The sequence below is a fragment of the Dactylosporangium sp. NPDC051087 genome (assembly GCF_055586325.1).
Genome location: NZ_JBVJIJ010000002.1, coordinates 596,817 through 650,101, shown reverse-complemented (window position 1 = coordinate 650,101; position 53,285 = coordinate 596,817). Strand labels below are relative to the sequence as shown.

Annotated in this window: 54 protein-coding genes and 1 pseudogene (1 of these 55 only partly in view); 25 read left to right on the top strand and 30 right to left on the bottom strand. The window is 72.8% G+C overall.

Translation table 11 applies throughout. From position 1 onward, the window contains the following. The 6 genes and pseudogenes from ACZ6TV_RS06630 to ACZ6TV_RS06605 all read left to right on the top strand — a co-directional run. Nucleotides 1-674 (top strand): annotated as a pseudogene (locus tag ACZ6TV_RS06630) (IS701 family transposase); the annotation flags it as partial. Nucleotides 675-781: 107 nt separating this feature from the next. Then, complete coding sequence (locus ACZ6TV_RS06625) at nt 782-1,225, top strand: carboxymuconolactone decarboxylase family protein (protein ID WP_465296085.1); 444 nt, start codon at nt 782-784, stop codon at nt 1,223-1,225. Beyond that, nucleotides 1,222-2,076 carry an RNA polymerase sigma factor SigJ gene (gene sigJ, locus ACZ6TV_RS06620; RefSeq protein WP_465296084.1) on the top strand — a complete coding sequence of 285 codons (855 nt, stop codon included), beginning with the start codon at nt 1,222-1,224 and terminating at the stop codon, nt 2,074-2,076. Before ACZ6TV_RS06625 ends, sigJ begins: the two co-directional genes overlap by 4 nt. Nucleotides 2,077-2,083: 7 nt before the next feature. Further along, nucleotides 2,084-2,620 carry a SigE family RNA polymerase sigma factor gene (locus tag ACZ6TV_RS06615; RefSeq protein WP_465296082.1) on the top strand — a complete coding sequence of 179 codons (537 nt, stop codon included), beginning with the start codon at nt 2,084-2,086 and terminating at the stop codon, nt 2,618-2,620. Next, entirely contained in the window at nt 2,617-3,402 is a 786-nt protein-coding gene (locus ACZ6TV_RS06610) for a hypothetical protein (protein ID WP_465296080.1), read from the top strand. Before ACZ6TV_RS06615 ends, ACZ6TV_RS06610 begins: the two co-directional genes overlap by 4 nt. Before the next feature lie 58 nt (nt 3,403-3,460). Continuing rightward, nucleotides 3,461-5,053, top strand: coding sequence for a GMC family oxidoreductase (locus tag ACZ6TV_RS06605; RefSeq protein WP_465296078.1), 1,593 nt, complete (start codon nt 3,461-3,463; stop codon nt 5,051-5,053). Here ACZ6TV_RS06605 and ACZ6TV_RS06600 read toward each other — a convergent pair. Together ACZ6TV_RS06600 and ACZ6TV_RS06595 are read right to left on the bottom strand one after the other, a co-directional pair. Beyond that, entirely contained in the window at nt 5,037-5,642 is a 606-nt protein-coding gene (locus tag ACZ6TV_RS06600; protein WP_465296076.1) for a DUF998 domain-containing protein, read from the bottom strand. The two genes, ACZ6TV_RS06605 and ACZ6TV_RS06600, sit on opposite strands and share 17 nt — an antisense overlap. Before the next feature lie 15 nt (nt 5,643-5,657). Then, nucleotides 5,658-7,769: a ThuA domain-containing protein gene (locus ACZ6TV_RS06595; RefSeq protein WP_465296074.1), complete on the bottom strand. Its 2,112-nt coding sequence runs from the start codon at nt 7,767-7,769 to the stop codon at nt 5,658-5,660. A 179-nt stretch (nt 7,770-7,948) separates the two neighbouring features. Here ACZ6TV_RS06595 and ACZ6TV_RS06590 point away from each other — a divergent pair, with 179 nt between their 5' ends. Genes ACZ6TV_RS06590 through ACZ6TV_RS06570 form a run of 5 tightly spaced genes read left to right on the top strand, consistent with a single transcriptional unit; the run spans nt 7,949 to nt 10,747 of the window. Then, nucleotides 7,949-8,425: a MarR family winged helix-turn-helix transcriptional regulator gene (locus ACZ6TV_RS06590; protein ID WP_465296072.1), complete on the top strand. Its 477-nt coding sequence runs from the start codon at nt 7,949-7,951 to the stop codon at nt 8,423-8,425. Further along, on the top strand, nt 8,403-8,819 hold the full coding sequence (locus ACZ6TV_RS06585; RefSeq protein ID WP_465296070.1) for an organic hydroperoxide resistance protein: 417 nt from the start codon (nt 8,403-8,405) through the stop codon (nt 8,817-8,819). The genes ACZ6TV_RS06590 and ACZ6TV_RS06585 overlap by 23 nt, the downstream gene beginning before the upstream one ends. Continuing rightward, entirely contained in the window at nt 8,816-9,826 is a 1,011-nt protein-coding gene (locus tag ACZ6TV_RS06580; RefSeq protein ID WP_465296068.1) for an NADP-dependent oxidoreductase, read from the top strand. The genes ACZ6TV_RS06585 and ACZ6TV_RS06580 overlap by 4 nt, the downstream gene beginning before the upstream one ends. Continuing rightward, nucleotides 9,823-10,191: a DoxX family protein gene (locus ACZ6TV_RS06575; RefSeq protein ID WP_465296066.1), complete on the top strand. Its 369-nt coding sequence runs from the start codon at nt 9,823-9,825 to the stop codon at nt 10,189-10,191. The genes ACZ6TV_RS06580 and ACZ6TV_RS06575 overlap by 4 nt, the downstream gene beginning before the upstream one ends. A gap of 4 nt (nt 10,192-10,195) precedes the next feature. Beyond that, nucleotides 10,196-10,747, top strand: a complete 552-nt coding sequence (locus ACZ6TV_RS06570) for a GNAT family N-acetyltransferase (protein ID WP_465296064.1) — start codon at nt 10,196-10,198, stop codon at nt 10,745-10,747. 23 nt (nt 10,748-10,770) lie between these two features. On the opposite strand, the gene ACZ6TV_RS06565 is transcribed toward ACZ6TV_RS06570, so the two are convergent. Then, nucleotides 10,771-12,237, bottom strand: a complete 1,467-nt coding sequence (locus tag ACZ6TV_RS06565; protein ID WP_465296062.1) for a hypothetical protein — start codon at nt 12,235-12,237, stop codon at nt 10,771-10,773. Between the two features lie 109 nt (nt 12,238-12,346). On the opposite strand from ACZ6TV_RS06565, the gene ACZ6TV_RS06560 reads away from it, so the two are divergent. The 3 genes from ACZ6TV_RS06560 (at nt 12,347) to ACZ6TV_RS06550 (ending at nt 15,402) form a co-directional block, all read left to right on the top strand. Further along, on the top strand, nt 12,347-12,889 hold the full coding sequence (locus ACZ6TV_RS06560; protein ID WP_465296060.1) for a hypothetical protein: 543 nt from the start codon (nt 12,347-12,349) through the stop codon (nt 12,887-12,889). Between the two features lie 189 nt (nt 12,890-13,078). Continuing rightward, nucleotides 13,079-14,161, top strand: coding sequence for a hypothetical protein (locus tag ACZ6TV_RS06555; protein ID WP_465296058.1), 1,083 nt, complete (start codon nt 13,079-13,081; stop codon nt 14,159-14,161). Nucleotides 14,162-14,211: 50 nt separating this feature from the next. Continuing rightward, nucleotides 14,212-15,402 (top strand): MFS transporter, encoded by a 1,191-nt coding sequence (locus ACZ6TV_RS06550; RefSeq protein ID WP_465296056.1) that lies wholly within the window; start codon nt 14,212-14,214, stop codon nt 15,400-15,402. Here the strand turns inward: ACZ6TV_RS06550 and hrpA are convergent. Continuing rightward, nucleotides 15,372-19,223 carry an ATP-dependent RNA helicase HrpA gene (hrpA, locus tag ACZ6TV_RS06545; RefSeq protein ID WP_465296136.1) on the bottom strand — a complete coding sequence of 1,284 codons (3,852 nt, stop codon included), beginning with the start codon at nt 19,221-19,223 and terminating at the stop codon, nt 15,372-15,374. The genes ACZ6TV_RS06550 and hrpA overlap by 31 nt on opposite strands. A gap of 412 nt (nt 19,224-19,635) precedes the next feature. Here hrpA and ACZ6TV_RS06540 point away from each other — a divergent pair, with 412 nt between their 5' ends. Continuing rightward, the gene (locus tag ACZ6TV_RS06540; protein ID WP_465296055.1) at nt 19,636-20,307 is read left to right on the top strand and encodes a pentapeptide repeat-containing protein; all 672 of its coding nucleotides are present in this window, start codon (nt 19,636-19,638) and stop codon (nt 20,305-20,307) included. Between the two features lie 53 nt (nt 20,308-20,360). On the opposite strand, the gene ACZ6TV_RS06535 is transcribed toward ACZ6TV_RS06540, so the two are convergent. Then, entirely contained in the window at nt 20,361-20,780 is a 420-nt protein-coding gene (locus tag ACZ6TV_RS06535) for a RidA family protein (RefSeq protein WP_465296053.1), read from the bottom strand. A gap of 163 nt (nt 20,781-20,943) precedes the next feature. Between ACZ6TV_RS06535 and mug the strand changes: the two genes are divergently transcribed. Then, nucleotides 20,944-21,513 carry a G/U mismatch-specific DNA glycosylase gene (gene mug / locus ACZ6TV_RS06530; protein WP_465296051.1) on the top strand — a complete coding sequence of 190 codons (570 nt, stop codon included), beginning with the start codon at nt 20,944-20,946 and terminating at the stop codon, nt 21,511-21,513. A 210-nt stretch (nt 21,514-21,723) separates the two neighbouring features. On the opposite strand, the gene ACZ6TV_RS06525 is transcribed toward mug, so the two are convergent. The 7 genes from ACZ6TV_RS06525 to ACZ6TV_RS06495 form a co-directional block, all read right to left on the bottom strand. After that, nucleotides 21,724-23,187 (bottom strand): carboxylesterase/lipase family protein, encoded by a 1,464-nt coding sequence (locus ACZ6TV_RS06525; protein ID WP_465296049.1) that lies wholly within the window; start codon nt 23,185-23,187, stop codon nt 21,724-21,726. Between the two features lie 58 nt (nt 23,188-23,245). Continuing rightward, the gene (locus ACZ6TV_RS06520) at nt 23,246-24,142 is read right to left on the bottom strand and encodes an MBL fold metallo-hydrolase (protein WP_465296047.1); all 897 of its coding nucleotides are present in this window, start codon (nt 24,140-24,142) and stop codon (nt 23,246-23,248) included. 242 nt (nt 24,143-24,384) lie between these two features. Continuing rightward, a complete protein-coding gene (locus tag ACZ6TV_RS06515; protein ID WP_465296045.1) occupies nt 24,385-25,281 on the bottom strand; it encodes a helix-turn-helix domain-containing protein in 897 nt (298 codons plus the stop codon). 86 nt (nt 25,282-25,367) lie between these two features. Further along, a complete protein-coding gene (locus tag ACZ6TV_RS06510) occupies nt 25,368-25,877 on the bottom strand; it encodes a nuclear transport factor 2 family protein (RefSeq protein WP_465296043.1) in 510 nt (169 codons plus the stop codon). 614 nt (nt 25,878-26,491) lie between these two features. Further along, nucleotides 26,492-26,848, bottom strand: coding sequence for a hypothetical protein (locus ACZ6TV_RS06505; RefSeq protein ID WP_465296041.1), 357 nt, complete (start codon nt 26,846-26,848; stop codon nt 26,492-26,494). A gap of 59 nt (nt 26,849-26,907) precedes the next feature. After that, nucleotides 26,908-27,921, bottom strand: a complete 1,014-nt coding sequence (locus ACZ6TV_RS06500; RefSeq protein ID WP_465296039.1) for an S-adenosylmethionine:tRNA ribosyltransferase-isomerase — start codon at nt 27,919-27,921, stop codon at nt 26,908-26,910. Beyond that, nucleotides 27,918-28,571, bottom strand: coding sequence for an SDR family oxidoreductase (locus ACZ6TV_RS06495; RefSeq protein ID WP_465296037.1), 654 nt, complete (start codon nt 28,569-28,571; stop codon nt 27,918-27,920). Before ACZ6TV_RS06495 ends, ACZ6TV_RS06500 begins: the two co-directional genes overlap by 4 nt. A 125-nt stretch (nt 28,572-28,696) precedes the next feature. Here ACZ6TV_RS06495 and ACZ6TV_RS06490 point away from each other — a divergent pair, with 125 nt between their 5' ends. Both ACZ6TV_RS06490 and ACZ6TV_RS06485 read left to right on the top strand, forming a co-directional pair. Further along, a complete protein-coding gene (locus ACZ6TV_RS06490) occupies nt 28,697-29,926 on the top strand; it encodes a GAF domain-containing sensor histidine kinase (RefSeq protein WP_465296035.1) in 1,230 nt (409 codons plus the stop codon). Continuing rightward, nucleotides 29,916-30,545 (top strand): response regulator, encoded by a 630-nt coding sequence (locus ACZ6TV_RS06485; RefSeq protein WP_465296033.1) that lies wholly within the window; start codon nt 29,916-29,918, stop codon nt 30,543-30,545. The genes ACZ6TV_RS06490 and ACZ6TV_RS06485 overlap by 11 nt, the downstream gene beginning before the upstream one ends. Here ACZ6TV_RS06485 and ACZ6TV_RS06480 read toward each other — a convergent pair. The 3 genes from ACZ6TV_RS06480 to ACZ6TV_RS06470 are packed head-to-tail and all read right to left on the bottom strand — an operon-like array spanning nt 30,531 to nt 32,753. Continuing rightward, nucleotides 30,531-31,361 (bottom strand): DUF1028 domain-containing protein, encoded by an 831-nt coding sequence (locus ACZ6TV_RS06480; RefSeq protein ID WP_465296031.1) that lies wholly within the window; start codon nt 31,359-31,361, stop codon nt 30,531-30,533. The genes ACZ6TV_RS06485 and ACZ6TV_RS06480 overlap by 15 nt on opposite strands. A gap of 19 nt (nt 31,362-31,380) precedes the next feature. Next, nucleotides 31,381-31,935, bottom strand: a complete 555-nt coding sequence (locus ACZ6TV_RS06475; RefSeq protein WP_465296029.1) for a hypothetical protein — start codon at nt 31,933-31,935, stop codon at nt 31,381-31,383. Then, a complete protein-coding gene (locus ACZ6TV_RS06470) occupies nt 31,932-32,753 on the bottom strand; it encodes a TetR/AcrR family transcriptional regulator (RefSeq protein ID WP_465296027.1) in 822 nt (273 codons plus the stop codon). The genes ACZ6TV_RS06475 and ACZ6TV_RS06470 overlap by 4 nt, the downstream gene beginning before the upstream one ends. Before the next feature lie 49 nt (nt 32,754-32,802). On the opposite strand from ACZ6TV_RS06470, the gene ACZ6TV_RS06465 reads away from it, so the two are divergent. From ACZ6TV_RS06465 to ACZ6TV_RS06450, 4 genes are all read left to right on the top strand, one after another. Next, nucleotides 32,803-34,266, top strand: coding sequence for an MFS transporter (locus tag ACZ6TV_RS06465; RefSeq protein WP_465296025.1), 1,464 nt, complete (start codon nt 32,803-32,805; stop codon nt 34,264-34,266). A gap of 70 nt (nt 34,267-34,336) precedes the next feature. Next, nucleotides 34,337-34,816 carry a phage holin family protein gene (locus ACZ6TV_RS06460; RefSeq protein ID WP_465296023.1) on the top strand — a complete coding sequence of 160 codons (480 nt, stop codon included), beginning with the start codon at nt 34,337-34,339 and terminating at the stop codon, nt 34,814-34,816. After that, nucleotides 34,813-35,193 (top strand): DUF3618 domain-containing protein, encoded by a 381-nt coding sequence (locus ACZ6TV_RS06455; RefSeq protein ID WP_465296021.1) that lies wholly within the window; start codon nt 34,813-34,815, stop codon nt 35,191-35,193. The genes ACZ6TV_RS06460 and ACZ6TV_RS06455 overlap by 4 nt, the downstream gene beginning before the upstream one ends. Beyond that, nucleotides 35,190-35,450 (top strand): DUF4235 domain-containing protein, encoded by a 261-nt coding sequence (locus tag ACZ6TV_RS06450; protein ID WP_344503084.1) that lies wholly within the window; start codon nt 35,190-35,192, stop codon nt 35,448-35,450. Before ACZ6TV_RS06455 ends, ACZ6TV_RS06450 begins: the two co-directional genes overlap by 4 nt. Before the next feature lie 457 nt (nt 35,451-35,907). Here the strand turns inward: ACZ6TV_RS06450 and xylB are convergent, their stop codons facing one another. The 3 genes from xylB to ACZ6TV_RS06435 form a co-directional block, all read right to left on the bottom strand. After that, the gene (gene xylB / locus ACZ6TV_RS06445; RefSeq protein WP_465296018.1) at nt 35,908-37,320 is read right to left on the bottom strand and encodes a xylulokinase; all 1,413 of its coding nucleotides are present in this window, start codon (nt 37,318-37,320) and stop codon (nt 35,908-35,910) included. Further along, on the bottom strand, nt 37,317-38,477 hold the full coding sequence (gene xylA / locus ACZ6TV_RS06440; RefSeq protein WP_465296016.1) for a xylose isomerase: 1,161 nt from the start codon (nt 38,475-38,477) through the stop codon (nt 37,317-37,319). The genes xylB and xylA overlap by 4 nt, the downstream gene beginning before the upstream one ends. A gap of 166 nt (nt 38,478-38,643) precedes the next feature. Further along, complete coding sequence (locus ACZ6TV_RS06435; RefSeq protein WP_465296014.1) at nt 38,644-39,867, bottom strand: ROK family protein; 1,224 nt, start codon at nt 39,865-39,867, stop codon at nt 38,644-38,646. 237 nt (nt 39,868-40,104) lie between these two features. Between ACZ6TV_RS06435 and ACZ6TV_RS06430 the strand changes: the two genes are divergently transcribed. Then, nucleotides 40,105-40,560 (top strand): RrF2 family transcriptional regulator, encoded by a 456-nt coding sequence (locus tag ACZ6TV_RS06430; RefSeq protein WP_033359691.1) that lies wholly within the window; start codon nt 40,105-40,107, stop codon nt 40,558-40,560. 99 nt (nt 40,561-40,659) lie between these two features. Next, a complete protein-coding gene (locus tag ACZ6TV_RS06425) occupies nt 40,660-40,884 on the top strand; it encodes a hypothetical protein (RefSeq protein WP_465296011.1) in 225 nt (74 codons plus the stop codon). Between the two features lie 458 nt (nt 40,885-41,342). Here the strand turns inward: ACZ6TV_RS06425 and ACZ6TV_RS06420 are convergent, their stop codons facing one another. The 4 genes from ACZ6TV_RS06420 to pyk form a co-directional block, all read right to left on the bottom strand. Then, nucleotides 41,343-41,843: an NADPH-dependent FMN reductase gene (locus ACZ6TV_RS06420; protein WP_465296009.1), complete on the bottom strand. Its 501-nt coding sequence runs from the start codon at nt 41,841-41,843 to the stop codon at nt 41,343-41,345. Between the two features lie 297 nt (nt 41,844-42,140). Next, nucleotides 42,141-42,596 (bottom strand): RrF2 family transcriptional regulator, encoded by a 456-nt coding sequence (locus tag ACZ6TV_RS06415; RefSeq protein WP_363523565.1) that lies wholly within the window; start codon nt 42,594-42,596, stop codon nt 42,141-42,143. Nucleotides 42,597-42,599: 3 nt separating this feature from the next. Next, nucleotides 42,600-43,478 (bottom strand): acyl-CoA thioesterase, encoded by an 879-nt coding sequence (locus ACZ6TV_RS06410; RefSeq protein WP_465296007.1) that lies wholly within the window; start codon nt 43,476-43,478, stop codon nt 42,600-42,602. Nucleotides 43,479-43,497: 19 nt separating this feature from the next. Beyond that, nucleotides 43,498-44,928: a pyruvate kinase gene (pyk, locus tag ACZ6TV_RS06405; RefSeq protein WP_465296005.1), complete on the bottom strand. Its 1,431-nt coding sequence runs from the start codon at nt 44,926-44,928 to the stop codon at nt 43,498-43,500. A gap of 101 nt (nt 44,929-45,029) precedes the next feature. On the opposite strand from pyk, the gene ACZ6TV_RS06400 reads away from it, so the two are divergent. Then, nucleotides 45,030-46,127, top strand: a complete 1,098-nt coding sequence (locus ACZ6TV_RS06400; RefSeq protein ID WP_465296003.1) for a low temperature requirement protein A — start codon at nt 45,030-45,032, stop codon at nt 46,125-46,127. Here ACZ6TV_RS06400 and ACZ6TV_RS06395 read toward each other — a convergent pair. From ACZ6TV_RS06395 to ACZ6TV_RS06360, 8 genes are all read right to left on the bottom strand, one after another. After that, on the bottom strand, nt 46,102-47,262 hold the full coding sequence (locus ACZ6TV_RS06395) for a mechanosensitive ion channel family protein (protein WP_465296001.1): 1,161 nt from the start codon (nt 47,260-47,262) through the stop codon (nt 46,102-46,104). The two genes, ACZ6TV_RS06400 and ACZ6TV_RS06395, sit on opposite strands and share 26 nt — an antisense overlap. A 30-nt stretch (nt 47,263-47,292) precedes the next feature. Continuing rightward, entirely contained in the window at nt 47,293-48,336 is a 1,044-nt protein-coding gene (locus ACZ6TV_RS06390; RefSeq protein WP_465295999.1) for a S8 family serine peptidase, read from the bottom strand. A gap of 29 nt (nt 48,337-48,365) precedes the next feature. Next, entirely contained in the window at nt 48,366-49,475 is a 1,110-nt protein-coding gene (locus ACZ6TV_RS06385; RefSeq protein WP_465295997.1) for a hypothetical protein, read from the bottom strand. Further along, nucleotides 49,475-49,879 carry a hypothetical protein gene (locus tag ACZ6TV_RS06380; RefSeq protein ID WP_465295995.1) on the bottom strand — a complete coding sequence of 135 codons (405 nt, stop codon included), beginning with the start codon at nt 49,877-49,879 and terminating at the stop codon, nt 49,475-49,477. Before ACZ6TV_RS06380 ends, ACZ6TV_RS06385 begins: the two co-directional genes overlap by 1 nt. 103 nt (nt 49,880-49,982) lie before the next feature. Next, nucleotides 49,983-51,149 carry a S8 family serine peptidase gene (locus tag ACZ6TV_RS06375; RefSeq protein WP_465295993.1) on the bottom strand — a complete coding sequence of 389 codons (1,167 nt, stop codon included), beginning with the start codon at nt 51,147-51,149 and terminating at the stop codon, nt 49,983-49,985. Next, complete coding sequence (locus tag ACZ6TV_RS06370; protein WP_465295991.1) at nt 51,056-52,129, bottom strand: hypothetical protein; 1,074 nt, start codon at nt 52,127-52,129, stop codon at nt 51,056-51,058. Before ACZ6TV_RS06370 ends, ACZ6TV_RS06375 begins: the two co-directional genes overlap by 94 nt. Before the next feature lie 81 nt (nt 52,130-52,210). Beyond that, nucleotides 52,211-52,981 (bottom strand): neutral zinc metallopeptidase, encoded by a 771-nt coding sequence (locus tag ACZ6TV_RS06365; RefSeq protein WP_465295989.1) that lies wholly within the window; start codon nt 52,979-52,981, stop codon nt 52,211-52,213. Nucleotides 52,982-53,052: 71 nt separating this feature from the next. Next, nucleotides 53,053-53,285: the 3' end of a glutamate synthase subunit beta gene (locus ACZ6TV_RS06360; RefSeq protein WP_465295987.1), read on the bottom strand. Its footprint extends 1,243 nt past the window's final position; only the last 233 of its 1,476 coding nucleotides appear in the window; the start codon falls outside the window, past its right edge; it ends in the stop codon at nt 53,053-53,055.

Here is a 53,285-nt window from a genome sequence, read left to right as displayed (position 1 = left end):
GTGACCTCGGTCTGGGCTACGTTCTGGCCGTCTCCTGCAACCACCTCGTCCCGGTCGACGGCGGCAAGGCTCGCCTGCGCGCTGACCGGATCGCAGCCGGGCTGCCGGCCTCGGCGTGGCACCGCCGGTCGGCCGGCGTGGGCTCGAAAGGGCCCCGCTACTACGACTGGGCCTGGCTCGGTGACGTCAACACCGACACCGACCCCGCCGACGGCGGGCAGCACAGCCTGCTGATCCGCCGCAACACCAGCACCGGCGAGCTGGCGTTCTACCGCTGCTGGACACCACAACCGGTCACCCTCGCCCGACTGGTCGCAGTGGCCGGGATCCGCTGGAGCGTCGAGGAATCGTTCCAGGCCGGCAAGAGCCAGGTCGGGTTGGACCAGCACCAGGTCCGTCGGTGGAACTCGTGGCACCGGTTCGCCACCCTGGCCATGGCAGCCCTCGCCGTGCTGACGATCTGCGCCGCCGACGCCGCCCGCACACCAACCGCCGCCACCGACCTGATCGACCTCACCGTCAACGAAATCCGCCGCCTCATGAACAGCCTGCTGATCAGCCCAGTCCACGACCTCGCCCACCGTCTGCGCTGGTCACAATGGCGACGCCGCCACCAAGCCCGAGCCCGCCGCTCCCACTACGCACGACGACTCAGCGCCGAGCTTCAGCCATGATCCCGAACGGCGGCTGCCGTACTAGTGCCTGCGACCAGTGGCGCAGCACACACCGTCCCGGGCCGCGAACCTGTCACGTTCCGGGTGGGGTGCGCCGTCGTGCTTGCATGACCACACAGCGGATGACGATCAGTGAGATCAACCCCGAGGCGTACCAGGCGGTGCTCGGGCTGGAGAAGTACATCAGGGCGCATGTGGACCCGGCGTTGCTGCACCTGCTCAAACTCCGGGCGTCGATCCTGAACGGATGCTCGTTCTGCGTCGACATGCACACGACGGAGGCCATCGCCGAGGGTGAGGACACCCGGAAGCTGTTCGCCGTGTCGGTGTGGCGGGAAGGCCCGTTCTTCGACGAGAAGGAGCGGGCCGCGCTCGACCTCACCGACCACGTCACCCGGCTGGGCGAGCACGGCGTGCCGGACGACGTGTGGGACACCGCGGTGGAGCACTACGGCGAGCAGGGGGTTGCGGACCTCCTCATGGTCATTGCGACGATCAACGTGTGGAACCGTCTCTCCGTCGCGACCAGGAACCAGCCGAAGGTCGCGTGAGCGAGGAGTTCCTCGCGCACCGGCGGATGCTGCTCGGCCTGGCGTACCGCATGGTCGGCACGCTGTACGACGCCGAGGACGTCCTGCAGGAGGCCTACCTGCGGTGGTCCCGCGCCGACAGGTCCGAGGTCGCCGAGCCGCGCCGCTACCTGACCAGGGTGGTGGCGCGGCTCGCCGTCGACGCGCTCCGGGCCCGCCAGGCGCGGCGGGAGGAGTACCCCGGGACCTGGCTGCCGGAGCCGGTCAGCACCGGGCGGCCCGACCCGTCCGGCCTCGCCGCGGTGATCGACACGTCCGACGTGTCGATCGCCGTGCTGCACCTGATGGAGCGGCTGACCCCGCCGCAGCGGGCCGTGTACGTGCTGCGGACCGCCTTCGAGCTGCCGTACGCGGAGATCGCCGGGATCCTCGAACGGGCCGAGGAGGACTGCCGGCAGCTGCACCACCGGGCGGGCGCCGCGCTCGCCGGGCGGGCCAGGTTCAGCACCGACCCGGCCGAGCACGCCCGGCTCCTCGAAGGGTTCGTGGCGGCCGCCCGCGACGGCGACGTCGCCCGCCTCGAAGCGCTGCTGCACGAGGACGTCATCGCGTGGAACGACGGCGGCGGCAAGGTCAGGACCGGCCCGAACCCGATCCGCGGGCGGGCGAAGGTGGTGCGCTTCTTCACCGGCATCATGCCCGACCGGCCGTTCGCCGCCGTCCCGGCCGGGGTCAACGGCGGGTACGCGCTGCTCGTCGACGCGAGCTTCCGGTACGCCATGTGCCTGTGCGTCGTCGACGGCCGCATCCACGACCTGTTCCGGATCGCGAATCCCGCGAAACTCTCAACCTTTGCGGCGGCGGGCTCGTAGTAGGGGTATGCGCGACTTCGACGAGTTCGCCGCCGCGGCGACCCGGCCGCTGCTCCGGCTCGGCTGGCTGCTGACCGGCGACCCCGAACAGGCGCAGGACCTGGCCCAGACCACGCTGATCCGCACCTACGGCGCCTGGCACCGGGTCAGGCACGGCGACCCCGGCGGCGGTGACCCGCTCGGCTACGCCCGGCGGGTCATGGTCAACCTGCACACGGACTGGCTGCGCCGGCGGCCGTGGCGGGAGCAGCCGCGCGCCGAGCTGCCGGACACCGGCACGCACGACGGGGGCCAGGGCGCCGTCGAGGACCGCGCCGCGCTCGTCGCCGCGCTGCAGGCGCTGACCCGCCGGGAGCGGGCCGCGATCGTGCTCCGCTACTACGTCGACCTGTCCGAGCAGGAGACGGCGCAGACCCTCGGCGTCAGCGTCGGCACGGTCAAGTCCGTCTGCTCGCGGGCCCTCGCCAAGCTGCGGACCAGCCCGGCGCTGCGCGACGGCCACCGGGCAGATCACCCCTTCGTCCCGACGGGAGACCGCACATGAACACGGAGATCGAGCTCGGCGAGCGGCTCACCGACGCCGCGGCGGCCGCACCGGACCAGCTGGGTGTCACGATCGAGGAGCTGCGCCGGCGGGGGGCACGGCGCCGGCGGACCCGGATCGCGGTCACGTCCGCGGCGGTCGTCCTCGCCGTGGCCGGCGGTGCCGCCGCGGTCGCTCCCGGCGGCGGGTTCGGCGGCGGCACGGGCACCGCCGGCGACGACGGCATGGCGGCGGTCGGCGCGCCCCCGCCCACCGGCGCCGGCCCGTTCACCGGCCCCCCGGCGGAGCCGGGCGACCCGGAGAAGGAGCTGCTGGCCGTCGCCCCGGCGGCCACGATCGACACGGGCGAGGCGGTCGACCGCGGGACGCTCACGATGTGGTTCACGGTGCGCGAGGACCGGTTCCTGCAGGCCGTCGGGGTGCGCGGACCGGACGGGCGGCTGTCGCTGCACGGCGTCACCAACGACCCGGACGTGACCGGCGACGGGCCGGGCGGCCCCGGGTTCCACGCCGGGTGGGAGTTCGGCGCCGGGCAGGACCGGTTCCTCACCGGGTACTTCGTCGGCGACGTCACGACGGTGACCCTGACCGCCGACGGCAGGCCGCTGACCGCGAAGACCGCCGCCTGGAGCGGCGACCCGGCCGTGCACGTGTGGTGGGTGCGGGTGCCGCAGGCGCCGGACATCCTGTGGAAGGCGGCGCAGGTCCGCGACCTGACCGGGCTCGACGCGGCGGGCAGGGTCGTGGCGGCCGTGCCCGGCGGCGGCGTCGGCGCCGGCTGACGCCTCCCCAGCGGCGCGAAGTCGGCGTATGGTCGATGGCCGAGGAGGCCCGCCCGCCATGCCTGCTGAGCGTTCAGGACCGTCCGCGTTCGACTACGTCGTCGTGGGTGCCGGACCGGCCGGCTGCGTGCTGGCCAACCGGCTCTCCGCGGACCCCGGCACGAGCGTGCTGCTGCTGGAGGCCGGCGGGCCGGACAAGGCCCGGGAGATCCGGATCCCGGCGGCGTTCAGCAAGCTGTTCGCCACGCCGTACGACTGGAACTACCGCACCGCGAAGCAGCCGGGGCTCGCCGGCCGGGAGCTCTTCTGGCCGCGGGGCAGGACGCTCGGCGGGTCCACGTCCATCAACGCGCAGATGTGGATCCGCGGCTGTGCCGCCGACTACGACGACTGGGGCGTCGAGGGCTGGTCCTACGCCGAGGTGCTGCCGTACTTCCAGAAGGTCGAGCGCCGCATCGGCACGGGCGACGGCACCGGCACGTACGGCACCGGTGGTCCACTGTGGATCCGGGAGCTGCGCAGCCCGCACAGGATCACGGCCGCGTTCCTGCGGGCGTGCGCCGACGAGGGCATCCCGGCGACCACCGACCTCAACGGCCCGGACAACAGCGGCTGCTCCCCGACGCCCGTCACGCAGCACCGGGGCGCCAGGTGGAGCGCCGCCGACGCCTACCTGAGGCCGGTGCGGAAGCGGCCCAACCTGACTGTGCGCACGGACGCGACGGTCGACCGGTTGCGGCTGGCGCGGCGCCGGGTCGTCGGGGTCGCCTACAAGGACGCCACCGGGACCGTCACCGAGGTGACGGCGCGGCGCGAGGTCCTGCTGTGCGCCGGTGCCGTCAACACGCCGCAGATCTTGCAGCTGTCCGGGATCGGCGCCCCGGACGTCCTGCGCGCCGCCGGCGTCGAGCCGGTCCACGAGCTGCCCGGCGTCGGGGCGAACCTGCAGGACCACCTGTCCGCCGGGGTCGTCCTGACCTGCCCGGAGCCGATCACGATGTTCGCCGCCGAGTCGCTCGGCAGCGTCGCCCGGTATCTGTTCGGCCGGACCGGGATGCTGTCGTCGAACGTCGCGGAGGCGGTCGCGTTCATCGCACCGGACCGCGGCACGCCGCCGGAGATCGAGCTGATCTTCGCGCCGGTGCCGTTCGTCGAGCACGGGATGGTGCCGCCACCGGCGCACGGGCTGACGGTCGGGGTGGTGCTCCTGCAGCCGCGCAGCCGCGGCACCGTCACGATCAGCGGGCCGACCGCCGCAGCGCCGCCGGTGATCGAGCCCGGCTATCTCACCGACGAGGCCGACCTGCGGCGGCTGATCTGGGGTGTGCGGGTCGCCGAACGCCTCGTCCGGTCCCCGGCGCTCGCGCCCTACACCGGGGAGCCGTTGGCGCCCTACGGCGGGGTCGTCGACGACGACGGGCTCGCCGAGTCGGTCCGCCGGCACTCCGAGACGCTGTACCACCCGGTCGGCACGTGCCGGATGGGCACCGGCGACGACGCCGTGGTCGACCCGGCGCTGAAGGTGCGCGGGCTGACCGGGCTGCGGGTCGTGGACGCGTCGGTGCTGCCGGTCATCAACCGCGGGCACACGATGGCGCCGGTCTACATGATCGCGGAGAAGGCCGCCGACCTGATCACCGCGGGCCGCTGACGGCGCCGGACCGGGCCGTCCGGCGCAGGAGCAGGACGGCCGCCAGGGGCCAGAGCGCCTGCGCGGCGGCGGCGAGCCGTTCGGCGAGGCCTACCAGTACACCCGCCGCCAGCGCCAGGCAGAAGAGCACGACCAGCGCGGAGAGGACCGCGGTGGCGCCGCGCAGGAGGGCCGCCGGGATCGGCTGGGGTGCGCCGCCCGGGACGCGGCCGAGCGCGGGCCACAGCGCCAGGCAGGCGAACGCGACCGTCGCCGCGAGCTGATGCGCCGCCGACGAGCCGGTGGCGGGCAGCGGGAACGCGGCGACGAGGAGCGTGCCGATCCCGCCCGCGGCGAGCATGACCCGGCCGGGCGTGGCGAGGGCGCGCAGGCCGAGGGCGGTGACGGCGTGGCAGAGGCCGACGCCGAGCAGGGCCACGGTCATCACCCAGCGGTGGGCGGCGCCGTGGCCCGCGAGGGCGCTGATCGTGTCGCGCAGCGCGTCGAAGCCGGCCGGTTGGAGCGCGGCGGCGAGGGTCCAGCCGCCGATGAGCAGGACCGGTGCGGTGGCCGAGGAGACCACCGCGGACCACCGCACCGGATCACGCATGTCCAGCAGTATGCGTCAGGAGCCGTACACCTCGAGCTCCCACAGCGAGTAGCCCCACTGCGTCGCCCGCTGGGTGCCGTTGACCCGCAGGTAGCGGCCCGAGCCGTTGACCGTCACGTCGTCGATGCCGCCGTCGCTGGTCGTCGTGCTGTAGACGTTCGTCCAGGTGTTGCCGTCCGGCGAGGTCTGGATCTGGTACGCCTTGCCGTACGCCGTCTCCCAGTTGAGCCGCACCCGGTTGATGGTCCGGGTGGCGCCGAGGTCGAGCCGGATCCACTGCGGGTCGGCGTAGGCGCTGCCCCAGCGGGTCCCGGTGTTGCCGTCCACGGCGTTGGCGCCGTTGTGCGCGCTGCCGGGCTCGACCGACGACACGGTCACCGGGCAGTTGCGGCACAGCGACTGCGGCCCGGTGCTCGGGGTGCCGTACACGTTGACGTCGAAGATCGAGTAGCCCCAGGCGGTGCCGCGCTGGGTCTGGTTGATCCGCACGTAGCGGCCGGTGCCGCTCAGCGTGACGTCGTCGACGCCGCCGTCGCCGGTCGTGGTGGTGTAGACGTTGGTCCAGGCGCTGCCGTCCGCCGAGGTCTGGATCTGGTACGACTTCGCGTACGCCGCCTCCCAGTTGATCCGGACCCGGTTGAGGGCGTACGAGGCGCCGAGGTCGACCTGCCACCACTGCGGGTCGGCGTGCACGCTGCCCCAGCGGGTGGTCGCGTTGCCGTCGACGGCGTTCGCGGCGACGAGCGTGCTGTTGGGCTCGACCGACGACGCGGTCGCGGTCTTGCCGCGGGCGATGTCGGTGGCCGGCTGGCTGCCGTCGGTCTTGATCCGGATGTTGCGGTAGAAGATGTCGGCGCCGGCGCCGTCGTTCTGCACGCCGATGTAGCCGGTCTGGATCGCCCGGGTGCTCATGTAGTCGTTGATCTTCACGCCGTTGAGCCAGATCTCGACCCGCTGGCCGTGGACGCCGACCTCGTAGGTGTTCCACTGCCCGGGCGGGTTGAGGGCCGCGGCGCGCAGGGCACTGTCGGGCGCCTTGAAGCTGTAGACGCTGCCGGTGGTGCGCGACGGGTCGGCGTCGGTGGCGTCGATCTGGATCTCGTGGCCGGCGTTGACCGGGCCCCAGGGGTCACCGTTGGGGTCGGGGAAGCCGATGAACACGCCGCCGTTGTCGTCGCCCGGCATCTGCCAGTCGACCTTCAGCGAGTAGTTGGAGAACTGGCTCACCGGGTACCAGAGCAGCCCCATCCCGCCGAAGCTGGTGAGGGTGCCGTTGGCGAGCGTGAACCCGCCGGGGCCGGCCTGGCGCCACTGGTTGAGGCTGGCCTGGCTGCCGTCGAACAGCGCCTGGTAGCCCGTCTCGGGGCGGCAGTCGGCCTGGGCCTGGCCCGCGGCCCACTTGATGCCGCCGAGGAGGTGGGCGGTGAAGTTCGCCTCGGTGTAGGACGCCTCGGTGTGGCCGAGTCCCGTGTACCAGCTGCGTCCGCCGTCGAACTGCTTGCACCAGGAGATGGGGTGGTCCCCGGCCATCGAGCCGCCCGAGTAGGAGCTCTCGTCGAGGCTCATCAGGACCTTGGCGGTGCTGCGCGGGTTGGTCTGGTAGTTGTACCACTCGTCCGTGCGGGTCCAGGTCTGCGGCAGGTGCGCGGTCGCCGGGTTCGCCCGGTCCTCGACCTTGATCGTCGCCTGCTGCTGCGCGGGGTGCGAGGCGAACCAGGCGCCGACGAGGTTGCCGTACCAGGGCCAGCTGTACTCGGTGTCGGCGGCGGCGTGCACGCCGACGTAGCCGCCGCCGGCCCGGACGTAGGTCTCGAACGCGGACTGCTGCGTCGCGTCGAGCACGTCGCCGGTGGTCGACAGCCAGATGACGGCCTTGTACTGGGCGAGGTTCGCGGCCGTGAACGCCGCGGCGTCCTCGGTCGCGTCGACGGCGAAGTTGTTCGCGGTGCCCAGCGCCTGGACGGCGGCGATGCCGTTGGGGATCGAGCTGTGCCGGAAGCCCGCCGTCTTGGAGAAGACGAGGACCTTGAAGGCGGGGGCGGCGGACGCGGGGGTGGCCGCACCACCCGCGGCGAGGACGGTCGCGACGGCGGCCGCCGCGATCAGTTTCCGAACGGGTATACGCACAGGACGTGCTCCTTCCGGATGGATCGCGGGCCTGTGCGGGACCGTCGCGATCGCGGGGAGGGAGGAGCGCGCCGAACGCACCTTCCGTTGCTTCTGTCAGAACTTTGCCCCGGATAAACAAAAGTGTCAATGGGTCACTTAAGTCGTGCACGACTTAATCGCGTGCTACCGTTTTGGGCGTGAGGGATGTTCTGGCACTGGACCAGCAGGTCTGCTTCGCGCTCTACACGGCCTCCCGGGCCGTCACCGCGCGCTACCGGCCACTGCTGGACGAGCTGGGCATCACGTACCCGCAGTATCTGGTCCTACTCGTGCTCTGGGAGCACGACGGCAGGACCGTCAAGGAGCTCGGCGCCGCGCTGCGGCTCGACTCGAGCACCCTGTCGCCGCTGCTCAAGCGCCTGGAGGCGGCCGGCCTCGTCACGCGGGCGCGCCGCGCCGACGACGAGCGGTCCGTCACCGTCCAGCTCACCGGGGCGGGCGCCGCGCTGCGCGAGCGGGCCCGCGCCGTCCCCGCCAGGCTCGTCTGCGAGGGCCGGGAGGGCGGGCTCGGGATCGACGAGCTCGACGCCCTGCGCGAGACCCTGGTCCGCCTCACCGCCACACTCACCGACCTGCAAGGAGATGCTCCTGATGGCAGTCCTGTACACCGCTGACGTCACCGCCACCGGCGACGGCCGCGACGGCCACGTCACCAGCACCGACGGCATCATCGACATGGACGTCGCCGTGCCGAAGGAGATGGGCGGCGCCGGCGGGGCGACCAACCCAGAGCAGCTGTTCGCGGCGGGCTATGCGGCCTGCTTCCACAGCGCGCTGCGGATCGTCGCCCGCCGGGCCAAGGCGCCCGTCGACGGCAGCGAGGTCAACGCCCGGGTCGGCATCGGCCCCAACGGCAGCGGCGGCTTCGGGCTCGAGGTCACCCTCACGGTCACCCTGCCCGGCGTGGAGGCGGCCGCGGCCCAGCAGCTCGTCGAGGCCGCGCACCAGGTCTGCCCGTATTCCAACGCGACCCGCGGCAACATCGACGTCAAGCTGGAGCTGGCATGAGCGGGCCGGTCACGGGCAAGGTCTGGCAGCTCGCCGCCCGGCCCGAGGGTTTCCCGTCGCCGGAGGACTTCCGGCTCGTCACCGAGGAGCTGCCGGCGCCGGGCCCCGGGCAGGTCCTGGTCCGCAACGACGTCATGTCGGTCGACCCCGCGATGCGCGGCCGGATGAACGACGTGCCGTCCTACGTGGCGCCGTTCCAGGTCGACGCGGCCCTCGACGGCGGCGCGGTCGGCACCGTCGTCGCTTCGCAGAGCCCGGACCTGGCCGTCGGCGACAGCGTGCTGCACGGGCTCGGCTGGCGGGAGTACGCACTGCTCGACGCGAAACACGCCCGGGCCGTGGACACCACGGTCGCGCCGGCGTCCGCGTATCTCGGCGTCCTCGGGATGCCGGGGCTCACGGCGTACGCCGGACTCCTCGACGTCGCGAAGATGCGCCCCGACGAGACGGTCTTCATCTCCGGCGCCGCCGGGGCGGTCGGCACCCTCGCCGGGCAGATCGCGCGGCTGCGGGGCGCACGGCTCGTGATCGGCTCCGCCGGGTCCGCGGAGAAGGTGCGCTACCTCGTCGACGAGCTCGGCTTCGACGCCGCGTTCAACTACAAGGACGGCGACATCCGCAAGCAGCTCAAGCAGCTCACGCCCGACGGCATCGACGTCTACTTCGACAACGTCGGCGGGGAGCAGCTGGAGGCGGCGCTGTTCCGGATGAACGTGCACGGCAGGGTCGCCGTGTGCGGGGCGATCTCGCAGTACAACGGCCCCGACGCGACCGGCATCCGCAACCTCACCCTGCTCATCAGCAAGCGGATCACCATGCAGGGGTTCCTGGTCCTGGACCACTGGGGGCGGCGGCAGGAGTTCATCGGGGAGATGGCCGGCTGGCTGCGGGAGGGGCGGGTGCAGGTCGCGGAGACGTTCGTCGACGGGATCGACCACGCCGTCGACGGGTTCCTCGGCATGCTCCGCGGGCAGAACCTCGGCAAGATGATCGTCCGGCTGACGTGAGCAGGTCCGCGCTGGCGCTGGCCGGGCTGCTCGCCGCGGCCGGGGTGACGCACCTGGTCAACCCGGGGCCCTACGACCGGATCGTGCCGCGGTCGCTGCCGGGGGCGCCGCGGACCTACACCTACGTGAGCGGGGTCGCCGAGCTCGCCCTCGCCGCGGGCCTGGCCCACCCGCGGACCCGCCGGGCGGCCGGGCTCGCCTCGGCGGCCTTCTTCGCCGCGGTGTTCCCCGCCAACGTGAAGATGGCCGTCGACTGGCGGCACGCGCCGCCGGTTCGCCGGGCCGTCGCGTACGGGCGGCTGCCGCTGCAGGTGCCCCTCGTCCTGTGGGGGTTGCGGGTGGCCCGGCAGGCCCGGGTTCAATAGACGGATGCTGCGAACTGCACGGCTCGAGCTGCGACGGTGGCGGGACGAGGACCGGGTGCCGTTCGCGGCGCTCAACGGCGACCCGGAGGTCATGCGGTTCTTCCCGCAGCCGCTGACCCCCGCCGAGAGCGACCAGATGGTGGACAGGATCGAGGCGCAGTTCGCCGAGTACGGCTACGGGCTGTGGGCCGTCGACGTGGTCTCCCCCGAGCCGCTGGGCTTCATCGGCTTCGTCGGGCTGGCCTGGCAGCGTTTCCCGGCGCACTTCACCCCGGCGCTGGAGATCGGGTGGCGGCTCGCCCGGTCCGCGTGGGGGCACGGGTATGCGACGGAGGCGGCGGTCGCGGCGCGGGACTTCGCGTTCCGGCCGGCGCCCGGCGGTGCCGGGATGGCCGAGATCGTGTCGATCACGACCCGGACCAACGAGCCCTCGCAGGCGGTGATGCGGCGGATCGGCATGACCTGCGACCCGGCCGACGACTTCCGCCATCCCAACCTGGCGCCGGACCACCCGCTCGCCGATCACGTGCTGCACCGGTTGCGCCGCCCCGCCTGAGCCGGTGCGGCCGGTGCCGCGGCTCAGCGCAGCAGCTGCAGGTGCAGCTGGAAGGCGACCTCGGCGTTGCGGATCGCCGGCGGGCGCAGGGCGAGCAGCTGCCGCTCCAGGACCACCTGCAGCTCGCGGGGCGGTGCCTCGGGCCGGGCCATGATCCGCACCCCGACCGGGCGGGACGGGCCGAGCCGGAACTCGACCATCAGCTCCTCGGTGCCGTGCCGCACGCCGGTGAACGCCCGGTCGACGATGCCCCTGGCCCGGTCGATGAAGTCGCCGAGCTCGGCCGGGGTCGTCGCCCGGCGCACCTGCTCCTCCGGCGTGAGCAGCACGATCCGCCCGCGGTCGACGTGCCGCAGCGCCCGGCGGTCGTCCGCGGCGCCGTCCTGGCCGGCCCGGCCCCGGGCGGCGCTGCCGGACACCGGCTCGGACTGGGTGCCCGGCCCGGGCCGCACCGCCTGCGCCGGCCGCGCGCCGGGCCCCCGGCGGGGTTCCAGGCGCAGCGCGAGGGTGCTCACCGCGCCCGCGGGCAGGCCGATCTCGATCGGGCGGCCCGCCTCGACCGCCTGGCGGAGCCGGGCGTACATCGCGCCGGTCAGCAGGACCGCGAAGCCGTCCTCGACCTGGCGGGCGGTCGGCTCGGCGGTGCCGCGGACCAGCAGCAGGAAGTTGCAGCCGATCCGGGCCGAGCGCTCGCCGCCGGGCGCCACGATCGCGGCCGGGCCCTGCTGGCCGGGGGTCCACACGTACGTCTGCGGGACGTCGGCGAGCCCGGGCAGGAACGCGCACACGTCGGCGGCCTCGCGCAGCGCCTCCTCGAACGCCTCCAGCTCCTCGTCGGCGCCGCCGATGTAGGAGGTCGCGTCGCCCGCGGTGATCGTCAGCTCGAGCCGGTCGCCGATGTGCACGACCCGCAGGAACGGCAGGTTGTACGCGGGAGCCTTCGACAGCATCGTCGCCGCGCGGAACTCGGCGTCGTCGACGACCGGGGCACGGCCGGGACGGAACCACCACGGGTGCGGGTAGTAGCGCTCCTGCGCGCCGAGCAGCGACAGCACCCGGGCGTGGCCGAAGCGCTGCACCACCGCGGTCTCGCCGGCCAGCAGCGGCAGCGCCACCAGCGGGGGCCTTTCGAAGGTGGCCGTCACGGGGATGTCGTCGGGCGCGGCGGCGTAGACGAACCCGGTCACCCGGCCGTCGACGTCGATGCCGGGCTGGCCGAAGACGCTGACGTCGCCGGCCTCGACGAGGCTGCCCTCGGCGGCGAGCCGGTGCACGGTGCGGGCCATCGACAGCGGGTAGCCGGGGGCGGGCGCCCCGGTGCGGACCACCGCGAACACCATCTCCCGCTGGCCGTGCCGCTCCAGGCCCTCGGTGGTGTACAGCAGTGCGGGCAGCATGCCGGAGGCCGTGCGGATGCCACCCTCGTCGATGGCGACCGACAGCTGCCGGGGGATGAGGACCTCCCGGCCGACGGGTAACGCGGAGCCCACGGGGCCGATCATCGCATCCGCGCGCAACAGTTGACCTTGGACGAACGGCTGCCGCCGCCGTCCCGCCCGCAGGGTGGCGCTTCCAGGTGCGGCCCGCGACGATGGTGTGATGCGGATGACGTCGGAGCCGCCGGCCGAGTACGTTGCGTTCGTCTCCCGCCACCTGGAGCCGTTGCGCCGCGACGCCGTGCGCGTCGTCGGCGGCGAGGAGGACGCGGATCATCTGTACGTCGACGTCCTCACCGACGTCGCGACCCGGTGGAGCTGGCTGGAGCTGCAGCGCACCAGGCTCGGGCACGAGAGCGCCGCCGACGACTTCCTCGGCCGGGTCTTCGCCCGCCGGTCGGAGCGGTACTTCCTCGGCGAGGACGGGTTCGGCCACGACGACCTGCAGATCCAGGTGATACCGGAGCATCCGCACGAGCCGCCGGCCCGCCGCGTGTATGTCAGCACCGCCGTCCGGCTCGCGCCGATGCTCGTGCCGCGGCGCAGGAGCAGCGCGTTCGTCGCCGGGCCGGTGTGCGAGGCGGCGATCGCCTGGTGGCACGCGTACGAGGCGATCCGGCGCCGGAGAATGGCGTACGTCGGGTTTGTCGCGATCGCGCTGCTGATGGCCCTCGCGAGCGTCAGCGCACCACCGGCGCCGGCGTGACGCATGCCACCTTCGGGCGGCGCGGCGGCGTTCACCGGTCCATTCCGTAGGTGTTCGGCCTGTTCCGGCCGGTCCGGTCGCGGGCGGTCCGGCCCGCTCCGTCCGGGTGGCGGGCCCGGGGCCACCGGCACCCGGCACGCCGGTTTGACGGATCCTGCTAGTGTCCGCCGAGGGCCGGTTGGGGGTGACATGAGCACGACGACACGGGACACGACACGCCGGGCAGGTCGCGCTGCGGTGTGCTCGGCGGGTTCCGAGCAGGCAGCGCGCCGGATCGCACGCGCGGTCGCGTCGCTCGGGGTCGTCGCCGCCGTCGCCGCGGGCGGACTCGGCTCGCTCCTGGTCGCCGGGCCCGCGCACGCCGCCACCGCCGAGACCGACATCGAGGCGAAGGTCGGCAACAACACCATCCAGGGCAAGGCCGGCGGGAAGGCCGCCATCGGCTTCCAGATCACCAACCGCGGCAAGATCGACGCCGGGGTGACCGTCACGATCCAGGTCCCGGCCAACTCCGAGATCGAGTCGGCCGGCGGCTGCACCGTCGGCGGCAACCGCCGCGCCGCCAGCTGCCAGCTGCCGCTCAAGGCCGGCGCGTCCGTCAACGGCTCGGTCCAGGTCGTGCTGAAGACCGCCGGCGACGGCGACGGCGCCGTCGTCGCCCGGCTCACCGCCGGCCAGAAGATCACCGACCCGAGGGACAGCAACAACGCCGACCGCTTCAAGATCCGGGTCGCGGGTGCGAGCGCCACGCCGAGCGCGTCGAAGACGACCCGCGCGCCGAGCAGCGCGGCCGCCGACCCGACCGGCACCTCCGACGAGGTCATCGCCCCGCCGGAGGCCGGCAACGGCGCGATCCCGCGCGAGGACCCCACCAGCAAGCCCGCCAGCAGCTCCGGCGGCCTCGGCTTCGGGTTCTGGGTCGGGGTGGTCGCCATCGTCGCGGCGCTCGGGCTCGTCGGCAGCCTGTTCTACTTCCGCCGCAAGGACCGCCTCGAGCCGGACACGGGCGTGTTCCACCTGCCGCCCATGCCCGGCAACGACAACCCCACGTCGGTGATCACCCCCGGGGTGTACGGGTCGCCGCCCCCCGCCCATGGCCAGGGCTTCCCGGGCGCCCACGGCGCCCCCGGCGCGCCGAGCGTCTACGGCGTGCCGGCCGCCGCTCCCCCGCCGCCCGCCTTCCCGCCGCCGGCCGCACCGCCGGGGGCACCGGGTCACGGACCGGGTGCCAACGACCAGACCGTCATCATGCGCAGGCCCGACAACCTGTGAGCTGACCGCGCCGGATGGCCGGATCAGGACCCGGCGGGCACGATTGAGCGATGCGCAGCGATCGGTCCACCTCGATGCGGCAGGCCGCACTCGGCACGGCCCTCGTCTTCACGGCCAGCGGCGCGCTGCTCGGCACGTGGGTGTCGCGGATCCCGGCGGTCGTCGACCGCCTCGACATCACCGCCGGTGAGCTCGGCCGGGCCCTGCTCGCGCTCGGCATCGGGTCGCTGCTGTCGATGCCGCTGACCGGGCACGCCTGCCGGCGCGTCGGCAGCCGCGCGTGGGTCGCGGGCACCTCGGTGCTCGCCGCGGCGGTCCTGAGCTGCGTCGGGCTGGCCACGAACCTGGTCCAGCTGACGGTCGCGCTGTTCGCGCTCGGCATGGTCTACGGCTCGTGGGACGTGGCGATGAACGTCCAGGGCAGCGCCGTCGACCAGCGCGCCGGGCGGGAGTGGATGCCGCGGTACCACGCCTGCTGGAGCCTGGGCTCGATCCTCGGCGCGGCGGCCGGCTCCCTCGCCGCCCGCAACGACGTCGGGACCGGCACCCATTTCGCGATCGCCGCGTGGTGCGCGGCCGGCGCCGCGTTCGCCGGGCTGACCCGGTACGTCGACGAGCGGGCCGAGCCGGCGGCGGCCGGGGACGCCGGGGAGCGGCGGCGTTTCACCGTGACCCGGGTGCTGCTGCTCATCGGCGCGCTGACGTTGTGCGCGACCGTCATCGAGGGCGCCGCCGCGGACTGGCTGGCGCTGTACCTGCACACCGGCCGCGGGTTGTCGGAGGCGTCGGCGGCGCTCGGCTTCACGGTCTTCGCCACCGCGATGACGGTCGTGCGCTTCGCCGGTACACCTGCCACGGCGAGACTCGGCAGAGCCGGCGCGGTCCGGGCAGGTGGTGTCCTCGGCGTCGCCGGCGTGCTCGTCACGGTCCTGTCGCCGTGGCTGCCGCTGACGTACGCCGGTGCGACGCTGTGGGCGGCCGGGGTGTGCCTGGTGTTCCCCGCCGCGGTGAGCGCCGCCGGGGAGACCGACCGGCCCGCCGAGTCGATCGCGCTGGTGACCACCATCGGCTACGGGTCGATCCTGGTCGGCCCGCCGCTCATCGGCGCGCTCGCCGACGTGGTCGGGATGCAGCGGGCGCTGCTGACCCTCGCGGCCCTCGCCGCCGCCGTGGCCGTGCTGGCGCCCGCGGTCGGGTCGCGCACCGCCGATCAGTCCGGCAGCGCGTCCATCGCCCGGTAGATGCGTACGTCGGAGACCGGGTACGCGGTGCCGAGCGCCTGCGCGAACAGCCCCACCCGCAGCTCCTCGATCATCCAGCGGATCTCCCGCAGCTGCGGGCTCATCGTCATGCTGGCGACCAGCTGGTCGTACTCCCGCTGGACCTCCTGCACGGTGGCCATGCGGTCCCGGTCGCGGGCGGTGTCCGTCGGGACCTTCTCCAGCCGCTTCTCGATGCCGCGCAGGTACCGTTCGAGGTCCGGGAGGCGCTGCCAGCCGGTGTCGGTGACGAAGCCGCGGTACACCAGCCGCCCCAGCTGCCCGCGCATGTCGGTGAGCGCGGGGAGGAGCAGCGGGTTCTTCGTGCGGGCGAGGCGCTGCTCGACGTCGTAGGACGCGGCGAGGATCCGGCGCACGTTGCCGACGACCTCGAGGGTCAGGTCGACCATGTCGGCGCGGACCTTGTCGCGGAGCTTCGCGAACGCCTCGCCGTCCCACACGGGCCCGCCGGCGTCGGTCATGAGCTGGTCGACGGCGCACGCGGCGCAGTCGTCGAGCAGGTCGACGGCGTTGCGGTGCGGGTTGCGGCTCAGGGCGAGCTTCGCCTCGTTGGACAGCCGGCCCCCGACGAACTTCGCCGCCGGCGGCAGCGTCAGCTGCAGCAGGCGGCGGGTCCCGGCCCACATCTCGTGCCGCTGCCGGGCGGGCAGGTCGAAGGCCTTGACCGCCACCGACGCGCCCTCGTCGACCAGCGCCGGGTAGACGGTGAGGGTGTGCCCGGCGACGGTCCGCGACAGGCTCTGCGGCAGCGTGCCGAAGTCCCAGCTGGTGCTGCCGGTCCGGGTGACGTCGGTCGCCGCCTCCGCCACCGTCGCCTGGACCTTCGGCGCGAGCCGGTCCCGCAGCTGCGGCAGGCTCTTGCTCTCGGCGAGGACGGCGCCGCCGTCGTCGACGACCCGGAACGACATCTTCAGGTGCTCCGGCACCTTGGTCAGGTCCCACGCGTCGCGCGGGACCGTCACCCCGGTCAGCCGGCGCAGCTCCCGCTCCAGGGCCTCCAGGAGGTGCCCGTCGCGGATCGGCATCCCGGCCAGGGCGTCGCGGGCGGTGTCCGGCGCCGGGACGAAGTTGCGCCGCAGCGTCTTCGGCAGCGACTTGATGAGCGCCGTGACGAGGTCCTCGCGCAGGCCCGGTACCTGCCAGCTGAAGTCGGCGTCGCGGACCCGGCCGAGCAGCGGCAGTCCGATGTGGACGGTGACCCCGTCGGCGTCGGCGCCGGGCTCGAACTGGTACGTCAGCGCGAACCGCTGACCGTCCTGCTCCCATGCGTCGGGGTACTGGTCCTTCGCGATCCCGCCGGCGGTGTCGTTGACGAGCATCGCCGGGTCGAACGTGAGCAGGTCCGGCTGGTCCCGGCGGGTGGCCTTCCACCAGCTGTCGAAGTGCCGCCCGGAGACGACGTCCTCGGCGATCCGCTTGTCGTAGAACTCGAAGAGGGTCTCGTCGTCGACGAGGATGTCGCGGCGGCGGACCCGGTGCTCGAGCTCCTCGACCTCCTCCAGCAGCCGCCGGTTCTCGGCGAAGAACGCGTGGTGCGTCTCCCAGTCGCCCTCGACCAGCGCGTGCCGGATGAACAGCTCCCTGGACAGCGCCGGGTCGATCCGGCCGTAGTTGACCTTCCGGGAGCTGACGATCGGCACCCCGTACAGGGTGACCTTCTCCATCGCCATGACGGCCGCGGCCTTCTTCTCCCAGTGCGGCTCGCTGTAGTTGCGTTTCACCAGGTGCTGCGCGAGCGGCTCGATCCACTCGGGCTCGATGCGGGCGGCGACCCGCGCCCACAGCCGGGTCGTCTCCACCAGCTCCGCGGCCATCACCCAGCGGGGCGTCTTGCGGAACAGCGCCGAGCCGGGGAACACCGCGAACTTGGCGCCCCGCGCGCCGAGGTACTCGCTCTTGTCGGTGTCCTTGAGCCCGATGTGCGACAGCAGTCCGGACAGCAGCGACACGTGGATGTTGAGCGGGGCGGCCGGCTCCTCGTTCGGTGTCACGTCCATGCTGCGCAGGACCGAACGCAGCTGGCTGAAGATGTCCTGCCACTCGCGGACCCGCAGGTAGTTGAGGAACTCGGCCTTGCACAGCTTGCGGAACTGGTTGCTGGACAGCTCCTTCTGCTTCTCCTGCAGGTAGTTCCACAGGTTGACGTAGCCGAGGAAGTCGGAGTCCTTGTCGGCGAACCTGGCGTGCAGCTGCTGCGCCTGCGCCTGCTTCTCCACGGGCCGCTCGCGCGGGTCCTGGATGGACAGTGCGGCGGTGATGACCATGACCTCGCGGACGCAGCCGTTGCGCTCGGCCTCCAGGACCATGCGGGCCAGCCGCGGGTCGACGGGCAGCTGCGACAGCCGCCGGCCCAGCGTCGTGAGCCGCTGGCCGCTCTCCAGCGCGCCGAGCTCCTCCAGCAGCTGCACGCCGGCGCTGACGTTGCGGCGGTCCGGCGGGTCGATGAACGGGAACGCGGCCAGGTCGCCCAGGCCGAGCGAGATCATCTGGAGGATGACGGACGCGAGGTTCGTGCGCAGGATCTCCGGGTCGGTGAACTCGGGCCTGCCGTCGAAGTCCTCTTCGCTGTACAGCCGGATGCAGACACCGTCGGACGTGCGGCCGCAGCGGCCCTTGCGCTGGTTCGCCGACGCCTGCGAGACGGGTTCGATCGGCAGGCGCTGCACCTTCAACCGGTGGCTGTACCGGGAGATGCGGGCGGTGCCCGGGTCGACGACGTACTTGATGCCGGGGACCGTCAGCGACGTCTCCGCGACGTTCGTGGCGAGCACGACCCTGCGGCCCTGGTGCGACTGGAACACCCGGTGCTGCTCGGCGAAGGACAGCCGGGCGTACAGCGGCAGGATCTCCGTGTTGCGCAGGTCGAGCTTGGTGAGCGCGTCGGCGGTGTCGCGGATCTCCCGCTCGCCGCTGAGGAAGACCAGGATGTCGCCGGGGCCTTCGGCCTGCAGCTCTTCGACGGCGTCGCAGATCGCGTCGGTCTGGTCGCGCTCCTCCTCGCCCTCGTCGGGCGCCTCGATCGGCCGGTAGCGGACCTCGACCGGATAGGTGCGGCCGGACACCTCGACGATCGGGGCGTCGCCGAAGTGCCGGGAGAAGCGCTCCGGGTCGATGGTCGCCGAGGTGATGATCACCTTCAGGTCGGGGCGCTTGGGCAGCAGCTGCCGCAGGTACCCGAGGATGAAGTCGATGTTGAGGCTGCGCTCGTGCGCCTCGTCGATGATCAGCGTGTCGTACTGCCGCAGGAGGCGGTCCTGCTGCATCTCGGCGAGCAGGATGCCGTCGGTCATCACCTTGACCATCGTCTGGTCGCCGGACTGGTCGGAGAACCGGACCTTGAACCCGACGGTCGCGCCGAGCTCGCTGCCCAGCTCCTCGGCCACCCGCTCGGCCACGGTCCGCGCCGCGATCCGCCGCGGCTGCGTGTGGCCGATCTGCCCGGTGACGCCGCGGCCGAGCTCGAGACAGATCTTCGGCAGCTGGGTCGTCTTTCCCGAGCCGGTCTCGCCGGCGACGATGACGACCTGGTGGTCGCGGATCGCGGCGAGGATGTCGTCCTTGCGCTGGCTGACCGGCAGCTGCTCCGGATAGGTGATCCGCGGCGTGCCCGCCCGGCGGACGGCGACCCGCTGCTCGGCGCGCTCGACGTCGGCGCGGATGGCCTCGGCGATGGCGGCGGCGTGCGGGGACTTCTTCGCACCCTCGATCCGCCGGCGGAGCCGGTGCTGGTCCTGCGGCATGAGTCCGCTCAGGCGGGCCCTCAGCTCGCGCAGCGCGCTCAGGTCCGGTCCCCCGTCGGGGCGCTCCTGAACGTCCTGGTCCCGGCGGGGTCGCCGGTTCGGCCCTTTTCCGCTCCTCCGGCCGGGTGCTCCCGCCCTCGGCGGATCGGCCTTCGGGGGACCAGCCTCCGGCGGACCGGCCTTCGGGGGACCAGCCTCCGGCGGACCGGCCTTCGGGGGACCGGCTTCTGGTGGACCGGCCTTCGGTGGACCGGCCTTTGCTGGATCGGCGGTGGGCCCGCTGCCCTCGCTGCGGCGGGGCTCGGTCTGGCTGGAGGGCTGGGGCACGTCAGACATAACGCTCGCAAGAATAGGCACGCGTCGCCGCGATTGCCCGGTGATTTTCCGCTACCTGGACTTTCCGGCCGCGCGGCCCTCTCGGCAAGTCGTCACTCCTGCCACTACCGTCACAGCCATGGCCTCCTCGAGCAGACCCGCCGTGCCCGCGAAGCCCCGGCCGCCGAAGGCGCTGGAGCTGGCGACCGTCGAGCAGGACGACCTCCGCGACGAGGACGCCTACACCGGGCTCGGCTTCTACGACCTGGAGCTGACCGGCCGGTCGGCCAAGGGCGCGGAGTTCCGGCAGTGCCGCTTCAACCGCGCCGACCTGAGCGGCACGGCGTTCGTCAAGGTGTCGCTGACCGACTGCCTGGTCGAGCGCTCGAACTTCGCCAACCTGCACGGCGACCAGTCGTCGCTGATCCGGGTGGCGGTCAGGGACTCGCGGCTGACGGGCCTGCAGTGGCTCGACGGGGTCCTGCGCGACGTGACGCTGCACGACTGCCGCATCGACCTCTCGGTGTTCCGCGCGACCACGTTCGGCGCGGTGGTCTTCGAGGACTGCAACCTGGCCGGCGCGGACTTCACCGGCGCCGACCTGGCCGGCACCACGTTCACCCGGTGCGACCTGACGGGCGCCCAGTTCTCCGCCGCGACGATGACCGGTGCCCGGCTGACCGACTGCGACCTGTCCGGCATCGGCGGGGTGACCAGCCTCGCCGGCGCCACCGTCAGCACCGGCGACCTGATCACCCTGTCCCGCGCCCTCGCCGCCGCCCTGGACATCAGGCTGTCGGACGCCTCCTAGCCGGTCGTCGGGGGCGGCCCGCTCCATCTGGGCCGGCCCGGGGGCAGCCCGCTTTATCTGGGCCAGCCCAGGCCGGGTGCGACGCGGCTGCCGCCGCGGCGGGCCGTGACCTCGATCTCGATCCGCATCCGCGGGTCGGACAGCCCGCACACCTGCATCGTCGCGGCCGGCCTGACCTCGCCCAGCCACTCGCGCAGCACCGGCCAGCACGGCTCGAAGTCCGCGGCGTCCGGCAGCAGATACCGCACCCGCACCACGTCCGTGACCCCGGCGCCGGCCTCCCGCAGCGCGGCGTCGATGTTGACCCAGCACTGCCGCGCCTGCGCCACCACGTCGCCGGAGATCGTCATCGACGCGTAGTCGAAGCCCGTGGTCCCCGACACGTGCACCCAGTCACCGTCCACGACCGCCCGCGAATACCCGATCTCCCGCTCGAACGTCGACCCGCTGGAGATCAACCGCCGCTCACCCATGCCGCCCACGGTAGTGGACCGGCAGAGCTGACCGAGCCGGCGCATCAGATCCACGTCGTCGGACATCACCCAGCAACCGGATCGGCGTAGAACTTCCGGAAGCCGGCCGCTGCGTCGGTACGCACGTCGACCGGCCGCCGCCGGTGCTGGCATGCTTGTCGGCATGGCGTCGACAGTGAGCCGGGGCGCCCGCCCGAGCCGTGCCGACCTGGCCGCGGCGGCGGACAAGGTGCTGCCGGACGTCATCGCGCCGGGGCTGGACGTCCTGCTCTGCGGGATCAACCCCGGCCTGTGGTCCGCGGCGACCGGGCACCACTTCGCCCGCCCCGGCAACCGCTTCTGGCCGGCGCTGCACCTGAGCGGCTTCACCCCGCGGCAGTTCCTGCCGGCCGAGCAGGACCAGCTCATCGGCCTCGGCCTGGGCATCACCAACCTGGCCGCCAGGGCCACCGCCCGCGCCGACGAGCTGACCCGTGACGAGCTGACCGCCGGCGGCGAGATACTCAAGGCGAAGGTGCTGCGTTTCGCACCCGCCTGGCTGGCTGTGCTGGGCGTGACCGCGTTCCGCACGGCGTTCGGCGCGCAGCGGGTCAAGGTCGGCCCGCAGGAGCAACGGTTCGGCGGCGCGCGGCTGTGGATCCTGCCCAACCCGAGCGGCCTCAACGCCCACTTCACGCTCCCCGCGCTCGCCGCCGAGTTCGCCCGGCTGCGGCAGGCCACGACGGCACCGTGACCACCGGCGCAGGACGGTCAGACGGTCGACTGCCCCCGGGGCGGTGAGACGGTCGCGCCGACGGCGACGACCGGCTCGCGGTCGTCGAACGCCGCACCGGCGTCCGGTCCGAGTCCGGACCAGCTCCACGAGCAGCACCCGTCGATCGTCCTCAGACTCCTCCCGGACGAGCGACACCGAGCCGGTGGAACACCCGGCACCGGCACCGGGTCATGACCAGGCGGCGTACTCCTCCGGGCGGGGATTCTCGGTGAGCCGCCAGTCCGGGCCGAGCTGCTGCACCCGGCGCCGGCCCGGTGCGGAGGGTGGCCAGCCCGGTTCTCCGGTCGCGGCGAAGCGGACCCACGTTGCGTGGATGCGGCGGGCCAGGCTCGCCGGAGGGGCTGCGGTGCCGAGCAGCTTGCGGTGTCCGCGCAGGCCCGGTAGGTCGAGCATGTCGAAGACGAACGGCAGGTCCAGGACGTGGCTCGCGCCGAGGCGGCCGTCCAGGCTGTCGGAGCGCCACGTGAACTCGTACTCGTAGGTCGCGGCCGGGGCCGGGGTGTGGGCGGCGGCCATGGCGCGAGTGCCCGCGCCGAACAGGCCGTCGCCGAGGATCGCGATGCGGAGGTCCGCTGCGGTGGCGTGCGGTCTGGTTCGCCGGTACGCGGTGATCAGCGCGACGGGATCGTCGTGGAAGCGGGCGGCGGTGGCTGTCACGTCGGCGTCTGTCGTGTTGTCGAGCAGGCCGTGGGGGGCCAGGTACAGCGCGCCCTCTTCAGCGGTGTTGCCGATGAGCAGCGGGATGTCGCCGGGTACCGCGGCGGCGGGCTGCTCGTCCAGGACGAGGCTGAACGGGGTGATGCCGCCGAGCGGGTCGCGGGCCGCGGGCGTGGTGAGGTCGAGCCCGGAGAGGTGGGGGATCACCTGGACGAGACGGTCGTCGCTCAGGTCGGCCAGGGTCCGCGCGGACGGGTCGACGTCCAGCCGGCGGCCTACGGCGTCCGTGACGACCTGGGCCTGGCCCGCTGTGAAGGCGCCGCGGCCGTTGCCGCTCTGCATGGCCGCCCGGTGCAGGAGCCCGGCGGCGGCCGGGTCGGCGAGCACGCCGCCGACGATGGTGGCCCCCGCGGACTGACCGGCGAGGGTGACGTTGCCGGGGTCGCCGCCGAATCGGGCCGCGTTGTCCTGGACCCAGCGCAGGGCGGCGAGCACGTCGAGCAGGCCCCGGTTGTCGGGCGCGTCGTGCAGGTGCAGGAAGCCAGGGATGCCGAGCCGGTAGTTGACGGTGACCAGCAGGACGCCGTCGCGGGCGAAGGCGCTGCCGTCGTACAGCGGGGCGTTGCCGGAACCGGCGACGCAGCCGCCGCCGGGGACGAAGACCAGGATCGGCGCGGGCCGGTCGGCCGGCTGCGGCGCCCAGATGTCGACGGTGAGGTAGTCGTCGCCGCGGCGCCAGCCGGGGCCGAAGTACGGCGACATGTCCAGGGCGCCGAACATGTCGCGGGCCGGCTGCGGCGCGGTGGGCCCGGGGCGGGTGGCGTCGCGGACCCGGTCCCAGCCGGGGTGCGGCTGCGGCGCGGCGAAGCGGCCCGCCGCGGTAGGCCCGGCGGCGTAGGGCACACCGAGAAACACGGTGCCGGTGGGAGTGCTCCGGCCGCGGACCGGCCCGGAGGTGGTGGTGACGTCGAGCATGGTGCGGCTCCTTGGACGGGCGGCCCCGCCGCGCTGGGCAGCGGGGCCGGGGCGGGCGTCAGTACCGGGGGAACGGCGCCCATCGGGTGAGTGCGAAGGCGTCACCGCGACGCTGCACTTCCAGGGCGCTGTGGCCGCTGAAGTGGGCGGGCAGGAGCAGCGCCGTGGTGTCCGCGGCCCAGCCGAGCAGGGCGGCGCGGGTGCGGCGGGCCTGCGCGGGGTCCTCGCAGAAGCAGCTGTTGGACTCCGGGTGGGTCAGCTGCAGCGGGGTGTGGACGAGGTCGCCGGCGAACAGCGCCCGGTCGCCGCCGGACAGTAGCTTGACGACGCTGGAGCCGGGGGTGTGGCCGGGGGCGGCCTCCAGGGTCAGGTGCTTGTCGACGGTGTACGAGCCTTCCCACAGGTGCACCTGGCCGGCGGCGTGCACCGGGGCGACGCTGTCCTCGTACACGAACTCGTTGACGCCTCCGGCGATGCCGGGATTGTCGGCCGGGTTCCAGTGGTGGAAGTCGGCGGCGGGCATCAGATAGGTGGCGTTGGGGAAGGTCGGCACCCACTCGCCGTCGACGAGGCGGGTGTTCCAGCCGACATGGTCGACGTGCAGGTGCGTGTTGATGACCAGGTCGACGTCCTCGGGGCGGACGCCTGCCTCCGCGAGCCGATCGAGGTAGCCGAGGTTCAGCCGGTGCCAGGGCTCGACCGCCGGGCGGTGCTTGTCGTTGCCGACGCCGGTGTCCACGAGGATGGTGCGGCCCTCGCTGCGCAGCAGCCAGGTCTGCATGGCGACGTGCACGAGGTCGTCGTCCGCGCCGAGATGGTCTGGGACCAGCAGGTCGGTGTTCGCCTGCCAGGCTTCGGCCGGCATGTCGGGGAAGAAGACGCCGGTCGGCATGATCGGGCCGTGCATCTCCTCGATGCGGGTGACGGTGACGTCGCCGATCTTGAGGTCGGTCATGGTGTGCTCCTTCGCGGAAACGGTCAGTGGCGCGGCAGCGTGGCCAGCACCAGGTTGGGGTCGGTGGCGGTGATGGAGGCGGCGCTGGACACGTACGCCGTGGTGCGCGGACCACGACCGAGGTGGGGTCGTTTGCGCATGGCTGTTCCTGTTCTCGAGTGGGTTCCGAGGCAGCACGTTCTGGGCGTGCGAGGTCCGGCCCTCCATGCGGAGCGCCCGGGAATGCCAGGTGAAAAGGCTTGTTACTCGCCCGTCAGCGTTTCGTGCCGACGCTCGGACGCGTCGGTGCGGCTGGTGGCGACGCTGTGGGCGAGCAACGTCATCGCGGCATGCGACGCCGAGCCGGGTTCCGTGGTCGCGATGACGATCGTGTGGTCCAGCTCGGTGCGCAGGGCATGCTGGGTGACGTGCATCGTGCCGACGAGCGGGTGGCGCATCTCGTACCCGGCGTCGTCCCCGGCCTTGACCCGCTGGCCGGCCCACATCGTGGTGAACTCGGCGCTCTTCACCGACAGCTCGCCGATGAGGTCGCGCAGCCTCGCGTCGTCCGGATAGTGCCCGGAGGCGGTCCGCAGCGTCGCCACCACCGCCCGCGCCTTGGCCGTCCAGTCGGCGTACAGCTCGCGGGTGTGCGCGTCGAGGAAGACCATCCGGGCCATGTTGGGCCGCTGGTTCGGCCGTTGCGGCGCCCCCGGTTCGAGGTGCCCGGCGAACAGCGAGTGGCCGAGCGCGTTCCAGGACAGCACGTCGCTGCTGCGGCCGAGCACCACGGCGGGAACGTCGCCCAGCGCGGTCAGCAGCCGCCGTACCGCCGGTGTCAGGCGCTGGGGTGCGGGCTTACGCCCGGCGGGCTGTCGGCGGGTGCCGCCGGCCAGTTCGTGCAGATGCCGTTGCTCGGCGTCGTTGAGATGCAGCGCCCGGGCGATGGCGTTGAGCACCTCGGGTGAGGCGTTGGACGACTGTCCCTGTTCCAGCCGTGAGTAGTAGGAGGCGCTGACGCCGGCCAGCAGGGCCAGTTCCTCGCGGCGCAGGCCCGGCACGCGGCGGCGGTCGCCGTACGTGGGCAGGCCGACATCCTCTGGCCGCAGCTGGGAGCGCCGGGTCTGGAGGAAGTCGCCGAGTCGTCGTCTCGCATCCATGTCACCGAGTATCGGCGCGGATTCCGGGGGCCTGCCACACCTTCGCAGGGATAGGCACCGCCGGCGGTGCCCGAGGTGACCGCCCGTCAATCCCCGTCCTGGGTGTGGCGCTCGTCGACCGCCGCTTTGAGCAGGTCGCGGGCCTCGGCGGCGCCGTCGAGCTGGCGGTTGACCCGGTGGGTGACCTGCCAGCCCTGCTCGGTGCGGACGAACTCCCAGCGGTTGGCGCCGGTGCGCCAGATCCGGAAGGTGCCGGTTGTCTCGTCGCGGAGCACCAGCTGTGAATAGGCGGTGGCGACGGCTCGGTCGCCGTCCACCTCCAGGTGCGGCAGGCCCTGCAGGTGGGCGGCGCCGGAGTGGATCAGGCGCTGGTGCAGGTCGCCGGTGATCATGTCGGCGATGGCCGTGCGCCCGTGCAGCACTGCCGGGTAGGTGTCGTAGACGCCGTCGTCGGTCCACAGCCGCGCGGTCGGGGCCGCCGAGCCGCTGTCGACGGCGGGACCGTACGTGGCGAGGATCTGCATGAGGGCCAGCCGGTCCTCGAGGTCCCTCACCCGGCGTTGCAGCTCGGCGATCGCGCGGTCAGGCTCCGTCATGCCGTTGCCTCTCAAAGGTTGACCACGTCGCCTGCGCGAAGAGCCCCCGAAACGCCGTCAGCCGTTCGGCACAGTGCTCCGCGCCGGGACCGCGCAGGACGACGTTTATCGTGGCCACGGCCGCCCGCAGCTGCTCGACGTGGTGGCGTGCGCCGCCGGGCCCGCGCCGGTCTCCCAGGCGCTGAACTGTCCGGGCGGCCGAGGACGGGACTGACGATGCCGGAGCACAAGCATGAGCTTACCAAGCGCTTGCTTGGTTCGGGAAGCCCTTCCGCGGAGGCCAGTCTGCGGTTGTCGGTGAACCAGGACAGGCACGACTCGATGAGCGACCGGCGACCTGCAGCCGGTGCAGCAGTTCGTGACGGACCTGTTCCCACAACCCGTGCCGGGTCCACTCGGTGAACCGGCGGTGCACCGACGGCCGGGACACCACGAAGAACGCCACGAACACCCCGGCTGCATCATGTGCGCGATCGCCGCAAGGACCGCCCGTCGTCCGCCGGGCGCTTCCCACCACCCTGGGGCCGTTTCGCAGCAGCCGGCATCAACGGATGCCGGGCCCGGACGGATCCGGCGCCGGGCGTCGCGGGCCGCGGCGGGACGTGACGGGTGGCTCAGCCGGTGAGCTCGCCGGGCGGGCCCTCGAACCGGGCCGCCCGCTCGCGCAGCAGCTGGCCGAACAGCCCGCTCGGCTGCCCGCAGTCGGCGCAGACGAAGTTGTCGTCGAGTCTCGGGCCGCCGCACTGGTCGCACGTCCCCCGGTCCCGCGGGTCCTGATATGCCCGCAGCGCCTCCACGAACGCCCGCGCCGCGCCCGGGGAGAGCGGCACCGGTGCCCCGCCGCCGACCCGCAGCTCGACGACGGCGGCACGGTCGCCGCCGGGCGGGTCGAACACGCCGACCCTGCGGGCGAACTCCTCCACAGCGGCCGCCACGTCACCGGCCGACGCGCCCGACCATCGCATCGTCATGCCCGCGACCCTAACCCCACCCCCCGACACTTTCCCGCACCCGTCACCCGGGGTGGCGGCTACGGCAGCAGCAGGTTCACGTCGCCGAACTCGTGCCAGAGGTACCCGTCCCGGACCGCCTCGGCGTAGCAGCGGGTGAGGAGGTCCCGGTCGGCGACCGCGGCGAGCAGGTCCAGGTGCGACGCCTTCGGCTCGTGCAGGCCGGTGAGCAGCCCGTCGACGGCCCGGACGCCGCGGTCCGGGGTGACGATCAGGTCGGTCCAGCCCTCGCCGGCGACGACCCGGCCGTCGGGGCCGGCGACCGTCTCCAGGGCGCGGACCGCGGTGGTGCCGACCGCGATGACCCGGCCGCCGCCGGTACGGGTGTCGTTGACCAGTCGTGCCGTCGCGGGCGGTACGCGGAACCACTCCGGGTACGGGCGTTCGTGCGCCTCGGGCGAGGCCACCCCGGTGTGCAGGACCAGCGGCGCGAGCTGCACGCCCGCCGACACGAGCCGGGTCACGACCCGGTCGGTGAACGGCCGCGCCGCGCTCGGCATCTCCGCGCTGCCCGGATGGGTGGCGAACACGGTCTGGTACGCCTCGATCGGCCACGGCCGCCGCACGTACGGGTAGCGGATCGGCTGCCCGTACCGCAGCAGCAGCTCGATCACGGGCGTCCCGGCGCTGACGGAGGCGAACCACAGCCTGCCCCGTGAATAGGGTTCCTCCAGGGTGACCGTCGCGCCGCCGGGCAGTGGCAGCGGGCCGGGCGCGCCGGGGTGCGGGCGGAGGCCGGCGTCGCGGACCTCGACGAGCCAGCGTCCGTCGGCGAGCCTCGTCGAGAAGTGCACCCGCAGCCGCGTGCCCTCCACAGCCATGGAGGCGGGCAGCGTGCCGGACGTGTTGACGACCAGCAGGTCGCCGGCGCGCAGCAGGTCGGGCAGGTCGGTGAAGCGGTGGTGGCCGACCGTCGAGCCCTGCCCGGCGAGCAGCCGCACCCCGTCGCGGGCGGTGCCGCGCGCCTCCGGCGGTTCGTGCGCCTCCAGCTCGGGTGGCAGCACGAAGTCGAGCGAGGTCATGGTGACCGTCACAGCCGCACCCGCCCCGACGGGGGCCGCGCGGTGACGAGGCCGACGAAGGCCGGGGTCACGGTCTCCGGCAGCGGCCGGTCGCTGATGTCCTCGCCGGGGAACGCCTCGGCGTGCATCTGGGTGCGCAGGTCGCCCGGGTCGACCCACCAGACGCGGACGGCCGGCTCCTCGACGGCGAGCACGTTGCTGGCCTGCTCGGCGGCGGCCTTGGCGGCGCCGTAGCCGCCCCAGCCCGCGTACGCCTCGACGGCCGCGTCGGAGGTGACGGTGACGACGGCGCCGTCGTGCTCGCGCAGCGCCGGCAGTGCGAGCTGGGTGAGGGCGAGCGGTGCGACGACGTTGACCTCGAACACGTCGCGGAGTGTCGCGAGTGGATAGTCGGCGAGCGGCGGTTGCGGGCTGGGCCCGAGGATGCCGGCGTTGTTGACGAGCAGGTCGAGCCGGCCGGTGCGCAGCGCCGCCTCGACGAGCGCGGCCCGGTGCGCGGGGTCGGTGACGTCCCCGGGCACCCGGATCACCCCCGCGGTGCCGGCAGGCCCGGCGGGAAGAGTCCGGCCGTCGACGACGACGGTCCAGCCGGCCGCCGCCAGGGCGGTGGTGAGCGCCTGTCCGAGTCCCCGGGAGGCGCCGGTGATGATGGCAGTTGGCATGGCACCGACGCTAGGCAGCGGCCGGCCGCCCGCCATCGGGCCGAGGACCGGGGACAGCGCGGGTCTTTGGTCCTAGGTCCAAGAGCCGACGTGTTCGTGGCCGCGGCGTCGGTACTGTCGGATCCATGGCCTCCTGTGACCGCGACGAGCTCCGCGAGGTCAGCGCGGCGGTGCTGGCCGTGACGGCGCACCTGTCGGTCCGCGAGGTGCTCCAGACGATCGTGGCGTCCGCCCGGCGGCTCCTGGACGCCGAATACGCGGCGCTGGGGATCCCGGACGGCAACGGGTCGTTCCGGGAGTTCCTCGCCGACGGCCTGTCCGACGCGCAGTGGCGGGCGATCGGCCCGCTGCCCCGCCAGCACGGGCTGCTCGGGGCGATGCTGCGCGACCCGAGCCCGGTCCGCTCGGCCGACATCCGGACGCATCCGCGGTTCGAGGGCTGGCCGTCCGCGCACCCGGAGATGGTCGACTTCCTGGGCATGCCGATCGTCGACGGCGACGAGATCCTCGGCGAGATCTTCCTCGCCAACAAACGCCGCCCCGACGCCGACAAGCACCGCCCCGACGCCGGCGAACGCCACCCTGACGCCGACGAGCACCACCCCGACGCCGGAAGGCGGCACCCCGGTGCGGGGCACGGCGGGTTCGACGCGGGCGACGAGGAGCTGCTGCGCCTGCTCGCCGCCCACGCCGCGATCGCCATCGTCAACGCCCGCCTGTACGAGCGCGGCCGCGAACTGTCCATCGTGGAGGAACGCCAGCGGATCGCGCGGGAGCTGCACGACGCGGTGACCCAGAAGCTGTTCAGCCTCCGGCTCACCGCCGAGGCGGCCGCGGCCCTGGTGACCCGGGACCCGCAGCGCGCCGTCGCCGAGCTGGACACCGTGCGCCGCCTGGCCGCCGACGTGACCGCCGAGCTCAAGTCGGTCGTGGTCGGCCTGCGCCCGGCCGACCTCGCCGGCGACGGCCTGGCCACGGCGTTGCGGCGGCAGGCCGAGCTCCTCGACCGGGTGCACGACGCCCGGATCAGGTTCACCGGCGACCAGCTGCCGAAGCTGTCCGAGGAGCGGCAGGAGGCGGCGTACCGGGTCGCCCAGGAAGCCCTGCACAACGCCCTGCGGCACGGCAGTCCCGGCAACGTCGGCATCGACCTGCGCCGGTCGGGTCGCGGCTTCACCCTCCGGGTCACCGACGACGGGACGGGGTTCGACGCCGGTACGCCACCCGGCGCCCAGCGCAGGCTCGGCCTCGCCTCGATGCGTGAGCGCGCCCGCAGCGTCGGCGGCAGGCTGACCGTGACGTCGAGGCCCGGCGCGGGCACCACCGTCGTCATGGAGGTCCCCGGTGGCTGCTGACACCCCGATCCGGGTCCTCGTCGTCGACGACCACCCGGTGGTGCGGCAGGGCCTGCGCACCTTCCTCGACCTGCAGGACGACATCGTGGTCGTCGGCGAGGCCCACGACGCCGCGTCCTGCGTCGCGGCGGCGGAGGCGACGGCCCCGGACGTGGTCCTGCTCGACCTCAGGATGCCCGGCGGCGACGGCGTCGAGGCCCTGCGGTCCATGCAGGGCCCGCAACGGCCCAGGGTGCTGGTCATCACCAGCTTCACCGACCCGGCCGCGGTCCTCCCCGCGGTGCGGGCCGGCGCCGCCGGTTACGTGTACAAGGACATCGACCCGCCGGCCCTGGCCGCCGCGATCCGCGCCGTGCACGCCGGTCACGTGCTGCTGCACCCCGACGTCGCGCGGCTGCTCACCGACAGCGGCCCGGCGCCGGAGTCCGCCCACCTGACCGCCCGGGAGCGGGAGGTCCTCGCCGAGGTCGCCCGCGGCCGGTCCAACCGGGAGATCGCCCGCGCGCTCGGCCTGGCGGAGAAGACGGTGAAGACGCACGTGAGCGCCATCCTGACGAAGCTCGGCGTGCAGGACCGCACCCAGGCCGCCCTGTACGCCGTCCGCTCAGGCCTGAGCTGAAGCCGGTCGACCCGCCGCGCGCAGGTGGGCCAGGACGAGCGGGTCGACGGCGCCGTCGACGAGGCGCTCCTCCAGGTTCTCCACGCCCGCCCAGCCGGCCAGGTCGGTGAAGCCGAGCGCGGTGACGCGCCGGGCCACCTCGTCGGCGAGCTCGCCGGTCAGCGGCAGGAGCGTCGCCGGGTCGGGTTTGCCGAAGTACAGCTCCCACAGGTCGATCAGGCCGCCGAGCCGGGTCACCGGATCCGGGTCGTCGTCGACGCGCAGGTCGACCTCGACGTCGCTGAGGCCGCCGTACCCGGCGCCGCGGCGCACGACGAGCAGCGCGGCGCTCTGCCGGCCGCGGCTGTCGCCACCGGCCCGGTCGCCCGCGGCGAGCGCGGCGTGCAACCGCCTGGCGAGGGGCTCGCCGGGCGCGGCGAGCCAGGCGGCCTCCATGTCCCGCACGACCTCCGGCCCGGTGAGGATGTTGCCCTGGATCGCATACCCGTCCCCGGCGACCCCGCCCGCCCAGGCGAAGCACTCGTCGCCGGTGAACGTGGCGCCCGCGCCGTCCCGCCCGACGACGCCGAGCTGCCGGGTCGCCCGGCCCGGGTCGGCGGCGGTGAGCCCGGCGACGGTGTCCGCGGCGGCCGTTCCGGTGCGCAGCAGCGCCAGGCCCTGCACCCGGTAGGCGAGGTTCGCGAACGACTGCGTGGCCAGGGCCCCGACCTCGGCCTCCGCGGCGGGGACGGCGGCCCCCACGGCGAGGAACTTGCTGGCCACGGCGACACCGAGCGACAGCCCGTCAGCGGATCGGCCCACGATCGAGAACGTCATGGCGCATACCGTAAAGGACTCAGGACGGCAGGGTGCCCGGCGGCTGGGACAGGCAGACGAACGGCCCGCGCACTCCGGCGCTGAATCGCTCCGCCGCCCGCAGCGCCACCTCGACCCGCCGCTGCGGCGCCATCCTGGACCCGGCGGTCGCGAACAGCGCCCCGAGCGCGATCTCGTCGCCGACGCCGACCGCGGCATACCCGTCGGCCGCCTCGGCGACCTGGTAGTCGTCGTGGACGGTGAACAGCCGCCCCTTCACGCCGACGAGGAACGTGCCGCCCTCTTCGCGCTCGCTGTCGCGGCGGGCCCAGCCGCCGGCCTTCAACGCCTCGCGGACCGAGTCGATGAAGCGCGTCGCCATGAAACGCTCTATGTCGCCGACCGGCTTCGGGGGTTTCAGCGCGTACCGGATGAGCTGCCCCATCCGGAACGACGTGGTGAAGCCGAAGAGGTAGCCGTTGTTGTGGAACACCTTGCTGTCGGCGCGCACGGTCAGGCTCCATCCCGACGCGCCCGCGCTGTCCCCGCCGATGTACACGGTCCCGGTGTGCACCAACCCCACGATCGCCGTCATGCCCCGCCCCCGTCCACGCCGTCCACACCTGACTCAAGCACAACGGGTGCCTCGGCCGGCGCGCCGGGCCGGGCATACCGCGCCAGACCGTCGACCATCAGGTCGATCGCGAAGGCGAAGCGCTCGTCGCCGCTGCCCTCCGTCATCGCCGGGGCCATCGCGACGAGGTTCGGGAAGCGGTCCACGGGCAGCGAGCCGTAATACTCCCGGACCTGCGCCAGATAGGGCTCCACGTCCGCCTCCGTCTGCCGGCCGTGGCTGACGTGGATCGCGGACTCGACGGCGTCGGCGACGATCACCAGCGACATCTGGTCCATGCCCCAGGCGGCGATCTTGTCGGGGATGCCGGCGCCGCGCAGGACGGCGAGCATCGCCTCGGTGTACCGCAGCGAGTTGGGCCCGGTAGGTATGTTCGCCCGGGCGACCTTGACCAGGTCACGGTGCGCGAGGAACACCGCGCGGCTGTCCCAGCAGCTCCGCTTCACCACCGCGGCCCAGTCCCCCCGGCGCGCCCGCGTGGGGGCGACCGGCAGGGGGATCTCGCCGATCACCCGGTCGAGCAGCTGCTCCAGCAGCTCCTCCTTGTTGGCGAAATACGCATACAGCGAGGCCGGTCCGGTCCCCAGCTCCTGGGCCACCCGCCGCATGCTCAGCGCGTCGAGGCCGTCCTTGTCGACGAGCCGGAGCGCGGTCTCGATCACGGCCTCCGCGCTGAGCGGCTGCCGCGCCGCGGGCGCCTTCCGCCGGGCCTTCCAAGGTGGCGCCGGCAGGCCCGCTTCGGGAAGCGCGCTGGACTCGGAGACGGCTCGGGCTGGCACCCGCCAATCCTACTTGACACGAACAGCGTTCGTACGTAGAACCGTGTTCGTGACAAACGAACAGCGTTCGAAAACGCCGTACCGCTGGCGCTGGGCCGTGCTCGCCGTGGTCCTCGCCGCCGAGGTCATGGACCTCCTCGACGCCACGGTCATCGCCATCGCCGGCCCGTCCATCCGCGCCGACCTGGACGGCGCCGGCACGGCCTTCCTGCAGTGGCTCTCGGCCGGCTACACCCTGGCGTTCGCCGTCGGCCTGGTCAGCGGCGGGCGGCTCGGCGACATCTTCGGGCGCCGCCGCATGTTCCTCGCCGGGGCCGCCGGCTTCACCCTCATGTCGCTGCTGTGCGCCGTCGCGCCCGGCCCGGCCACCCTCGTCGTGTGCCGGATCCTGCAGGGCCTCGCCGGGGCGGTCCTCATCCCGCAGGGCCTGGGCCTGATCAAGGCCACCTTCCCGCCGGAGCAGGTCGGGGCCGCGTTCGGCGCGTTCGGCCCGGTGATGGGCCTGTCCGCGGTGTGCGGCCCGATCCTCGCCGGCGTCCTCGTCGACGCCGACCTCTTCGGCACCGGCTGGCGGATGATCTTCCTGATCAACCTGCCGGTCGGGGCCGCGGCCCTGATCGGCGCCTGGCTGGTCCTGCCGCGCGGCGGCGACACCGATCCCCGGCTGCGGCTCGACCTCGCCGGCACGGTCCTGCTGAGCGGCTCGCTGCTGCTGCTCGTCTTCCCCCTGGTGCAGGGCCGCGAGCTGGGCTGGCCCTGGTGGTCGTGGGCCGTGATGGCCCTGTCCCTCCCCGTTTTCCTGCTGTTCCAGGGGTACCAGCGGCGCCTGCACCGCACGGGGCGCAGCCCGCTGATCGAGCCGAGCCTGCTCGCCAAGCAGCGGTTCACGGCGGGCCTGCTCGTCGGCCTGATCTTCTTCGCCGGGCTGATGGGCCTCACCCTGATCCTGAGTGTGTACCTCCAGCTCGGGCTGGGCTTCTCGCCGCTGCGCGCGGGCCTCACCCAGTCGCCGTGGGCGTTCGGCACCGCCGCCGGGGCGGTCGCCGGGCACATGCTCAGCGCCAGGTTCGGCGGCCGGCGGCTCCTCGTCGGCGGCACCGCCGTCCTCGCCGCCGGGGTCGTCACCCTGCTGGCCACCCTGGCGGTGGTCGACGGCCCGGTCTCGTCCGTGGCGCTGCTGCCGGCGCTGCTGGTGATCGGCCTCGGCATGGGCTGCTCGATGGCGCCGTACTTCGACATCGTCCTGGCCTCGGTCGACGAGCACGAGGTCGGCTCGGCGTCCGGCACCCTGACCGCGGCCCAGCAGGTCGGCGGCGCGATCGGCGTCGCCGCGCTCGGCACCGCGTTCTTCGCGTGGGCCGGGCCGGGCTTCGACGACGGGCTGCGGCAGGTGCTGTGGCTGGAGCTCGGCCTGCTCGCCCTCGCCGCCGCCCTGTCATTCCTCCTGCCGGAACGCGCCCGCCCCGAAGAGGCCGCCGCGCCTGGTCCGGAGGTGGTCCCGGCGGCCGGGTGACAGAGCCGGTGACGTGGGTTAACCCGGGCGTTCACGGGGAAACAGGTACATGCGGGCGAGAGGAGAAGCCATGACGTACACCGTGAACGACCGGCCGGCCACCGCGCCGCGCGTGCAGTCCCCGCCGATCCCGGCGACCGCCGTCTCGGCGACCGACCACCGCTCAACCGCGGACCTGGTCAAGCTGGCCGCCGAACAGATCTCCACCCTGGTGCGGGACGAGCTGAAGCTGGCCCAGGTCGAGCTGGCCCAGAAGGGCAAGCGGGCCGGGGTCGGCGTCGGCATGTTCGGCGGGGCCGGCCTCGTCGCGCTGTACGGCGTGGGTGCCGTCCTCGCGGCCGCCATCATCGCCCTCGCGGCGGTCATCCCGGCGTGGCTGTCGGCGCTGCTGGTCGGTGTGGTCCTGCTGGCGGTCGCGGGGGTCCTCGCGCTGCTCGGCAAGACGCAGGTGCGCAAGGCCGTGCCGCCGGTGCCGCAGGACGCGGTCGCCAGCGTCAAGGCCGACATCGACACGATCACCCACTCCGTCAAGGACCGGGGGCACCGATGACGGCGACGCATTCGACGAACGGGCACGCCACCCCGACCGACCCCGAGGCGCTCCGGCAGGAGATCGCCCGGACCCGGGCGGGGCTCGGCGAGACCGTCGAGGCCCTCGCGGCCAAGGCGGACGTGAAGACCCGCGCGCAGGACGCCGTCTCCACGTCGGTGACGGCCGCGAAGCTGCGGATGCGTGAGGGTGTCGAGCAGGTCGCGGTCAACGCCGCGTATGCGGGTCGCGAGCTGCGGACCCACCCGCGCCGGTCGATGGAGCTCACGCTGCAGCGGATGGTGCGGTCGGTCCGGGAGCGCCCGGCGCCGTGGGTGGTGGCCTCGGGGCTGCTGGTCCTCATGGCCCTGGTCGGTTACCGGAAGGGGCGCGAGTGAACAAGGTCCTGTACAAGCCGTTCAGCATCGCGTTCAGCGTGGCCGGCGGTGTCGCCGCCGGGATCGTGTTCAAGCAGATCTGGAAGCGGCTGTCCGGCGAGGACGAGGCGCCCCAGGCGACGTCCCGGGACTACGGCTGGGGCGAGGTCCTCGCGGCCGCCGCGCTGCAGGGCGCGATCTTCGCCGTGGTGAAGGCCGCGATCGACCGCGGCGGCGCGGCCGGTGTCCGCCGCCTCACCGGCGACTGGCCCGACTGACGGGCATCCCGGCACAGGCGTGAGAAGGGTCTCCCCCACCCGGGGAGGCCCTTCTTCGTGTCCTCCGGCCGGTGGACACGGTGTCGTCCGGTGTGCCCCGGCAACGCATGCGCTCCCGGCCCGGAACCGTTCCGCGCAACACGGACGGCCCAAAGTCTGTCCTGCGAACGTGATCCAGCGCCGGCCCCGCACGAGGGAGCGGAACCGGCGCGCGGGAGTCCGGTGTCGGGCCGTCGGGCGGACGACCCGGCACCGGAACCCCGGTCACGTGTTCCGCGACCGCCACACCAGCAGCACCGCACGGATGCACAGCACGGACGCACGCCGCCACGCACGGACGCACCACCCGGGCGGCGAGGGCAGGATGCCAGGGAGAAAACGGGTCCGGGCCGGGATGCCCCAACAACATCCCGGCCCGCCCACCACCGGGCGCCTCACCAAACACCCTCGGGCAGTCCTACCGCAGCAGCGCCTGCGCCCTGTCCCGCACGTCGGCGTACACCTTGCGGGTCTGCGCCGGGCTCTCCGCCACGACCTGGGTCCCGGTCGCCGTTCCCGGCACCTGCCAGGCGGGCGCCTCCGCGCCGCCGTCGAGGACCCACGCGGCCTGCCGGGCGGCGCCGAGGGCGACGTACTCCCCCGGGTCCGGCACCGCGACCGGCACCCCGAAGAGCGCCGGCGCGACCTCGCGGACCGCGGCGGACGCCGCCGCACCGCCGATGAGCAGGACCCGCTCGACCGGCACCCCGAGGGTCCGCACCGCGTCGATGCCGTCGGCGAGACCGCACAGCATCCCTTCGACGGCGGCCCGGGCCAGGTTCGCCGGGGTGGCGTTGCCGCGGGTGAGGCCGTTGAGCAGCCCCCGCGCGTCGGGCAGGTTCGGGGTGCGCTCCCCGTCGAGGTACGGCAGCAGCGTCAGCCCGCCCGCCCCCGGCCCCGCGGACCGGGCCAGCTCGTCCAATGTGGACAGGTCGACGCCGAGCAGCGCCGCGGCGGTGGACAGGACACGTGCGGCGTTGAGCGTGCAGACCAGCGGCAGGTGCCGGCCGGTCGCGTCGGCGAACCCGGCGACCGTGCCGCTGGCGTCCGCGAGCGGCCGCTCCGACACCCCGAACACCGTGCCGGAGGTGCCCAGCGACACGACGATGTCGCCGGGGCGCAGGCCGAGCCCGAGCGCGGCGGCCATGTTGTCGCCGGTGCCCGGCGCAAGAAGGGCACCGGCGACGGTCTCACCCACCACCTCGGCCGGGCCGGCGACCCGTGGCACGGCGAGGTCCTTGCCGAACGCCATCCGCAGCAGCTCCGTCTGGTACGACCCGGAGGCCGGCGACCAGTAGCCCGTCCCGGACGCGTCGCCCCGGTCGGTGGTCGGGCCGGCGCCCTTGTCCGCGCGCAGCAGGTGGGTGATCCAGTCGTGCGGCAGCATGACGCTCGCGGCGCGGGCCGCGTTGTCCGGCTCGTGCTCGGCGACCCACCGCAGCTTCGTCACGGTGAAGCTGGCCACCGGCACCGACCCGGTCGCGGCGGCCCACGCGGCGGCGCCGCCCGGCAGCTCGGTGATCAGGTCGGTGGCCGCGCCGGCGGAGCGGGTGTCGTTCCACAGCAGGGCGTCGCGCACGACGTCGCCGGCCTCGTCGAGCAGCACCATCCCGTGCTGCTGCCCGCCGATGCCGATCGCGGCCACGCCGTCGAGCAGCCCGTCGCCGGTCGCCTCACCGAACGCCCGCCACCAGTGGGCCGGGTCGACCTCGGTCGCGTCGGGATGCCCGGCGCGACCTTCCCGCACGACCTCACCGGTGTCCGCGTCGCAGACGAGCACCTTCGTCGACTGGGTGGACGTGTCGACGCCCGCCACCAGCCGTTGGGTCATGACCGGACGCCCAGCAGGTGCTCCATCGCCAGCTGGTCGAGGTATTCGAACGCGCCACCGCGGGCGGCGAGCTTGTCGACGTCGAACTCCTCGGCGCGCAGCGACTCGATCGTCTCGCCCTCGCCGAGGGTCGGCTCGTAGAGCTCGTTGACCCGGGCCGCCTCGAGAGCCGCGGCGACCTCCGGGTCGGCCCGGAACGACGCCACCCGCTCCTTGAGGATCAGGTAGTTGCGCATGCAGGCGCGCGCGGTCTCCCACACGCCGTCGTAGTCCTCGGTGCGCGGCGGCTTGTAGTCGAAGTGGCGGTAGCCGGTGTACCCACCGGTCTCCAGCACGTCGACGGTCCAGAACGCGCCGCGCAGGTTGCCGGCGCCGAAGCGCAGGTCCTGGTCGAAGCGGGGACCGTGCTGGCCGTTGAGGTCGATGTGGAAGAGCTTGCCGTGCCACAGCGCCTGGGCGATGCCGTGCGCGAAGTTGAGGCCCGCCATCTCCTCGTGCCCGACCTCGGGGTTGAGGCCGACGCGGTCGGGCTCCTCCAGGGTCGAGATCAGCGCGAGGGCGTGGCCGATCGTCGGCAGCAGGATGTCGCCGCGGGGCTCGTTGGGCTTCGGCTCGAGGGCGAAGCGGATGTCGTAGCCCTGGTCGCGCACGTACGCGCAGAGGAGGTTGAGCCCCTCGCGGTAGCGGTCCAGCGCCGCCGACACGTCCTTGGCCCCGCCGGACTCCGCACCCTCACGGCCGCCCCACAGCACGTAGGTCTCCGCGCCGAGCTCCGCCGCCAGGTCGATGTTGCGCAGCACCTTCTTGATCGCGAAGCGGCGGACCGCGCGGTCGTTGGAGGTGAAGCCGCCGTCCTTGAAGATCGGGTGGCTGAAGAGGTTGGTGGTGACCATCTCGACGCGGATGCCGGTCGCCTTGAGCGCGTCCTTGAACCGCGAGATCAGGTGGTCGCGGGTCGCGTCGTCGCTGCCGAAGGGGAACAGGTCGTCGTCGTGGAACGTGACCGCGGCGGCGCCGAGGTCGGACAGCCGGTGGACGGCCTCGACGGAGTCGAGCGGGGCGCGGGTCGGCCCGCCGAAGACGTCCTGGGCCTGCCAGCCGACGGTCCACAGCCCGAACGAGAACTTGTCGGCGCGGCTGGGCTGGTAATCGTTCATGGAATACCTCTTAGGCGGGGTGTTCGTTGGCGGACGGTTAGCACCCTACGCCGCTCGGCAGGGTTAGTTCAATATCAGAACTAACCCTGTTTCGCGAGGCTACGTATGCCGAAATATCCGGTTCGATGCGGACAAAGTGTTGCAGGGACAACGGCGGGACGCGGGTTCAGGCGCGGAAGACCACCCGGTAATAGGTCTCCGAGTGCTGCAGCGCCAGCAGGACCGCGCCGCGCACCTCGGCGTCCGGACCGAGCACCGACGCGCGGATCTCGACGCCGCGCAGCGCCGGCGCCAGGGCGTGCCGCGCCACCGCCGCCCGCAGCGGGTCCAGCAGCAGGTCCCCGATCGGCGCCAGGCCGCCGCCCACGACGACGACCGCCGGGTTGTACGCGTTGATCAGCCACGACGCGGCGAGGCCCAGGTGCTCGCCGACCTCGGCGATGACCGACGCGGCGAGGGCGTCGCCGGCCCGGGCCGCCGCGGTCACGTCCCGCGCGTCGAACGTGCCGAGCTCCGCCAGACTCGACGCGGCGCCCTTGTCCAGGGCCCGGCGGACCGCGCGGACGATCGCCGGGCCGGACGCGACCGTCTCCAGGCAGCCGACGTTGCCGCAGTTGCACGGCTCCTCGTTGCCGGGGACCGCGTTGTGCCCGATCTCGCCCGCCGTGCCGCCGACGCCGTGGAAGACCCTGCCGTCGGACAGGACACCGGCCGAGAGGCCCGTGCCCGCATACAGCAGCGCCAGGTCCCCGACCCGGCCGCCGGCACCCTCCAGGTTCTCGGCGACCGCGGCGGCCTGACCGGCGTTGTGCACGTAGACGGGCGCGCCGAGCTCGGCGGCGAGGATGTCGCGGACGGGCACGTCGCGCCAGCCGAGGTTGGGCGCCAGCAGGCACACCCCGGTGTGGAAGTCGGTGAGCCCCGGCAGCACCGCGCCGACGGCGGCGAGCCTGGCGGTCGGCAGCGCCGTGCTCTCGATCGCGGCCCGGGCCTCGGCGGCCACCATCCGCAACGCGTCGGCCGGCGCCACGCCCGTGCTCACCGCGGCCGGTGTACCGGCGGCCAGCGCCGTCGGGGTCGGGAACTCCCGCCGGGCGATCTCCTCCCCCGCGGCGTCACCGATCGCGACGGTGGTGCGCCGGGCCCCGATGTGGGCGCCGACCACCAGCTGGGAGCGGGCGTTGAACTCCAGCAGGATCGGCGGGCGCCCGCCGCTCACCGCGGTCGACCCCGGCCCGATCTCGCGGACCAGACCGTCGGCGATCAGCTCGTCGACGATCGCGGACACCGTCGGCTTCGCCAGGGTGGTCGACCGGGCGATGCTCGCGCGCGAGACCGGCCCACCCTCCTTGACCAGTGCCAGCACCAGCGAACGGTTGACCTCGCGCATCACGTTGTGATCGGCGCCGCGTCTGGGCTCCGCGGGCGGTTCGGATGCGCGCTCGCCCACGCGTTCGTCTGGTCGCATAATCCGACAACGCTACCCCGGCGACCGCCCGCAGGCGCGCACCCTACATTGGTACCGGACATTCCCCACCGGCTGGCTTGCGAAAGCCAGCCCCGTGGCAGGCCCTCGGCGCCCGCCACGGGCCCGGCGATACTCTGAAGCGGGAAGGCAGTCTTTGCCATGCACATCTCGGCACGCGGCGACTACGCGGTGCGCGCCTCGCTCGGCCTGGCGGCCGCCTACCCCGCGGTCGTGTCGGCCGCCGGGCTCGCCGACGAGCAGGAGATGCCCAGGAAGTTCCTCGAGGCGGTCCTCGGCGACCTGCGGCGGGCGGGCCTCGTCCGCGGCCAGCGCGGCGTCGACGGCGGCTACGTCCTGACCCGCCAGCCGTCGGAGATCATGGTCGGCGACGTCCTGCGCGCCGTCGACGGCCCCCTCGCCGAGGTCCGCGGCGTCCGGCCGGAGGAGGCGATGTATTCCGGCACCGCCGAGCACCTGCAGCAGCTGTGGGTGGCGGTCCGCGCCGCCGTCCGCAACGTCCTCGACGAGGTCAGCCTCGCCGACGTGGTCCGCGGCCGGATGCCCGCCCACGTCCGGCGGCTCACCACGCCGCCGCAGGCCTGGCAGCCTCGCTGAGCCGTCCCGGCCCGGCGGCCGGCTGAACCCGGCCCCGGCGGTCCGCTGAAAGTCCCGGAACCGGGGGTGGGCCGCGGGTTCCGGACCTACGCTCAGGTCATGTCTAAGGCGCACGACCCCTATCTGCAGGCGGCCGAGGGCTTCCTGCACGCCATCCGCGACGAGCTGGACATGGCCGACGACCTGCAGATGGACCGGACCCTGCAGATCACGCAGACCTACGCGCTGGTGAGCATCGCCCGCTCGCTCAACGTGCTGAGCGACCAGGCCGAGATCGCCGACGACTCGCCGCTCGCCATGGCCGGCAACCTCATCGGACGCTGACCCTCCGCCGGTCCACGCCTGCTCGCCACGCCTGCTCGCCACGCCTGCTCGCCACGCCTGCACGCCACGCCTGCACGCCACGCCTGCACCCGGCCCGGATCCGGCCCGCACCCGGCCCGCTCGCCACGCCTGCACCCGTGCCCGCACCTTGCCTGCTCGTCGTGCCTGCTCGTCGTGTCTGCTCGTCGTGTCTGCTCGTCGTGTCTGCTCGTCGTGTCTGCTCGTCGTGTCTGCTCGTCGTGTCTGCTCGTCGTGTCTGCTCGTCGTGCCTGCTCGTCGTGCCTGCACCGCCTCTGCCGCGCCCGCCGCGCCTGCCTGCCCGCTGCGCCCGCACGCTGCTCGCCGCGCTCGCCGCGCCCGGCCTGCCCGCTGCGTCGTGGGGCTGTGCCCTGCCGTGCCCGTCCTGGGCCCGCGCGCCGGCTCTCCCGCTTGCCCGGTGTGCCGGTGTCGGGGTGGTGTCAGGTGGTGGCGCCGGCGGTGAACTCGTCGCCGACCTGGGCCACGTATTCGGCGGCGGCGGTCCCCGCGTTCGCCAGCTCCGACTCGACGACGGCCAGGCCCGGGGTCACCGGGACCGCGCCGAGCTCGCCGAGCAGCTCGCGCAGGTGCCGCTCGGTGGCGTCGGCCTGCGGGCGGACCCCGGCGGTCACCACGGTCACCGCGGCGACGTCCTTGAGGCCTTCCGCCGGGAGCAGGTCGAGCAGGACCTTCAGGACGCCCGTGTACGTGCCCTTGTACGTCGGCGTCGCCACCACCAGCACGCTGGCCCGACGCAGCCTGCCGAGCGCGTCGGCGACCGCGCCGTCGCCGGTCTGCAGCAGCCGGGTGCCGAGGGCGGCCACGTCGATGGTGTGCGGCACCGGCTGGCCGAGCCGGTCCGCGAGCGCGGCGCCGACCTCCTCCGCCAGGTGCAGCGTCCGGGAGTGCGGACGCGGGTTCCCCGAGAGCACGACGATCATCCCGGCAGTCTATCTCCTATCGAAATGATCGGAAATAGCGAGTGATTTTGTTGACGGTCGTTCGCGGCCGGGACGGCCGCGGCCTACGGCCACCACCAGCGGCGGGAGAGGGCAGGCCGTCCACGGCCTGACCGGCGGCTGACGGGAGCAACGGACCTCGGCCACGACGAACGTGAGCAGGGCGCTTCGGCTCTTGGCTTTTGGCCTTTGCCTTTGACCTTTGGCTTTCGGGCGTTGGCTTCGGCCTTGGCTTTCGGCCTGTCTGCCGCGGTCGTGGCCCTGCTCGACGGACGTCGGTCAGACCCAGGCCCGGGGGTCGGCGACGAGGTCGCGGACGCGCTCGGGGAGCTCGCCGGTGACCACGTCCTCGATGGTGACCGTCTCGAGGATGAGACGCTCGTTGGCACGCAGGGCGATCCACACGTCCTGCAATGCGGACGCGGCGCCGTGATAGCCGAGGTCTTCGGGGCGCTGGCCGCGGACGTTGGCGAGGGGGCCGTCGATCACGCGAATGATCTCGGCGAGGCTGATCTCGGCGGCGGGCCGGGCGAGCCGGTAACCGCCCTCGGGGCCGCGCTGCGCGACGACGATGCCGCCACGGCGCAGCTGCAGCAGGATGCTCTCGAGGAACTTGGGTGGGATCTGCTGGGCGGACGCCAGGCGGTCGGCGGTCACCAGCTTGCCGTCACCGGCCGACGCCGCGAGCTCCGCCACCGCGCGGAGGGCGTAGTCGACCCGGGCTGAAAGGCGCATGCTTCATCCTCCCACGCGTCGCAACAGGCCTTCCTGCACGGCGGTCGCGATGTGGCGGCCGTCGCGGGTGAACATGCGGCCGGTGGCGAGGCCGCGGGCGTCGGAGGCCGACGGGCTGACCGAGTCGTAGAGGAACCACTCGTCGGCCCGGAACCCCCGGTGGAACCACAGGGCGTGGTCGAGGCTGGCGCCGACGAAGCCGCCGGGGCCCCAGACGGCGCCGTGCACGGCCAGCACCGAGTCCAGCAGCGTCAGGTCCGAGGCGAACGTGAGCGCGCACGCGTGCAGCAGGGGGTCGTCGGGGAGCTTGCCGTCGATGCGCATCCAGACGCGTTGCGTCGGGGAGGCGGGGCGGTCGCCGGGGCGGACCCAGCCGGGCTCGCCGACGTAGCGCACGTCGATGGGGCGCGGGATGATCGCCCAGATGCCGGCCCGCTCCGGGTAGTCCGAGAGCCGCTCCGCCATGGTCGGGACCTCTTCGGGCGGCGGCACGTCGGACGGGGCGGCCTCGTGGTGGTCCAGGCCGTCCTCGGGGACGTGGAACGACGCCGACATGAAGAAGATGACCTCGCCGTGCTGCTTGGCCACCGAGCGGCGCACCGAGAAGGAGCGCCCGTCGCGGATGTTCTCCACCGCGTAGGTGATCGGCTCCGTCGGGTCGCCGGGGCGCACGAAGTAGCCGTGCAGCGAGTGCACCTGGCGCTGCGGGTCGACGGTGCGGCCGGCGGCGACGAGCGCCTGGCCGGCGACCTGCCCGCCGAAGACGCGCTGGGGGCCGACCGGCGGGCTGATGCCCAGGAACCGGTCGTCCCCCAGCGCTTCAAGATCCAGGAGCCGGACGAGTGCGTCTACTGCCGTCTGTCCGCTTGCGAGCTCATCCACCCCTGCAATCTAGAGGCAATCACGCCCCGTGTTCGTGTGACAGTGCTCCCAGCGTGTGCACGCGCAGGGTGTTGGTCGAGCCGGGCGTCCCGGGCGGGGAGCCCGCGACGATGACGACGTCGTCGCCGGCGCTGAGCCAGGGCAGCCCGACCATCGCCATGTCGACCTGCTGGAACATCTCGTCGGTGTGCTGGACGAACGGCACGTCGAACGTCTGCACGCCCCACGAGAGGGCCAGCTGGTTGCGCACCGTCGGCTCCGGCGTGAACGCCAGCAGCGGCAGCTCGCAGTGCAGCCGGGCGAGCCGGCGGACCGTGTCACCGGTCTGCGAGAAGGCGACCAGCGCCTTGGCGCCGATGTTGCGGGCGATGTTGGACGCGGCGTTGGTGAGCGCGCCACCGCGGGTGCGGGGGTCGTGCTGCAGCCGCGGCACCGACAGCGAGCCGCCCTCGGTGGTCGCGATGATCCGCGCCATCGTGGCCACGGTGATGATCGGGTAGCGCCCGACGCTGGTCTCGCCGGAGAGCATGACGGCGTCGGCACCGTCGAGCACCGCGTTGGCGACGTCGGACGCCTCCGCGCGGGTCGGGCGGGCATTCTCGATCATGGAGTCGAGCATCTGCGTGGCGACGATGACCGGCTTCGCCGACTCGCGGCACAGCTGGACGGCCCGCTTCTGCACGAGCGGCACCTGGTCCAGCGGCATCTCGACGCCGAGGTCGCCGCGGGCGACCATGACGCCGTCGAAGGCCGCGACGATCTGCTCGAGGGCGGCGACCGCCTCGGGCTTCTCGACCTTGGCGATGACCGGGCGGTGCACCCGCTCCTCGTCCATGATCTCGTGGACGAGCTTGATGTCGTCGGGCGAACGCACGAACGACAACGCGATCCAGTCGGCGCCGAGCTGCAGCGCGAACCGGAGGTCCTCGGCGTCCTTGTCGGACAGGGCGGGGACGCTCACCGCGACGTTGGGCAGTGAGACGCCCTTGTTGTTGGAGACCATGCCGCCCTCGGTGACGAGGACGGTGATGTCGTTGCCTTCGACGCTGGTGACCTCGACGGCAACCTTGCCGTCGTCGATCAGCAGCCGGTCGCCGGCCTTCACTTCCTGCGGCAGCTTGGTGTAGGTGCACGAGACCCGGTCGGCGGTGCCGACCACGTCGTCGCTGGTGATGACCGCCGTGTCACCGGTGCGCCACTCGTGCGGTCCGTTGGCGAAGCGACCGAGCCGGATCTTGGGACCCTGGAGGTCGGCGAGAATGCCCACGGAACGGCCGGCGGCAGCGGCGGCCTCACGAACGAGAGCGAACACCGCGGCGTGGTCCTCATGGCTGCCGTGGCTGAAGTTGAGCCGCGCGACGTCCATCCCGGCGTCGACGAGGCCGCGAATTCGCTCGGGCGAAGAAACAGCTGGTCCGAGCGTACAGACGATTTTTGCGCGTCGAGTCACACACTGAGGCTAGCCCCTCCGCGCCGTGACGATTCGGCCGACCCACGGGGGAGCCATCAGTTGAGACACTGTCCACCGGGGGTTTCCCCGATAATCGGACGATGTCTCCCCGCTCTCAGTGGCGTCTGCCGATGGGCACGCGCGACACCCACGAGCCGCACCGGGTCGCGACGCCGCTCGAGCTGCTGTTCGACCTGTGTTTCGTGGTGGCGATCGCCCTCACGGCACAGTTGCTGCACCACGCGGTCGCCGAGGGTGACGTACTGCACGGGATCGTCGCCTATCTGACGGTGTTCTTCTCCGTGTGGTGGGCGTGGATGAACTTCACGTGGTTCGCGTCGGCGTACGACACCGACGACGTCGCCTACCGGCTGACGACCCTGGTGCAGATCGCCGGGGTCCTCGTGCTCGCCGCCGGGGTCCCGGACGCGTTCCACGGCCACTTCGGCACGGTCACCGTCGGGTACGTCATCATGCGCGCGGCCCTGGTCACCCAGTGGCTGCGGGCGTCGTCCGTCGCCGAGGGCCGCCGCACCGCCCGGCGGATGGCCCTCGGGGTGTCGGTGTGCATGATCGGCTGGGGGCTGATCCTGCTCACCCACGGGACGACACACCTGGTGCTCTTCTTCGTGATGGTCGCCGCGGAGCTGGCCGTGCCGATGTGGGCGGAGCGCGTCCGCCCGACGCCGTGGCACCCGCATCACATCTCGGAGCGGTACGGGCTGCTGTTCATCATCGTGCTCGGCGAGATCGTGCTGTCCACGACCGTGGCGGTGCAGGCCGGCTTCGTGCAGGACCGCCTGTGGTGGGTGGCCGCGAGCGGGCTGGTCATCGTGTTCGCGTTCTGGTGGCTGTACTTCGACCGGCCCGCCCACGAGATCCTGGTGGACAACAGGCATGCGTTCATCTGGGGGTACGGGCACTACGTGGTGTTCGCGGCCGCGGCGGCGATCGGGGCCGGCATCGCCGCCGTCGTCGAACGCCCCGATCTGTCCGGCGCGCCCGTGACGATCCCGGTCGCCGTCCTGCTGGTCGCGTTGTGGGCGCTGCACATCCGGCCACGGACGTGGCTGGAGCCGGCCGCCGCGGTCCTGGTCCTGGCCGGCACCTTCGCCGGCCCGTCACTGGTCGTGACCGCGGGGATTCTGGCGGTACTGGTGGCCGCGCGGCTGCTCAGTGCTCCCGCTCGCCACCCGTGAACGCCTCCGCGCGGGCCCGGCCGTCGACACTGTGACTGAACACCCGGGCGTCGCTGTCCGCCGTGTGGGTCTGCCCGGTCAGCGTCGCGTGCAGCGGCATCGCCGAGGTCATCTCCGCCCGTACGCGCGGCAGCGACGACGGGTGCGCGTCACGCAGCCACGTCACCATGTGCTCCCGGATGAAGCACCGCAGGTCCCACAGCTTCGGCGCGTCGGTCGCGCTCACCAGGGCCCGCAGCCGCATCGCGCTGCCCGTCGCCTCCACGACCTGCAGCACCGACACCCGCCCGTCCCACAGGTCGGTGGACTCCAGCGCACGGCGCAGCTCCTCCCGCGCCTCCGGCACCGGCAGCCACCAGTCGACGTCGAGCATGACGTCCCCGAGCAGCGCCGCCTCGGTCCGCGTCCAGTTCTGGAACGGCTTCTCCGTGAAGTACGACGTCGGCAGGATCAGCCGCCGGTCGTCCCACACGTGCACGACCACGTACGACAGCGTGATCTCCTGAATCCGCCCCCACTGCTCCTCGACGATCACGACGTCACCCAGCCGCACCGCGTCACTGAACGCCAGCTGCAACCCGGCGAACACATTGCGCAGCACACTCTGCGCCGCCAGACCGGCGACGATCCCAGCGAACCCCGCACTGGCGATCACACTCGTGCCGAGTATCCGGGCCTGCGGGAACGTCATCAGCATCACCCCGCCCGCGAGCACCGCGACCGTGGCCACCGTGACCCGCCGGATCATCACCACCTGGGTGTGCACGCGCCGCGCCTGCCGGTTGTCCGGCACGTCCGTCCTGAACCGCGCCAGCGCCGCTTCCTCCGCCACCACCAGCAACGCCGCCAACAGCCACGCCGCCGTCCCGATGATGACCAGCTGCTCCACGTGCAAAAACGTGTGCCGCCACTCGGCCTCGTCCGCGGTGTCCCGGATCACGAGGTACACCGCCGACAGCACCACCACGAACTGCGTCGGCCGGTGCGCCTTGTTCGCCAGCTCGGTCAGCAACGCCGACCGCCGCCCCGCCCGCAGCAGCACCAGATGCACCGCCTGCACCAGCAACAACGCAATCAGCGCCGCCCCGAGCGCAATGCCGAGCGGCTCCACCGTGTCGTTGAGCGTGTCTCGCATTCGGCGCTAGGTACCCGCGCTCCCTAGCCCCTAACGTGTCCTGCGTCGCACCCACCAGAGAACCGCTCCCCCAACCACACCGACCCCCACCACAACCCACCCGGCCCCCACGCCGGCCCCACCGTTCCCAGGCCCGGCACTCTGCGAAGGCCCACTTCCCGGCTGTACGGACGGCGGCAGGTCGGCGGTGAGCGCCTTGACGGGGTCGACGATGCCGAAGCCGTACTCGTCGTCCCGGCCGGGCTTGCCTTTGTCGGTCGCGGTCGCGGTGAGCCTCCGGACGACCTCTGCGGCGGGGAGCTGGGGATATTTCGCCCGCACCAACGCCACGACCCCGGCCACGATCGCCGTCGAGTTGCTGGTCCCCTCCCCCGTCACGTACTTCCCGAACGCCCCGGTGGAAACGATGTCCACCGCCGGCGCCGCCAGCACGACTTCAGGCCCTGTCGCCGAGATCGCGGCATGCTTCCCGTCCTTGTCCGTCCCCGCGACCGCCACCACCCCGGGCACCTTCGCCGGAAACCCCACCTGCTTGTTCTTCGGCGCGTTACCCACCCCCGCAACCACCACGACATCAGCTTTGACGGCGGCTTCAACAGCGGCCCTAAGCTGTGGGTATTCGCTTGTGACGGCCGCGACACAGATGACCTTCGCGCCTTGGGACACCGCCCAGGTGATGCCTTCTCCGAGGTCGATCGGCGAGCCCCCGAACTCGCTGTGAACCGTCTGCACAGGCAGGATGGTCGCCTTTGGCGCGATACCGAGCACGCCGCCGCCGTTCGGCAGCCCGCGACCCGCGATGAGACCGGCCATGGCGGTGCCATGCCCATCCGTGTCGGCCTTGCCGTTGCCGGTCGGTTGCTCGCCGAACTCCTTGCCGGATATCACGGCCCCGGTCAATTCCGCATGACGATCGTCGACACCGGTGTCGGTGACGGCGACGAGCACCCCTTGTCCCTCGCTGAGCTTGTGAGCCTGCGAGATCTGCAGCGCTGCCAAATGCCACTGCCGGTCGCGGACGACGTCAGCCATCGCCGGACTTGGCAGCATAGCGCCGATGATGAAGGCGGTCACACTGCCGACGACGGCCGGACGCACCGCTCTCAACGGTCAATCCCGAGAACGCCTGGTCCCGGTTCGTGAGGACGAATCTCGGGTGGCTCGATCACCGGAGGAACGCCTCTGGGGGCCGACCATGATTCGTCCTGGTCGGCATGCGCCATTCGCCGACGATGCGCATACTCCTCGAACGATGCGTCCCGGTGCGATCCGGCGCGACCCGCCGGATGCGCCGCCAGCGGACGAGCGGCCGTCGCGCCGCCCGGTCGAGGAGCTGCCGGAGGTCCACCGATCACACCTCGCATCGGCGCGCCATTCGCAGCGGCGCTTCCGCTGACAGGCCCAAGACCGAAGCGCGGGTCCGCACCCAGAACTCGGCCCGGACCGAAGGGTGAAACAACCCCAGCGCCACCAATTGTTCGAACACTGTCAGCAGTTCCTGGAAGAGAAGCGATCGGACTGTGGCCTGCGTCTTCAAGTCCCCCGGTGGCCAGCAGAATCGGGTCATCCCGTGTCGGCACAGGCGTCGATTCGGGCGGGTCGAACCGCGGAGCTGGGAAACGGCTGACGGCCGATCGACCAGAACCACCGCCGGCCGACCCGCCCGAGCCAGACCCGCCGCTGGAAGCTGGCAGCACGGGACCATCCGCCGCCAGGCTGATCCGCTCATAGGTGGGAAGAAGGACGTCCAGACCAGCGGCCGGCTCGGCAACCGCCGCATCCGTGGCAATGAGCACACGGCGGGCACGCTCGTCCAAGAGTTTGCGTGCGAGCTGTCCGATTCGTTGATCGGGCACCCGCTCCGTCTTCTCGTACTCCTCGACTAGCGGTGCCAGCTCACCGCGCGCCTGATGTATCGCATCGACGATCAGACCCAGATTGGTGCGGACGTCCGCGGCACCACTGGCCGTTAGGGACATGGCACGGATCATGTCGTTGAGGCGCTGGATGAAAGCGGTCGCCGCTTCGCTCTTTTGTGGGGGCCAGGCTTCGGCGAGCTGGTCCCGCAGCGTTCGCAGGCGGTCCCGCTGGGTTTCCAGAGCGGTCTGCTGGCGGCGCAACGTGGCAAGGTGCAGGTGGGCGTTCGCGGCGTCGTCGGCGGCGACCATCTCCCACAGCTGGGGCAGCCGCCAGCGACCGTACGACTCGGCCATCAGATCGACCTGCCCGTCTTCGGGTCGTGCTGGGCGGCCCACAGCGCTGTGTCGACCTTGGTCGAGGCGACGGCCAGCGCTGTCTTGAACTGCTCGCCGCTCAGCGTGTCGGCCTGCGCGTATGCGGCCGCCACCTCTTCGGCGGCCTGCACGAACACCTCGCCGTTGTGGACGAACGTGTCCATGAGGTCGAGCAGTTCGATGAGTTTCCGGTGGTACGCCGTTGCCGCCGCCTGCACGTCCGGGCTGGCCGTGCGGGTGCCGAAGGACGGTGTGTCGACGAACGTGCGGAGGATCTGCTCGTGCTCGGGTGACAGGTGCGCGGTCAGGTCGCCGCGCAGGCCGGCCCCGAACGAACGCACCGCTTCCAGATCGACCGTGAACCCCGCCGCATGATCACTCACCGCGTCCTCCCCGCCACGATGTGCAATAGACAGACGTGACGGTACCGCACCACCCGAGCCCCCTGACGCCCAGAATCGCGGCAACCGCGAAGCGTGACGAAACCTATCGTCCGCGCCGCCGGCGCCAGGCCAGCAACCCCGCACCCGCAAGCACCACTCCCCCACCGACGATCGCCCACCCGACCGACGACCGCCCCGGCGACGGCGACGACGAGGACGAGGGCCCGACCGAAGCCGGCGACGTCGGCGGTACCGAAGCCGTCAACGCCGCGACAGGATCGACGATGCCGTACCCGTATTCGTCGTCCCGGCCCGGCTTTCCCCGGTCGGTCGCGGTCACGGTCAGCCGCCGGACAACCTCGGCGGCCGGCAACCGCGGAAACTTCGCCCGCACCAACGCCACCACCCCAGCCACGATCGCCGCCGAATTGCTGGTGCCTTCGCCGGTGACGTATTTGCCGAACGCTCCCGTCGACACGATGTCGACCGCCGGTGCGGCGAGCGTGACCTGCGGTCCGGCTGCGGAGATCGGCGCGTGGTCGCCGTTCTTGTCGGTCCCGGCGACCGCCACGACACCTGGGATGGTCGCGGGGAATGCGACCTGTTTCGCGGTCGTCGTGTTGCCGGCCGACGCCACCACCACCGCATCCGCGGCAATGGCGGCCTCCACCGCTCGTCGGACCTCGGGGTATTCGCTCGTGCCCGCGGCGATGCAGATGACCTGCGCCTTCTGCGACACTGCCCACTCGATGCCCGCTGCAAGGTTCACCGGTGAGCCGCCGAACTCGCTGCGGACCGTGCGGACCGGCAGGATCTGCGCCTTCGGAGCCACGCCGAGGACGCCGGAGCCGCCGGTGAGTCCGCGGCCTGCGATCAGGCCGGCCATCGCCGTGCCGTGCCCGTCGGTGTCCGTCCTGCCGTCACCGCTCGCCTGCTCACCGAACTCTTTTCCAGGGACCACCGCGGCGGCGAGCTCGCTGCGGCTGGCATCGACGCCGGTGTCTGCGACCGCCACCAGCACGCCCTCGCCCTGGCTGACGCTCTGGGCCGCGGGGATGTCGAGCGCTGCGATGTGCCACTGCCGGTCGCGGATCTGATCGGCTTCGGCGCTGAACGACGACGCCAGCACGAGCGCAGTTGATGACGCAGCCACCATCGCGATCCGGGTGATCAACCTCAACGGTCGATCCCGAGCACGCCTGGACCCGGATCGTGCGCGGCCGGCTCTGTGGCTTCGAGCACTGGCCGCACCCCTTCCGGGACCGTCCATGTGCCGTCGCCGTCGCCCCGTGGTGGACGGCGGCTTGCCGGATGCTCGACGCCGGCGCTGGAGGGTCTCCCCATCGCCGGGGTCACTGCCGACGGGCGGTGCATCGCCGCCGCGGTGCCGTCGCCACGGCTGGCCGCTCCCCCGGTCCCCGGCGCCCCGACAGGCCGCGTCGTGACAGTCTGACCGACAGATCCGCCCTCCCGGACGAAACCACGCGTCCCGATGACCGGGTATGTGAGAGCCTCACCGCCGACTGACCGGCCGGATGCCGGCGAACCGGACGACGGCACGACGTCAGGGGCCTGCCCACCGGCGAGCGCGAGGTCGTCGGGGACCATGGCGGCGGCCGGTGGATCGAATCGCGGCGCGTGCAGGCCAGTCAGTGCGGCACCCCCGATCGGTGCGGGGTGGAGGACGTTACCGCCTCCGGTGCTGCCCGGACGCGTCTCACCGGGTGTGGCGACCGGAATCACGCCTTGCGCACTGAACCGCGTGTACACCGGCAGTGGCACGTCGAGCGGCCCCAGGGCCTTCACGACGGTGGCGTCCGCCGCGATCAGCACGTCGCGTGCTCGCTGATCCAGCAGCTTCTTGGCGTGCTGGCTGATCCGGGGGTCGGCCACCTCGGACACCTTCTCGTACTCAGCGACCAGCGCCGCCATCTTCGAACGCGACTCCTGGAGCACGTCGAGAATGTGGGCAAGATTGGTCCGGACCTCGCCCGCGCCACGAGCCGCACCGGTCATCGCGTCGATCATGTCGTTCAACTTGTCGATGAATGCTGTGGCGGCTTCGCTCTTCTGTGGGGGCCAGGCCTCGGTGAGATGGTCCCGCAGGGTGCGGAGGCGGTCGCGGTGGGTTTCCAGGGCGGTCTGCTGGCGGCGCAGGGTCGCCAGGTGCAGGTGGGCGTTCGCGGCGTCGTCGGCGGCGAGCATCTCCCACAACTGGGGCAGCCGCCACCGGTGATAGGTCTCCGTCATCGGTCCGAGCCCGGCCGTTGATCACTCATCGCGTCCTCCCCGCCACGATGGGCTATTGACAGGGGTGACGGTACCGCAGGTTCAGCCGTGGTACGAGGCAGGCATGTCGCAGGCGTCGAGGCTCTGTTCATAGCCGTCGAAGAAGGCGCCGGTGCGTTGGGCGGCGGAGCCGTGGGCGCCTTCCTGGAACCAGGGTTCGTCTTCGGGGTCGGCGACGGAGAGGAGGCCGTCGCGCAGTTCGTCCAGGTCGCCGTCCTCGAGGGTGAAGTCGCCGACCTTGATGGAGTCGCCGATGTACGCGCCGGAGAAGCAGTCCGCCTGGAGTTCCTGGTAGATGGTGAAGGCGTAGTTGATGCCCAGGCGGTTCTGGATGGCGTGGCCGTACTCGTGGCCGAGGAGGTAGAAGACGAAGGCGTCGCCGAGTTGTTCGTAGACCTTCTGGGACCAGTTGACGTCGTAGGCGATGAAGTCGCCGACGGGGCAGTAGGCGGCGTTCTCGGTCGGGATCGGCTGGGAGCCGCACATGACCTCGCCGTCGATGCGGTACGGCACGACCCGGGACACGGGACGGAAGCCGACGATCCGGGAGCTCCAGTAGCGTTCGACGATCCGCAGCGCGATGCGGACGTCGTTGGCGAACCCCGGCTCGGGTGCCGCCGGGCGGGCCGGCACGGCTGCCGCCGCGGGAACGGGAACGGAATACGCGGGCGGCGGCGAGGACGAGGACGTGGGGAACGGCGGCGCGGAAGGGATGGCGGGGGCCCAGAACGGCGGAGGGTCAGCCAGCGCGGGGGAAGGCAGCAGCACGGAGATGCCCACGAGGAGCAGCAGCACAAGCACCGGGCGTTTCATGGCCGACCGGTACCCGGGAGCGGTACCCCCGAAGAGGCCCGCTCCCGTTTAGCACCCGACAAACAAATGGGTCAGGCGGTGAGCGCCACGGCGCTGGGCTCGACCGGGGACGGCAGGGTGCCGTCGCCGCCGAGGTACGCGTGGATCGACGCCGCCGCCGATCGACCCTCGGCGATCGCCCAGACGATGAGCGACGCGCCGCGGTGCATGTCGCCGGCCACGAAGACGCCCGGCGCGGAGGTCTGCCAGTCGGCGCCGGTGTCGACGCCGCCGCGGCGGTTGCGGGACAGTCCGAGGTTCGTCA

Excerpts from the sequence above, each read along its gene's own strand:
- ACZ6TV_RS06625 (WP_465296085.1), top strand. The coding sequence starts at position 782 with ATGACCACACAGCGGATGACGATCAGTGAGATCAACCCCGAGGCGTAC.
- ACZ6TV_RS06615 (WP_465296082.1), top strand. The coding sequence starts at position 2,084 with ATGCGCGACTTCGACGAGTTCGCCGCCGCGGCGACCCGGCCGCTGCTC.
- ACZ6TV_RS06610 (WP_465296080.1), top strand. The coding sequence starts at position 2,617 with ATGAACACGGAGATCGAGCTCGGCGAGCGGCTCACCGACGCCGCGGCG.
- ACZ6TV_RS06605 (WP_465296078.1), top strand. The coding sequence starts at position 3,461 with ATGCCTGCTGAGCGTTCAGGACCGTCCGCGTTCGACTACGTCGTCGTG.
- ACZ6TV_RS06600 (WP_465296076.1), bottom strand. The coding sequence starts at position 5,642 with ATGCGTGATCCGGTGCGGTGGTCCGCGGTGGTCTCCTCGGCCACCGCA.
- ACZ6TV_RS06585 (WP_465296070.1), top strand. The coding sequence starts at position 8,403 with ATGGCAGTCCTGTACACCGCTGACGTCACCGCCACCGGCGACGGCCGC.
- ACZ6TV_RS06580 (WP_465296068.1), top strand. The coding sequence starts at position 8,816 with ATGAGCGGGCCGGTCACGGGCAAGGTCTGGCAGCTCGCCGCCCGGCCC.
- ACZ6TV_RS06570 (WP_465296064.1), top strand. The coding sequence starts at position 10,196 with ATGCTGCGAACTGCACGGCTCGAGCTGCGACGGTGGCGGGACGAGGAC.
- ACZ6TV_RS06560 (WP_465296060.1), top strand. The coding sequence starts at position 12,347 with ATGCGGATGACGTCGGAGCCGCCGGCCGAGTACGTTGCGTTCGTCTCC.
- ACZ6TV_RS06555 (WP_465296058.1), top strand. The coding sequence starts at position 13,079 with ATGAGCACGACGACACGGGACACGACACGCCGGGCAGGTCGCGCTGCG.
- ACZ6TV_RS06550 (WP_465296056.1), top strand. The coding sequence starts at position 14,212 with ATGCGCAGCGATCGGTCCACCTCGATGCGGCAGGCCGCACTCGGCACG.
- ACZ6TV_RS06540 (WP_465296055.1), top strand. The coding sequence starts at position 19,636 with ATGGCCTCCTCGAGCAGACCCGCCGTGCCCGCGAAGCCCCGGCCGCCG.
- ACZ6TV_RS06535 (WP_465296053.1), bottom strand. The coding sequence starts at position 20,780 with ATGGGTGAGCGGCGGTTGATCTCCAGCGGGTCGACGTTCGAGCGGGAG.
- mug (WP_465296051.1), top strand. The coding sequence starts at position 20,944 with ATGGCGTCGACAGTGAGCCGGGGCGCCCGCCCGAGCCGTGCCGACCTG.
- ACZ6TV_RS06525 (WP_465296049.1), bottom strand. The coding sequence starts at position 23,187 with ATGCTCGACGTCACCACCACCTCCGGGCCGGTCCGCGGCCGGAGCACT.
- ACZ6TV_RS06520 (WP_465296047.1), bottom strand. The coding sequence starts at position 24,142 with ATGACCGACCTCAAGATCGGCGACGTCACCGTCACCCGCATCGAGGAG.
- ACZ6TV_RS06515 (WP_465296045.1), bottom strand. The coding sequence starts at position 25,281 with ATGGATGCGAGACGACGACTCGGCGACTTCCTCCAGACCCGGCGCTCC.
- ACZ6TV_RS06510 (WP_465296043.1), bottom strand. The coding sequence starts at position 25,877 with ATGACGGAGCCTGACCGCGCGATCGCCGAGCTGCAACGCCGGGTGAGG.
- ACZ6TV_RS06505 (WP_465296041.1), bottom strand. The coding sequence starts at position 26,848 with ATGACGATGCGATGGTCGGGCGCGTCGGCCGGTGACGTGGCGGCCGCT.
- ACZ6TV_RS06495 (WP_465296037.1), bottom strand. The coding sequence starts at position 28,571 with ATGCCAACTGCCATCATCACCGGCGCCTCCCGGGGACTCGGACAGGCG.
- ACZ6TV_RS06490 (WP_465296035.1), top strand. The coding sequence starts at position 28,697 with ATGGCCTCCTGTGACCGCGACGAGCTCCGCGAGGTCAGCGCGGCGGTG.
- ACZ6TV_RS06480 (WP_465296031.1), bottom strand. The coding sequence starts at position 31,361 with ATGACGTTCTCGATCGTGGGCCGATCCGCTGACGGGCTGTCGCTCGGT.
- ACZ6TV_RS06475 (WP_465296029.1), bottom strand. The coding sequence starts at position 31,935 with ATGACGGCGATCGTGGGGTTGGTGCACACCGGGACCGTGTACATCGGC.
- ACZ6TV_RS06460 (WP_465296023.1), top strand. The coding sequence starts at position 34,337 with ATGACGTACACCGTGAACGACCGGCCGGCCACCGCGCCGCGCGTGCAG.
- ACZ6TV_RS06455 (WP_465296021.1), top strand. The coding sequence starts at position 34,813 with ATGACGGCGACGCATTCGACGAACGGGCACGCCACCCCGACCGACCCC.
- xylB (WP_465296018.1), bottom strand. The coding sequence starts at position 37,320 with ATGACCCAACGGCTGGTGGCGGGCGTCGACACGTCCACCCAGTCGACG.
- xylA (WP_465296016.1), bottom strand. The coding sequence starts at position 38,477 with ATGAACGATTACCAGCCCAGCCGCGCCGACAAGTTCTCGTTCGGGCTG.
- ACZ6TV_RS06435 (WP_465296014.1), bottom strand. The coding sequence starts at position 39,867 with ATGCGCGAGGTCAACCGTTCGCTGGTGCTGGCACTGGTCAAGGAGGGT.
- ACZ6TV_RS06430 (WP_033359691.1), top strand. The coding sequence starts at position 40,105 with ATGCACATCTCGGCACGCGGCGACTACGCGGTGCGCGCCTCGCTCGGC.
- ACZ6TV_RS06425 (WP_465296011.1), top strand. The coding sequence starts at position 40,660 with ATGTCTAAGGCGCACGACCCCTATCTGCAGGCGGCCGAGGGCTTCCTG.
- ACZ6TV_RS06420 (WP_465296009.1), bottom strand. The coding sequence starts at position 41,843 with ATGATCGTCGTGCTCTCGGGGAACCCGCGTCCGCACTCCCGGACGCTG.
- ACZ6TV_RS06415 (WP_363523565.1), bottom strand. The coding sequence starts at position 42,596 with ATGCGCCTTTCAGCCCGGGTCGACTACGCCCTCCGCGCGGTGGCGGAG.
- ACZ6TV_RS06400 (WP_465296003.1), top strand. The coding sequence starts at position 45,030 with ATGTCTCCCCGCTCTCAGTGGCGTCTGCCGATGGGCACGCGCGACACC.
- ACZ6TV_RS06395 (WP_465296001.1), bottom strand. The coding sequence starts at position 47,262 with ATGCGAGACACGCTCAACGACACGGTGGAGCCGCTCGGCATTGCGCTC.
- ACZ6TV_RS06385 (WP_465295997.1), bottom strand. The coding sequence starts at position 49,475 with ATGGCCGAGTCGTACGGTCGCTGGCGGCTGCCCCAGCTGTGGGAGATG.
- ACZ6TV_RS06375 (WP_465295993.1), bottom strand. The coding sequence starts at position 51,149 with ATGGACGGTCCCGGAAGGGGTGCGGCCAGTGCTCGAAGCCACAGAGCC.
- ACZ6TV_RS06370 (WP_465295991.1), bottom strand. The coding sequence starts at position 52,129 with ATGACGGAGACCTATCACCGGTGGCGGCTGCCCCAGTTGTGGGAGATG.
- ACZ6TV_RS06365 (WP_465295989.1), bottom strand. The coding sequence starts at position 52,981 with ATGAAACGCCCGGTGCTTGTGCTGCTGCTCCTCGTGGGCATCTCCGTG.